The following is a 50834-nucleotide window of genomic DNA, read 5'->3' on the forward strand; positions in this document are numbered from 1 at the left end:
TTAATGGTTGATTGCTCAACCGATTTGCTTACTCACTCGTTGTTCAGTTTTCAAAGATCAATGTCTTTCGTCCGCTACCGTGTTACCGAAGCAGCGAGAAGTAATATACCACAGAACGTTTCTCAATTGCAAGCACTTTTTTCTTGTCAATTATTGTCGGCGTCTGTCGGAAAGTCATCTTACCATACCTTATTGCTTGAAAGCAAGTCCACTACAATTTCGCTTGTCATGGTTGTTTGCTTCCGAACAACGAGGACTAATGTACCATGCCTAGATATCAATTACAACCCCTTTGGAAAAGTTCCACTATTGCAATTGTTTCGAATTGTTCCTACAAAAAAAGGAATGCATTAAGCACCCTTTTCCCGCGTTTAGTATTCCATTGTAATAATCGGTGTTCCTATCGTTAAGCGCCAAAGGCCCGAAGTCGTATCTTGATGAAGTGCGATTTGGACATTCACCTTTTGATCGCCGCTTTGTATAGAAGACTCAAATTCAGATGCTACCAACGATGCACTGAAGGTCGTGCCATCTTCGTATCTTTCAACAACTGTTCCTTTATAAGCTCGAACTAACTCACCTAGGTATTCCTTGGGATCATTCGATAAGCCGAAGTCTTCATCAACAGCATTTCCTTGTATCATCACGTTCCACATACCTTGAATGCCTTGGCCGGTTAATTGCGTGGTCATTTGCTCCTGCCATTTAAGAAGTTGGGCTTGATCCGCACTCCCTGGCGCATCTAATCGTAATACAGCATAACAAGCCGTTTGTCCTACTGGACTAGCAACAGTTAATGTCGCAACTGCACTTCCAGCAACTTCGGACTTATTCGTATAAATACCGTTTTTCAAGGAAATCGGTTCATTGGCGTTAGTTGTAAACCCTAGTTTTTGGGACAAACGTTCACTTGCACCCATCACTTTGGCATCCACACCATCACATGTGCCGAAATACCCTGTATATTTGAAGGTAATATGTTCATTGGATTGCATAAAAGGGTTTGCCACACGGAGTAATAGCTGTGCATCTTGTTCAGCCCGTGCATCCACATGACGAATCCACCCGAAGAATAAGCCAAGAATAGTTAAGCCTATTAGCATTTGTGTCCAACGCTTTGACATGAAAAAAGCACCTCTTCGCTAGAATCTATCACTCTAGTAAAAGGATGCCCGTATCTAGCAAATGTTAAACCTATCCACGTGTCGATTGAAAGAATTCTATTCGCTCGCCATCTAGCCCGTTAAAGAAGAAGTACTTAGAACCGTTCGGAAGTGTTGTGATTTCCGTGTCCAACTGCTTAACCTCTAAAGCTTGAATTCTTGCGAACTCAACATCGATATCATCTACGGTAAAAGCCAAATGATGCACTTTACCTTCCTGCGGCAGGTTCGCATTATAACCTTCAATTAATTCAACTTCTGTTTCATTCGCAGCTTCAAAGCCAAGAAAACCAAGCCGAATGACACCATTCGTGTGAAGCAGCGTTCCTTTGTGCTTAAGCCCGATCACTTTTTCATAGAATGCTATTGATGCTTCTAAGTTTGCTACCATAACCCCTACATGTTCTAATTTCATAACGGTCATATGTATCTGCCTCCTTGTTCTAACCCCTTCATTTTAGCTAAAAACAATAGAAAGAGCTAGCCCGATCAAGACATAGGGATTGTCTCCATCTCCCCGTTCAAAGAGAACAGCGTTACCTCTGTATTCGTGGCATGCACTAATCCCAGATTATCGAACACTTCTCTTATCTGAGCATGATTTAAATACTTAGTAATCGTTTCAATGGCTCGAGTGGAATACTCCTGATACATGGATTCGAAAAAAATAAGAACTTCTTTATCCCCAATGATTACTTTCGTGTGCAGCATGCGCAACACCCCCGGTTCAGATAGAACAATTGTATATTTTGGAAGCTAGGAAAGTATGAAGACTTCTTTAGGTTTATGTTAGGTTTGTAGATTTCGCATAAGATGAAATGTGCGTGTATAATAAAAACGAAAACCACGGACAGGAGGGGCCAGAATGAGGTTGTTAAAGCTATTGCAAATCTATGAGGTGGACGGGATTACCCCGAAGCATCGGTCAGATCGATTCGATTTCGATGAGATTCAAGGGCAAACATTTCGTGAAGTGAACCCAACCGAGGTAGGATGTCCAATGACTTTATCAGGGGTTCAACAACATACACCATTCAAAACAACACGCGTGCAAGCGATTGATCAAGACGGACTGGATTTCCGAGTATTGACGCGCAACACGATTTATCATTTTGAAGTATATACAGAACGTAGTGTTCATTAAGACAAAAGACCTTTGACCCCTTCCACATTCGGGAGGTAGTTAAAGGTCTTTCTGGTTTATTTACTTAGCCAAACTTGCATAAGCGAGAGCAGTTGGCTCATATGCAGCGGCTTGCTAATATAGTCGGATGCACCTGCCTGCAAACAGATCTCTCTATCCTGTTTCATAGCTTTGGCTGTAAGTGCAATAATCGGAACAGCAGCATAATGATTATTTTTCCTAATGAGACGCATCGCTTCATAGCCATCCATCACCGGCATCATGATATCCATAAGAATAAGTTCAATGCTAGGATCTTTGGCCAACAACTCTAAGCATTCTTGTCCATTCTGAGCAACACTCACGATAAACCCCTCTTGCTCAAAGGCATTACAAAGTGCAAAAACATTACGCACATCATCATCAACAACCAGTACTTTTCTACCCTTAAATGGATTGTTACTGCCATCCTCGTGTGTAAGTATATTTTCACCGTATTCACGGATGAAATAGTCATTGCTCGTGCTTGCAATTGCCGCCGCCGCTTCTTTATGCCCTGTGTTAATCCCCTCTGGCAGCGAAGGTATGTATAATGTAAATGTACTTCCTTTACCTTCTACGCTCTGCATCTTGATACAACCCCCAAGAAGTCTCGCCAACTCCCGACTGATCGATAATCCCAGCCCTGTTCCTCCATATTTCCGATTCGTTGTGCCATCAGCTTGGAGGAAAGGCTCGAAGATGATTTCTTGCTTGTCGGTTGGTATACCTATACCAGTATCCCTAACGGAAACCGCCATAACTTGCATATGCACAGCAGAAGGCAGCAATTCCACAATTTGTTCCACGCTGCACATGCGAAAATCCACCTGAATTGAACCTTGATGCGTGAATTTGAATGCATTGGAAAGCAAATTTTTGAGAATTTGACTAAGCCTCTGCTCATCCGTATAGAAGATCTTCGGCACTTGCGTATCCATCTCAATTCGAAATGTCAGCTTTCGTTGTTCAGCCACCTTCTCGAAATGACCTAATAAGAGCTCGGGTAGCCAGTCTGCACGCAACTCTCCGATGTGAATATCTAATTTTCCCGCTTCCACCTTGGATAAATCCAAAATATCGTTAATGAGGAGCAATAAATCATTTCCCGAAGAATGAATAACACGGGCATACTCTTGCTGATCATGCGTTAAGGTTTGGCTATTGTTTTCCTGAAGCATCTGAGAAAGAATCAATATACTGTTAAGAGGCGTTCGGAGTTCGTGAGACATGTTCGCCAAGAACTCTGATTTATACCGCGAACTCAGCTCCAGTTGAATGGCATGCTCTTCAAAGGAGACTTTCATATGTTCGAGCTCTCTCGACCTTTCATCCGCGTAGCGATTCCTTTCCTCTAGCCGTTCATTGGTCAGATGCAATTCTTCCTGTTGAATTTGAAGTTCCTCCGTCATAGCCTGATACTCTCGAAGAAGGCGCTCGACCTCGACACGCGTTTGCACACTGTGGACGATTGTTCCTAAGACCTCTAGGATATCATCCATCAGACTCAGCTGAAGCGACGTAAATTTATCAAAAGAAGCCAACTCCATGATAGCGATAACCTCTTGATTATGGATGATCGGTACGATCATAATACTTTGTGCCGTTGCTGAGCCAAGTCCTGATTTCAAACGAATATACGTTTCAGGGACATGTGTGAGATGTACAATTCTTTTCTCAATCGCACATTGGCCAATCAACCCTTCTCCAAGGCGGAAGAATGTTTTCCCAGCTTCAGCTCCTTCCTCCATCGCCGCATAATCTGCCATCCTCATCATGCCAACCCTAGATTCGTGTACACTTCTTATGTAAAAAACCCCGAATGAAGCTCCGAACAACTCCGCTGCTTTACGAATAAAGGAGGTCCCCAACATTTCCAAATTAGAAATGCCTTGCAGCATATGCACAACTTCCGTCAGCTTTCGCTGCTGCCACTCGATTTCTTCTTGACTCTCCAGCAACATATTGGTTGCGTCAGCCAAATCCTTCACTTCATCATTCATAGTGACATGAATGCGCTTCGAACGATCTCGCTTCATAGAGCTCAGCTTCATGATGCTCTTCGTCACCTGTTTGATCGTCCCGACAATGGATCTCGAAATAAGTAGTGCTGCTAGCAACGAAAAGATGATCACCACCCCCAACATAACAAATAAGGAGTTGATCAACATTTCATTTTGTGCATCCAGGTGTGCCGCTCGCTCCTTCACAAATCCCATTTCAAGGCCGCGAAATCGATTTAATTGCGAGCGAATATCCAGAATACTTTGATGCGTAATAAAGAAGGTGAAATTAAAATAACTTTCATTCTCAAGACCATTCCTCATCGTCGGTAAGGTCCCGCCTGTTTGTATTAGCCAATTTTCGATAGATTCTTTGAGCGCGATTAAATTTTTCTCTTGGACTGGCGTATCACTCGTCAACTCTCTCAGTTGATTAAAGGAGTCTCTCCACTTGGTCTGCCCGGTCGTATAAGGCTCTAAATATTTAGCTTCCCCGGTGAGTAAATACCCTCTTTGCCCATTTTCCATATCCATGACATATTTCTCAAGAAGATTCGACTCTCTATTGACGGCAAAATCATGCTCGATTACATAATTGCGATCTCGCTGCATGGCAGCTAACTGTTGAATAACAAGCACAAAAGAAAGAGTTAAGCAGAAAATGATGAACGCATATCCAATCATAATTTTGGCACGAATACCGAATCTCATTTTCTTCACTTCACTGCCACCCTTCAAGCAAATCAATTTCCAATACCTGTATCATATACCAAACAACTCTATGCTGAAATGCAAATTTTATACTTTACTACTTTACCGAGTTAATGTATTATCTAGATAAAGTAATAATCATTATAAGGAGTGTTGCACATGAAAGGTCCAGGTGTCGAAAACATTAATCCACGAAGCATTTTATCCCGTATGCAGCCCTACACGCCAGGAAAACCCATTTGGGAGGTCCAGCAAGAATTCGGGCTCACTTCGGTCACTAAATTAGCTTCCAATGAAAATCCATTAGGCCCTTCCCCTCTTGCTCTTGAGGCTATTAGAGCTTATGTATCCGACATTCACCGTTACCCAGATGCTGAGACCGTAACCCTTAGAGAAGCCATTGCGGAGAAGCGCGGATTCTCCCCTGATCAAGTCCTTGTTACGAACGGCGGCGATGAACTAATTACACTGCTCTCCGAAACCTACTTAGAGCCAGGCGATGAAGTCATTGTGCCTTCCCCCACCTTCAGTGAGTACGAATTCGGAGCCAACTTACTTGGAGCCAGCATCATTCGCGTACCGCTTGGAGAGAACTATCGCTATGAAGTAGACGCTATTCTCGAAGCAGTCACAGAACGCACGAAGATGCTCTATATTTGTTCACCAAATAATCCCACGGGCACTTATATCACCAAAACAGACCTACACCGACTTGTAAAAAGTCTCCCGTCACACGTACTTGTGATCTTCGATGGTGCTTATAGCCATTTCGTTACAGCTGACGATTACTGCGATGGTCTTGCGTTAGTACGAGAAGGCTACCCTGTTGTCGTGCTGCAAACTTTTTCTAAAATCTACGGATTAGCAGGGATACGCGTCGGATATGGCATCGCTGATACGGGTATTCTGCAACGGATTCGTCAGGTCAAAGAACCTTTTAATGTGAACACACTCGCCCAAGTTGCTGCTGCAGCCGCACTCAAGGATGATCAACATCTTGAAGCAACGCGTACGAATAACGTTAAGGTGCGAGAAGAGCTGTACGCTGAATTACGGATACTGGCAATTCCGTTCACGCCAAGCATGAGTAATTTTGTATTGGTCGAATTAGGCGCACAAGCGAAATCGATTTATGATAATTTGATGAGTCGCGGGGTTATCGTTCGTTATGGCGGAGGTTGGAATCTTCCTAATCATGTTCGAATTTCAATTGGAACTTCCGAAGAGAATGCAGTGCTTGTTCAAGCTTTGAAAGAAATTACCGCTGTAAAAGCATAGGATAAGCTCGGATAAGCCCCCTACTTCAGAGTAAAACACCCCCATTAGGGATCGAAGCTTATTTGTTTGGGCTCTATTAATTATGGTACAATGCTATGATACAATGCTATGAATCAAGTCTCATGGGGGTACATCATGCTAAAAGAATTCAAGGAATTTGCATTCAAAGGAAACATGCTCGACCTTGCAGTCGGGGTTATTATCGGAGGAGCTTTCGGTAAAGTCATTACGTCCATTGTGAATGATTTGGTTATGCCGCTCGTTGGTTTACTGATTGGAAAAGTGAATTTCAATGATTTGTATGTTGCCTTGGACGGGAAACATTACGCAACATTTGATGAAGCTGCTAAGAGCACTGCTGTCTTTAGATACGGACAATTCCTATCCACTTTTTTAGATTTCTTAATCGTGGCATTCGTCATCTTCATGGTCGTTCGCCAAATCGGTAAATTCCGCAAGAAAGAAGCACCTAAGGAAAAAGCGGTAACCACCAAAAACTGTCCTCATTGCTTATCTGAAATTCCCGCGCAAGCTTCACGATGCAAGTTCTGTACTTCTGAGCTTTCATCTGGCGGTACGGTTAGTGGCAGTATTCAATAGATCATTGCGATAGAAAGAGCCCGTGTCGGATTACGATACGGGCTTTTGGTGTGTAAGTTGGGTTAAGGCAGGAGCTATTTTGTGCGTATTGCGGCTTAATGCAAAGGCAAAGACTATTTCGTGCGCGCAAGTTAGATCAGGACAAGAGCCATTTCGTGCGTAAGTTGGGTTAAGACAAGAGCTATTTTGTGCGTAAGTCTGCGACCTCGCCTTGTTCGAATGCATTCGCGTGCAGCAAGTGCAACAGCTGCTTCGCGGTATCTTCAGGGGAGCGCAGCTCCCCCTGCTCTTGGAGCTGGACGAACCGGCTCACCTGCGGGAAGTCCTCTTCCGAGGCAGCGCGAATCTCCCGCTGCATATCGGTGTCCACCACACCCGGTGCCACGCTGCAAATCAGCACCGGGTGTGTCTGTGTCAACTGCTCGGCGCCGACACAGCGCGTCAGCATATCCAACCCGGCTTTGGCGGTGCAGTAGGCACCCCAGCCGGGGTAGGGCTTGCGCCCCGCGCCCGAGGAGATGCCGACGACACGCTTCACGATCGGCCACGCCTGCGTGAGCCGAATGAAGCTGTTCGTCAGCACGGCGGGTGCGACGAGATTGACCTGCAGGCTGCGCTGCAGGTCGTCTGGGGTTGCTCGGCCGATCGAGACAATCGGCTCGATCATGCCCGCATTGTTGATGAGCGTGACGGAAGCCACGCCATCTGGTTGCGCGAGGATTCGCTCCATGAGCGAATCGATGCCTTCGGTTTGCGCCAAGTCGTAAGCATGGAAGGTCAGCTGACCTTCCATGCGCAGCGCCTCTTGGCGCAAGGTCTCGTTCTCGCTGCGGGAAATGCAATGAACCGCAGCGCCTTGCTCTAGCAGCTGCCGAATGATGGCAGCGCCGAGGCCTTTGGAACCGCCTGTAATGATGTAAGTATCCATATGATACACCTTTCTTTATCTAGATGAGTCCGACTAAGTTCCTGTACTTGGTTCTTTGGAAATGCAAACATCGTTTACCTTAATGCCGTTATCTCCAAGATACGTACGATTCAGCAAGGCTGATAGGAGAATGAGGAGCAATAATACCCCGTACTTTCCATTGCTATCTAGGGTGACGATAAAAGGTAAGAAAAACAGATTTAGCAATGTGATGAATATTTTTTGGTAGTCGCTATATCCAACGAGTGTAACTGTCCTAACCAGTTTCTTAGCTATATTAGCTCTGTAACTCCTATATAACATGTACAAAACATAGACAAGGACGATCACATACGAAACCATCACGATGTTCGCCTCCTAACGTTTCGAAGCACTTTGTAGATAAGCCGTTATACTATCCCTATATACTCGCCCCAGCGCTTCCGGTAGTTCGCGCACATCGAAGTATTGCAAATCTCGGGTTTCAGTCGTTTCCATCGCTAACTCACCTGTAGCTTCACGTGCCATATAGGCTGTCGTTACAGCGTAAAATTCATCTCCATTAGGAAGCGTGTAATGATATTGAGCACCAGAAAACACACCGACTAAGGTTAGTTCCACCACTGTCAAACCTGTTTCCTCCAAAAATTCGCGTCGAGCTGTATCTTCTAAAGACTCACCCAAGTCCATAAGTCCTCCTGGCAACCCCCAGGTCTCATTCGGTCTTTGTTGAAGAAGAATTTGTCCCCGTTCATTAACCAAGATCACGACTGCTCCAGGCAAAATAATAGGATGATGCCCTACGAACTGTCTAATTTGCTTATAATACTCCATGACACTTACACCTCCCGCCGTAAAGAAATGGGAATATCCCTTAATTTAACATAAAAAGTATCCCCTTTAACATAATCCGTCTTAACCGGCTTTCTTGGGGTAGCGTTCCGCTAGATAGCATTCTAATTCGCTCGTATTGTTGTTGGTACCCCTGTGTCGGTTAAAAGTGGCAGTAGTAGCTGCTAGGTTGGGTGGCTTTGGGGCATTAACTGGATTTCCTACATCTATTTCCGTGGAAAACTAGCCTCCGGGGAGATTAACTGGATTTTCTACATCTATTTTGGCCAGAAACGTCCCATTAGACGAAATCGGATTGAAATAGCAGGAGGAAATCCAGTTATTTGGTAAAATTCCGTGATTTCGCTCAAATTAGCTGGAGAAAATCCAGTTATTCAATTTGCCAGGGGGTGTGGGAGCGTTTCGAGCTCAAGCACAAACAAGAAAGAAAAATCTGTTGCGTTATCGCAACAGACTCTCTTCCACCTTCATTTAATTATACACACCTAAGCTGATAAGCTCCGCTTCCATCTCGCTTCTGAAGATCCTTTTATCGTGTTCTTCCATAAAAGCGGCCTCCACGCCGTTCATGATTAACTTCACGAGTTCTGGTGTTGTAAAAGCGAAGCGATCGGCAATCGTGCGATACTCCTTCGTAATATCGGTTCCCGACACACTAGGATTGTCTGTGTTGATCGTTACAATCAAACCTTGATCCAAGTACGCTCGGATCGGATACGCGTCCCAAGAGGCCACTGCCTTCGTTTGGATATTGGAGATCGGACACATCTCCAACGGGATGCGGCGATCTTTGATCATCTCCAGAATAGCTGCATTCTCGCCAAGCCTCACCCCATGCCCGATTCGGGTGGCACCTAGATGTGCTACAGCCTCGTAGACGTTAACCGCACCTGCCGCCTCGCCGGCATGAATGGTAACAGGAATGCCCAGCTTATGTGATCTAGCGAACACTTCCCGGAAAAACTCAGGCGGATAGTTCGCCTCATCGCCAGCCAAATCAACAGCAACAACGCCCTTCCCTACGAATTTGGCGGCCGCTTCAATAACTTCCAAATTATCTGCACAGGGGTGATTTCGCATACAAATAGCTATCACACCGAATCTCGTTCCATAATCGTGCCTCGCGCGCTTTAATCCTTGGGTGACATAGTGGAACGTCTCTTCCAAGGTTAACCCCAAGTTGCGATGCAATTGAGGCGCAAAGCGCACCTCCACATAGCGACAATTATGCTCCAAGGATTGTTCGATGACTTCATAAGCAACTCGCTCCAAGGCTGCACCTGTTTGTAGAAACTTCGTCGTAAAATCAAATTTCCCTAAATATTCTATCAGACTGCCACAATTGTCTGTCACTCGCATATGTGGAATCAGCCCATCCTTATCATAGACAGGGAGTGATATGCCTTGCTCGAGAGCGAGCTCCAAAATCGTCTCGGGCTTCACACTTCCATCCAAATGCAAATGAAGATCCACCTTCGGTAATCTCGCTAACAAATCGTTTGTTCGCATGTGAGCCATCTCCCATCTCTCCCTTGCCCCTCGTAGGCGCCAGTGCGCTAAAGAAGAATTTTTATTACTTTAATTCAATGTAATGATTATGTCAACATATATTACACTAATTCACGATATTAATATATGCGTTATATTACCTAACATTTCTTATTTTGCTTATAAAATGAGAAAAATCCACATCAGGCTACTAAGCCTACTGTGGATCTCTATGTTTGCCTTCTTACGAAGCTCTCGTTCGAACTAATAAGTACAAAAAGTATGGCGCTCCAATAACAGCGGCCACAATCCCCGTCGGAACCTCTGTTGGTTGAAACATTCCCCGAGAAATCGTATCTGCGATGATCAGCAACAGCCCTCCCGTGAGTGCCGAAGCTGGAATCAAAAATTGATGCTTTGGTCCAACTAACCTTCGTGCTAAGTGCGGCCCTATCAATCCTACGAAGCCAATCCCACCACCGACAGCGACACATGCGCCTGCCAAGGCAACAGCTGCTGCCAGCAATCCAAGTCGTTCCCGTTCCATTCTGATCCCAAGCCCAATCGACGTCATCTCTCCCAGATTCAGGACATTCAACACATTGGCTTTGTATATGACGTATGGAATAAGTATGACGATCCAAGGTAATAAAGCGACAACAAACTTCCAGTTAGTTCCCCATATACTTCCTGCTAACCAGATCTGAACGAACTGAAAATCGGTCGGATCCAAGCGAATGCTAAGTACCATCATCAAGGCAGCAATACCTGCCGAAACCGCGATACCTACAAGGAGCAAACGGGATGATGAGATTCCTTTACCTTTGACATACGAAAGCGTATAGATCAAGAAAGCAGCCAATCCGGCGCCTAGCATAGCAATCATCGGCATGAAGAATAACGGTGCCCCAACATTATTGGGATAAAAGGATACAACCAGTATGATCGCAAGTCCTGCTCCTGCATTAATACCCAGAATTCCTGGGTCAGCCAACATATTCCGCGAAATTCCTTGCAGGATCGCTCCTGAAACCGCTAAACCCGCTCCTACCAGGACCGAAATCACGATGCGAGGAAGTCGAAAATCCCATAGAATGATGCTTTGTTTCGCAGTGCCGCCTCCAAAAAATGTTCGCAGCACTTCAAGCGGGCTTAAACGGATTACGCCAGTATTCATACTTATAATAAAAACAATAATTATGAGGGCTAATAAAATTGACATCACCGCGATCGCTTTAGCCAATCTCGGCTTCTTGATGCTTCCAGGTTGCATGGATGCCACGTTCTAATCCCTCCCCTTTTTACGAGCTAGATAGAGGAAGAAGGGCACACCAATTAGGGCAATAATGGAGCCTATCGGTGTTTCAAATGGCGGATTGACCATGCGAGCTCCGATATCCGCCAGCACAACCAACAACCCGCCTAATACGGCAGAAGTCGGGATAATCCAACGATAATCAACGCCCACGAGATAACGAACAACGTGCGGAATAATAAGACCAATGAATCCAACAGCGCCTACCGTTGCCACTGCTGCACCTGCGAGGACTAGAACCAGTACAAAGGCTGCTAGCTTCACTAGCCCCGTCCGTAAACCGAGACCTGTTGCAACATCTTCTCCCATGCTTAACAGCGTAATCCAAGGCGAGATGAACATTGCACCTAATAAGGCAACGATAATCCATGGTGCCATAATATCAATTTGCATCCACTTCGTACCCGCTACTCCTCCTGCAAACCAAAAAGCGAGGTCCTGACCAATATGGTAGGAAATCGCAATCCCTTCACTGAGTGCCACAAGTAAGGCACTGACAGCAGACCCCGCCAGCACGATTCGAACAGGTGTTACGCCACCCTTGGCCAACGCACTAATGCCATAGACAAGCCCCGTTCCTACTGCAGCACCGAGGAATGAGAATAGAATGACATAATGAAATGGCAGATGCGGTAAAAAGGCAAAACACAGGGCAAGCATGAAGCCTGCACCTGCGTTGATACCGAGAATACCCGGGTCCGATAACGGATTGCGAGTAACACCTTGCATAATCGCCCCTGCCACAGCAAAAGCAGCCCCAACTAAAGCGCCAGCGATTGCTCGTGGAAGCCTTAATTGTTGGATGATCAAATGCTGAGTTGAATCACCATTAAATTGAAAGATGGCTTGCCATACCTCGCCGAAAGAGATATCCGCTGCCCCTACTGAGATAGAGGCAATCAGGCTAATAAGCAACAAAGCCAGTCCGCCAAAAATAATGGCTGATGCAGTAAATGGACGAGACTTCAAAGGAGGATGGCTTGCGGGAATTTGACTTTTTGACCCCGTCATACCCTAACCCCCAATTATTTAATAAGTTTAACGATATCGTCCATCACGCGCTCGCCAGCGATGACACCGTTGTACAACCAGCTGCTTGTTTTTTCTATTTCGAATACTTTGCCTGATTTAACTGCAGGAACGTTCTTCCATAGTGGATCTTCCAAGTTACCTGCTTGACCTTTATCGCTGTTAACCAAGAAAATATAATCTGCATCTAATTGAGCAAGTTTTTCTAGTGAAATTGGCACCCAATTGGCTTTTGCTTCCGGTAGTACAGCCAAAATATTAGGCAGTTTCAAACCAAGATCGCCGTAAGCAACCGCGCCACTGGCAACTTTACCGTTAACGACATAGAAGTTTTTATTCGTTACCCACAGAATGGCAACCTTCTTATCCCCAATAATTGGAGCAAGCTTTGCTTTGGTTTCTGTTACTTTTTGATCATATTTCTTAAGTGCTGCGTTCGCAGCATCTGTTTTATTAAGAATTTCGCCCATTTTCAAAAGCGTCTTACGGTAGTCTGCTATTACTTCGTTGCCAAGTACAAATGTCGGTACAACTTTGGAGTACTGCTCATATAGACCTTTCTCAACCGCTGACTCATTGCCAACGATCATGAAATCTGGGGTAACTTTCAAGATGGATTCCACAGGAAGAGTGGACGGAATGGTAGGAACGCCAGCTAGCTGTGTTTGCAAATAATCTTGCACGCTTGTTTCCTTAACAGACCATTGAACAATCGGTTTAATGCCTAATGTAAGAAGCGGATCTTCCAAGTAGGAGGCGATCACGGCTTTCGGGTTAGCTGGAACTTTAACTTCATGTCCCATGCTATCTTTAAGAACTTTATCAAGGGCAGGCGCAGGTGTCGCTGTCGCTGCTGCAGTAGCTGCCGGAGCAGTTGATGTCGCAGGTGTTGTTGTGCTCGCTGCTTCTTTATCGCTTCCACAAGCTGTTGCGAGTAGAGCTGCCATACACACGGAAAGAACAGTGAATGTAACTTTAGTAGTTTTAGTTGTATTGAAACGTGACAAGGTGGACCCTCCTGAGTAACTATTTATGTATGATATTGATTCTCAACTTATAATAATGAAAATGATTATCAATGTCAACAGTTTCAGCTATCTCACAGTATTTTCCTGCCCCTTGTGAATAACCTTCAGTGCCTCACGTACACTTAAGGGCGATAAGTCATGATTTGCGACAAAGGTTTGCACGGATTCCGCATCCGTCTTGGAATATTCACGCAGTGCCCATCCAATCGCTTTGCGGATGAAAAACTCCTTCGATTCAGCCATCGTTGTGATACAGTGAAACAGCAGCGGCACGTCGGTCTTCTTTTTATACTTCAACTGAAATAAAATCACTGTTCGCTGAAGCCACATATTATTAGAAGCTAACCATTTCTCAACGTAGTCTGGGATTAATGTTGGAAACCGTTGGAGATGATAGCCGATCAGGTGATCCGCCACCGTATCTACCGTGTCCCACCAGGATTGGGTTACGATGTAAGACTCCAGCTCATCAATATGCGAAGCATGTACTGTTTTTCTAATTTGCAGAAGCATCATAATAGCCGTGTAGTGAAACTCCCGCTCTGGCAATGACCACAGCTCTTGAGCAACGCGGACAGCCTCCTCCCCTTTCGGAAAGCCATGCTCCTTCGTGAATTGTTTGGTCAGCTGGGCGCGCTCCGGATTACGAATCCCGAGGAATGGAAAATGATTCTTCATATACGCTTCCATGCTTGGTGCATTTTCCGCATTTGCATGCGCTCTAAGCCATTTTTCCAAGTCATTCGTGTAGGGGGATGTCATCGTGAAAGTGCCTCCTTCTAGCTATCTCATATGCACTTATTGTAGCAATTCGCTAGCAATTCGGGTATGCTATTAGCAGAATTTTAATAGAGATGATGAATAGGATCGGTGAGAAACATGACGTATAAATTAGTTGCTGCTGACTTGGATGATACCCTATTGCGTGATGATTTGACGATTTCACAAGAGACAGTCGAAGCTATGCATCAAGCTGTTGCCAAAGGGGTAACGGTTACTATCGCCACAGGAAGAAGCTTCCCTTCTGCTGCCAAAATTGCCAATCGTATCGGACTCAACGTCCCCATCATTACGTATCAAGGGGCTTTGATCAAAAACTTGTTGGACGAGAAAGTCCTCTATGAGCGCACTGTCCCTGTAGAGAGCGCCCGCTTCCTTCTAGATTATTGTGAGAAGAACAACTATCATCTTCAGCTTTACCATGGGGATGAGCTTTATGCAGCTGAAGATAACGATAAGATCAAAAACTATGTGAGCTTGTCCAAGACCCCTTATATTATTGGCGATTTGCGTCAATGGATCCATATTCCGCAGCCGAAGCTGTTGATCGTAGATAAACCGGAGGTTTGTGATCAAATCCGTGAGGAGCTCCTCCCTCTACTGGGTGATAAACTGCATATCACGAAATCCAAACCGCATTATTTGGAGTTCATGCATAAGGAAGGTACGAAGGGTCATGCGATCACGTTCCTTGCAGAGCACATTGGATGCTCATTAGATGAAGTAATTGCACTGGGCGATGCTTGGAATGATCGGGAAATGCTGGAAGTGGCTGGCCTCGGCGTTGCCATGGAGAATGCACTGCCTGAGCTGAAGGCGTTGGCGAACTTCGTGACGAAGAGCAATAACGAGGATGGCGTGAGGCATGTGTTGGAGAAGTTTGTTTTGGTGGATTGAGAGTAGGAAAAAGAAACAGAGACCCCCAGCTGAACGCTGAGGGTCATTTTTATATGTTCGTGTGGTTGCCCTTTAAAATGATCTCATAGTTCCAACGTCATAAAAGAACTTAATGGGTCATCTGTATAATCCGCGAACGGTCCACAATAGGTAAAGCCAAACTTCTCATATAATTTCCTAGCAGGTTCGAACGCTTCCATGGAGCCTGTCTCCAAGCTAATTCGCGTATAGCCACGTTGCTTCGCTTCATTAATAATGTGATCAAGAATTTTCACCGCGACGCCCTTCCTATGATGTGCTGCGGAAGTTCGCATGGATTTTAACTCACCATGTTGACTATCCAACTCCTTGATCGCCCCGCAACCCACTAAATCTCCTTGTTCCCAACCACTCCAAAATGTGACACCAGGTTTCTTCAATCCATCCAGATTTAAGGCATGCGTACTCTCTGGCGGGGATAACGATTGCATATGTAGAAGATGCTCCATAATGAGCGCTCTTACTTCAGGACCCGATAAATCATCCACTTTAATCTCCATAATTGTTCTCCTCTGTCTCTAATTTTTAATCACTAGAATACAACATTACAATGGTTAATTACAACCACCCTTGGGATGCCGCACAACATGAAGCGTACTACTTGTGCACGGTGACAATGCACCAAGAGGTACTAGACAGTAAGGTTGCTGATATGAGAACATGAGTTATCGGCATCCGTGTAAGCGTTATCTTTTTTCGTTAAGGGCATAAAGATTTTATAAGATTAATATCCATACCCATCAGGTAGTAAAAAAGGAGCGTGTATCCTATGTTCGATGGCGCATTACTCCAGGATAAAGTCGTACTGATTACTGGCGGCGGCACAGGGCTTGGCCGCGCGATGGGTGAGAAATTCTTGTCGCTCGGCGCTAAGCTGGCTATCACTGGTCGGCGTGAAGAGGTGCTCGCGAAAGCTGCAGCTGAGATGAGCACGGCTAGCGGCGGGGATGTATTCTACCATCCCTGCGATGTCCGTGATCCGCAGCAGGTAGCTGCCATGATCACGGCCGTGGAGCAGCACTTCGGTCGCATCGACGTGCTGATCAATAATGCGGCGGGCAACTTTGCCAGCCCGACTGAGCATTTATCACCGCGAGCAGTCGATGCGGTGCTGAACATTGTGCTCCACGGGACGTTCTACACCACGTTGGAGTTGGGTAAAAGGTGGATCGAGCAAAGCGTAGGCGGTACGATGCTGAACATCGTGACCTCCTATGCCTCCACTGGATCCGCCTTTGTTGTGCCTTCCGCCGCCGCGAAGGCCGGCGTGCTTGCCCTTACCCGCTCACTCGCCGTCGAGTGGGCGCGGTACGGGATCCGGCAAGTCGCGATCGCGCCGGGGCTGTTCCCGACCGACGGCGCGTGGAGCCGACTGGCTCCCACGCCCGAGCTGTCGCAGAAGCTCTTGCACCGCGTCCCGCTGGGGCGCGTTGGGGAAAAAGATGAGCTGGCGAACCTCGCCGCTTATCTGATTTCGGACTTCGCCGGCTATATTAACGGCGAAGTGATCACGATTGACGGCGGCGAGTGGCTGCAAGGCGCCGGGCAGTTCAACGACCTGCTCGAGGTGACCCATGAGCAGTGGGTTTCCCTTGCGGAGATGACGCGCAAGGGGAAATCGTAAGATTAGTTTGCGCTCGGCTTGCCAATTAGCCAGGTTTTATCGAATTAATCTTGCTATCTACGGCAACAAACCTTGGTTAGACCGAAATAACCCAACTAAATCGACTAAAAAGTCTCCCAAGCCAGGAATATAGAGAAATAAGTGGGCAAAATCTGACTAATGGACCTTTTTATCAAGAATTCCTTTATTTAATTGGGTTTTATCGGACTAATACTGTTGCTGATGAGGATATAATGTAGCAAGTAATGATGAAGTGGCGAAATAGGATATGTAGTTGTTAGTCGTCGACTGATTCGGCGTGGATTAACAGGAAAAAATACATCTAATTCCATATATTTTATACATTTATATGAAATAAATGGAAAATATACATCTAAATTAGTGGATTAGTCGAATTTTATTGGTTATCGTTAAAATTAGATGGAGAAAATCCAGTTATCTTCCTTTTTCAGTGGAATTGGGAAGAAATAGCTGGATATTTTCCATCTATTTGGCTGATGGCGGCAGATCTATTCTACTCTTTCCACACATTCTTCATAAAAATAGACTTACAGATGTAAAACTTTCATCTGTAAGTCTATTTCTAGCTGCCGCCAGGGGTAATCCCTAACAATGACACCTTCACTGTTGGCGGTCAGCCCTCTGGTTAACCTGGCTTACCCCTTCACAGCCCCTGCCGTCATGCCCTTCATAATCTGTTCCTGGAACAGCAAGAACACGATAATCGTTGGAAGCACAGCAATCGCAAGCGCAGCCATCGTCAATTCGTAATCCGTCATGTAGCCTGTTGCAAAGGCGGATAGGCTGAGCGGTACGGTTTTGAGCGCAGGCTTACTAATGAAGACCAATGCGAAAGCGAAGTCGTTCCAGAACCGGAGAAAGCCCAGAATGGCTACGGTTGATAATGCAGGAACACTGAGCGGAAGCATCATGCGGAAGAAAATGCCCCAGTAGCCCGTGCCATCGATCAGCGCGGCCTCTTCGATTTCTTTGGGAATACTGACTAAGTACGCAGCTACGATGAAGATGGCTAATGGCAATTCAAATGCAACATAGGGCAAAATAAGTGCGCCGTACGTATTCAACAAGCCTACTTTTTTCATGATAATAAATAGAGGTACGAGTGTGCTATGAATCGGAATGAGCATGCCCAACAGGAACAAGCCAGTGAAGAATGCCTTCAATTTAAACTCAAAACGCGCGATAATAAAGGCTGCTAATGCGCCAAGAATCAGTGTTAGCACTAAGGAAGCTACCGTTACAACGGTCGAGTTCCACAAGGAGAGGCCCATTCCTGAAACTTTCCATGCGCGGACTAGGTTATCCCACTTCCAGACGGTTGGCAGCAGAAAAGGCCGGGAATAGAACTCTTCATTTGATTTAACGGCACTAATAAATAACCATATTAATGGATACAACGTGACCAATGCATACAAGGATAGAACGGTATTGATGGCGCCGCGCGTCCATACTTTACGTTGTTTAGCTCCAGCGGGAAACCCCGTCTGCATCGCTACAACCTGCTTCATAGATGTCCCTCCTACAAGAGATGAATGATGATCATGGTTAATCTGCCTAACGATAGTCTCGCTTCATAAGATATTGACTGCCCACGATCAGAAGCAAGCTAAGAATAATAATCGCTGTAGACAGCGCACTACCGAATCCGAAACGATACACATTGAAGGTACTATTGTACATATAGGAAGCTAGTAATTCCGTAGAATGCGCTGGACCGCCGCCTGTCATGACATAGATCAGATCGAAGGCTTTCAATGAGCCCGAAATACATAGGACGATTGCTACCTTCACCGTATCCCAAATCATTGGCAATGTGACGGCAAATAGTTTACGCACGGGTCCGACACCATCCAACTGGGCAGCGTCTTCAATTTCAGGTGAAATATTTTGTAAGGCAGCAATGAACATAATCATGTAGGGACCAATATAATTCCAGATGATCGGCACCATCAGCGCGAACATCGATACTTTCGGATCGGAGAGCCAAGCTTTCTTCCAACTGTCAAGACCAACGCCATCTAGCAAGAAGTTCAAAATACCGATTTGCGGGTGATAAATGTATCCCCAGATAATCCCGACGACAACAGAAGATAATACCATGGGCATAAAGACGGAAGCTCGAATGATACGTTGAAAAGGTGTGCTGCGCATCAACAGCAGCGCTAAGATCATAGCGATCGGAACCTGCCCGAAGACGGAAGCGGCAACGATAAGCATGTTATTTTTAAAAGCTTTCCAGAAGATCGGATCTGTAAATACCTCGATATAATTATCCATCCCAATAAACTTCGCTGCGCCAATGCCTTTCCAGTCAAAGAAGCCATAGTACGCCGACCAGAACAGGGGAACGATAACAAAAAACAAATAGATGACTAAGGCTGGAAGGAGCCCTATGGTGATGAATCCTCTCATTCTTGCGGACACGTTCATGATGCCCCTCCTTGTAAGCTGTTTTTGGAAAAAAGGCTCCAGCCGAGCTGAGGCTGGAGTCCTTTGGCCTTACCTTCTTATTTGCCGATAGCTTTCGCTTGGGCATCTTGCACTTTCTTCGCAATATCTTCCGGCTTACCGCCCATCAGAAGCTCTTGAAGTCCGTTGTTCACGACATCTGCACTTGAGGAGCTCAGTCTACCGTCATACACAGGCGTCATTTTCACATTGCCCATCATTTTGTAAACTTCTGCGAAAAGGGATGTTACTTTGCTTGTATCCAACGCGACCTTGTAGCTAACAAGCTGATTGCCTTCCAAGATCGCTTTCTGTGCCTCTGGACCTGATAACGCGTAGATCAATTCGTAAGCGGCAGCTTTTTGTGCGCCAGTTACTTTTTTGCTCATACCTAAACCAGTTCCAACAACACCGGAGAGTGTGTTCGGATCACCTTTCCCATTCGGTACGGATGGTAATACGGTAACGGCCATGTTCGCAAGTGCTTCTTTGGAAGCGCTCGCTGCTAGGTTCGGCAATGCCCAACCGCCATCGATCATCATCGCGGCTTTTCCTTGCGCGAACATTTGTTCCATTTGTGTGTTATCGATGCTGTTGAACCCTTCTTGGAAAGCGCCTGCTTTGCCAAGCTGTTGCAGGTACGTTAAGGATTGAACGAATTCAGGATCCGTAAACTTGGCCCCGTTTTGATCAACAGCCTTCAAGAACCACTCTGTTCCTGTTACACGGTCAGCCAAGGAGCTTAGGATACTTGATTGTGCGACCCATGCCGCTTTGTTGCCGAGCGCGATTGGCGTTACGTTATTCTTTTTGAACGTATCCACCAATTTCATCATGTCGTCCCACGTTTTCGGCGGTTGTACGTTATATTTGTTGAAGATTTCTTTGTTGTAATAAAGAATCGATGTTGGCGATAAGGCCATTGGTGCCCCATAGGTTTTGCCAGCAATTGTGAAATCATCGAAGGAACCTGGCATAAAGTTGCCCTTCCACTCCGCTTTGCTATCCAGAAGCTCGTTAATCGGTTGGATTAAGTCACCGCCGACGAACTCCTTCGTCATCACACCAGGCCACATCACGAATAGATCGGGCATTTCGTTCGCTGCTGCTACGGTTTTTAGACGCGGACGGTATCCATCGGGTGGAATCCCTTGAATATCCAACTCCACATTCGGATGGTCCTTCTTGAATTTATCCATATATTCGCGCATCGTTTTGGCACGTGTATCTTCACCTGTGTAGTTGTGCCAGATAGAAAGCTTCACTTTCTCACCAGGTTTTGCTGTCTCTGTTTTAGCTGGTGCCGTGCTGCCTTGTGCCCCATCTGTAGTTCCATTCGACCCACAACCTGCTATCAACGAAAGTGACATCGCAGCCGCCAGTGTAACGATAAATGACTTTTTCATTTGTTCGGACCTCCTAAAAGTTTCGTAGCAACTAGCTCCCCTACTTGCAAGCTCTCTTCGTTACTCCTTTAGTATAGGGGACATTGTTCTGCAGAGGTACGGGAGAGACTTCGGCGCGAAGGGGGACATTATTCAGTCTTTACCCCCTTGTCGAAATTCGGACGGCGTTCTTCCTGTGTGCTTTTTGAACTGCCCAGTAAAGTATTTGATATCCTCATAACCTACGCGCCTTGCAATATCGCTCACTTTCAATTGCGTGCTCTGCACAAGATCTGTTGCCAGCTTCATACGTTCCCGAGTCACGAATTCTAGATACGTACACCCGGTCTCCCGCTTAAACACCTCACTGAAATGATTGGGATTGATATGGACGAAACCAGCCACTTGCTGAAGCGAAATCGGCTGATGTAAATTATCTCGAATGTACGCAATGGCCTTATGGATGTACGCATATTTATTCTGATCGAGTCCCTGGTGGAAAATGCCCATAATCGCTGAGAGCACCTTGAACACCTCGTCTTCAGGACGGCCTTCGCCTTCTAGCTTAGATAGTGCACTAAGTACCGACTGATCCTGCTCGGCAGTGCTGGCTCTCTCTAACCAACGATGACCTGCTACCACGATCGATTGCAAATAACCTTGAACGGACATTGGCGTTGCCGCGGCATCCTCAAGTTGTGTACGAACCTTCAGATTCACCCAGTGTCTAAGATCCGTCGCGTTATCTTTCATAAGGATCGCTGCAAGCTCCGTTTCCTCTTTCTCGGTACAAACCGTCCGACTTCCGCTTCGATCTTGAATATCTTGCAGGGTGTACAGTCCTCTTGGGCCTAACAAACCTTGGTAGGCGAACACTTCCTTGGCGGCGCGATAGGACGCACGCAGCCCCTCATCATCGTGGGCAACAGGTCCCAGCGAAGCAAACACGGCGCATTTCAGTGTTTCAGTGACACGTTGAAGCGCTTTCTGGAGACCTGCGTCATCGGTTACCCCTGCTTCATATCGAACAACCATGACGAAATGATCCTTCTGCATCAGCGTCACACAAGGGAGAAGCTCGTACAACATATTCTCTGCGGCTCCTTGCAGCAGATTAGCGAAAGTTACCCAACCCGAACAGGATACGAGCAGCACCTGTCTGGCAATCCCCGTACCAGCTTCCACTGAGGTGTCGACGCCATTTTTACGAAACCATTGGTGCAGCTGTGTACGTGCTGCTTCATCATCGTGTAAACCACGATTCAAAGCCCTGTCCAACAATTGTGAGCGCAACGCTGCCTGCTGAAGGTTATCCTGCTTAACCGACTCCCATTTATCCATAATGTTCTGCTTCGCTTTCAGCGCTGCTTTGATAATCTCTTCCGGACGGCTTGTTTTGAGCAAATAATCAGTCACACCGCCGCGTAAAGCCTGCTGCGCATAGTTGAAATCATCGTATCCCGTGAGAATAACGATCTCCGTATCCGGCAGAATTAGCTTAATTTCACGGGCAAGTTCAATACCATCCATCCCCGACATCCGGATATCGGTCAGCACTATATGCGGCTTCTCCTGCGGAATGCGCTCTAATGCTTCTTCAGCCGATGAAGCGGCAGGCAGCAGTTCCAATCCAAGCTCTTTCCAATCAATTACGGTACACAAGCCCGTACGAATAATAACCTCATCATCCACAATAAGAATTCTCATAGGGACAACTCTCCTCTCTCATGCGGAATCAGGAATGTAATACGGGTACCTGTGCCCAGCGTACTCTCCAGAACAAGGCCCGCGCCCGCGCCATAATGCAGCAGCAACCTGCGATGCACATTGATAAGTCCATAACTGGTCACAACCTTCTTCCTCTCTTCATCCGCTTCACTTCGGATCCCTAATTTCTGATTAGCCAGAGCCAACTGCCCATGAATATCTCTGAGCTTCGCTTCATCCATCCCAATTCCCGTATCCTCCACCACGAATTTCATATCATGCTCCCGCAGCTCGCCGTGGACATAGATGTGGCCTTTGGTTTTTTTCTTCTGAATGCCGTGAATTAAACTGTTCTCAATCAAGGGCTGGAGCAACAGCTTTAACATGACACTTTGCGTCATTTCAGGATCAATAAAAAACTCAATCTCGAACTGATCCGGGAATCGAATCGCTTGAATGTACGCATAGTTCTGTGCATGGGATACCTCCTGCTGAACAACGCAGAACTCCTCCCCCTTATTTAAGCTAAAACGCAAGAAATCACTGAGCGCACCGACCATCTCGGCAATTTGTCGATCTTTATTCATCAAGGCAATCCAGTGGATAGACGACAAGGTGTTATATAAAAAGTGCGGATTAATCTGTGCTTGGAGCGCCATAATATCCGCCTCCTTCTTCATCGCTTCGTTCAGCTGAACCTGATCCTTGAGACGGCTGATGCGGTCACTAAGCTTGTTGTAGCTGTGTACGAGCAGACCGACCTCATCTGCACTCTTCACTTCAAACGTCTGAATCGTCTCGTCAGGATTCAAATCTTTGAGATATTTGGTCAATTTCATAAGCGGATTCGTGACCCATCGCAAGAAATAGATGACCAGCGCCATCGCAAGTAAGAGCGCAATGAGTATGGTGACGGCCGTTACGGTTAGGACGAAGCCATTTTGTTTTTGATAAATGTCGGTCGGAATGAATCCGACTAATTTCCAACCCACGCGTGGAAGTCCATTGTACAGAACAGTATATGGATGCATGCCTCGCAACACATTCGACACACCGCTTGTTTCTGTAAGTCCATGCAGATTGGGGAACACTTCGGACATATCCTTCATCAGCCACTTCGAATCGCCACCAGCAATAATCCGATTATCTGCGTCGACCAAGACGACAAATCCACTCGTTTCCCAGCCCGCATCCGTCAAATAATGCTCAATCTCTGATTGATCTAGGGAAAAGGATAAGGTGCCTAACGTTTTGAACAGAGAAAAATCCCGAATCGGTCTCACCAGTGAAATCACCTTACGTAAACCGTCAGAGGTTTGAATGTCATAGAGCGGCGACCACCATTTGGGAGCGGATTTATTGGTTGTTTCGTACTGTTGCAAAAGCGGCGCCAAACCTGAATTCGTAATCGTTGTTGTATATAACACGGGATTACTGTTTTTGGGGGTAATCGTAATGTTGGCAATATACTTTTTGGAATAGGATAAGTTCCATAGTGTCCCAATAAGCTGCGAGTATAGATTGATATCACTTTCTTCTTTGCCAAGGTAAGCCTGAACATCCCTCTGTCCGATTAAGAAAATCGACATGTTCTCCACGTCCTGAATAACAAAATCAAGCTTATCTGTCATCTGCCTCAGGGTATTCATCCCGGCTTCCTTCGCTTTATCCTCGGTAACCGAGGTTGCAATGCGATAGGAAACCGTTCCCATCGTAAGTAAAGGTAAGACAACTGCGAATAAAATGAGCAATGAGAGCTTGCGATTGAGTGATTTGGCAAACCACCGCTTCATGGGAAATCCTCCATTCATCTAGCGATCCTACTTCTGGCAACACTTAGCATTCCTCATACCACGATCTTTTTACCATAGTATCATGAGCGAACCTGGAAAATCATACTTTTTTTTAGTCTAACAAACTTTTTGTTTGACATTCAGAAAGTTTGTGATACCATTTTGCTCAGAATCACTTACAAGCTATGAGGGGGGATAACCGGTATGGAATCCATTCGGGATGAATTTGAATTTTTGACCGATATGGTGACTGGCCTTGCTGCTCAATTCGGTGAGAACTGTGAGGTTGTGCTGCACGATTTGACGGGATCCTATGAGAGCACCATCGTCGCCATTGCCAACGGTCATATCACGGGACGCAAAATCGGAGACCCTGGCACGAATCTTGGTCTTGAGCTGCTGCGAGGCAATCATGTAAACGGCAACAAGTTCAACTATTTGACTCAAACGAAAGAAGGCCGCATTCTGCGCTCTAGCTCGATTTATATGAAAAATAAAGCTGGCAAAATTATCGGTTCTCTCTGCATTAACACGGACATCACGGATCTCATGGTCGCTGAGAAAACACTGAAAAACCTCATTAACCCTGCTGGCGAGCAAACCGAGGTAAAGGAATCGTTCGTCACAAGTGTCAGCGATCTCCTCGATGCTCTCATTCAAGAAGCGCAGGAAATCATCGATAAACCTGTTGCCGTTATGACCAAGGAAGATAAGATGCGAATGATTCAGCTTCTCGATGCCAAAGGTGCTTTTCTGATCAAAAAAGGCGGCGAGAAAATCTGTACGTATCTCAACATATCCAAATACACCCTATACAGCCATCTGGAAGAGGGCAAAAGTAACGCGAAAGAAAGTGAGAGTGCATCCCTATGACGATCTCCCTAGAAACACCTTGCCTCCTGATTGATACAGATATCTTGAGCCGTAATATTGCAACCATGGCAGAACGTGTTCGGCAAAATGGTGTTAAACTACGTCCGCATGCGAAAACGCATAAGCTTCCTTCTGTTGCTCAACAACAAATTGACGCCGGCGCTGTTGGTATTACTGTGGCAAAGGTATCGGAAGCTGAGGTGATGGCTGCGCATGGGATTGCTAATATCTTCATCGCGTATCCGTTGGTAACCGCGAGCAAGATCGAACGTGCGATTCGCATCAGCGAGAGGATCGAGCTTATCGTTGGCGTGGACAGCTTGGCCGGCGCCAAGCTGATGGAGCAGACTGCGGCCAAGCATGGCCATACGCTGCAGGTGCGGTTAGAGATTGACACCGGGCTGCGCAGAACCGGTGTGCCGTATGAAGAGGCCGCCGCGCTGGCTGCGGAGATTGCCGGTATGCCGCATCTGCGGCTGACCGGCATCTACACGTTCCGCGGCGCGCTGCTTGCGGGCAAGCCCACGCTCGACGTGGCGGCCGCCGGCTTAGAAGAAGGCCAGCTGATGGTACAGCTGGCCGACCGCCTTAGAGCCGCTGGCATCGCTATCGCCGATGTCAGCGTGGGCTCGACGCCGACGGCTTTGTATGCCGCGGCGGTTGAAGGCGTGACGGAGGTGCGCCCCGGCACCTACGTCTATCAAGATCGGATGCAGGCGCAACTTGGCGTCTGCGAGCTCAAGGACTGCGCCGGCAGCGTGCTCGTCACCGTCGTGAGCCGGCCTTCAGTGGATCTGGCGATCGTCGACGGCGGCAGCAAGACCTTCGCAACGGATGTGCAGCCAGGCACGCATCCCTTGCAGTTGCGCGGCTTCGGCCATATTCATGGCCTCGAAGATGCACTGCTCGTGCGGATGACCGAGGAGCACGGCATGGTCGAGCTTGGGCCACTGGCGCAAGCTGCTGATTTGAAAGTCGGCGACCAGCTGCGCATCATTCCGAATCATATATGCAGTACGGTTAACCTGCACAATCATGTTGTGATGCTGCGTGGAGATACATGTGAACGCGTGCCCGTGCTTGCACGAGGCATGCTGGAATAGCTGAAGTAGCTGAAATAAATTTGGGAGGTGCCCCATCATGTTGGATCTACTACTGAAAAACGGACGCATCGTCGATGGCACTGGTAATCCTTGGTTTGCTGGCGATGTTGGCATTCAAGGCAACAAAATTGTCGCTGTCGGTCAGCTCCATGAGGATGCCTTGAAGGTCATCGATGTGAACAAGCAGGTGATCTCGCCTGGCTTCATTGATGGGCATTGCCATTCCGATTTAATGATCTTCGATTATCCACATAGTGAAATCAAAATGCGTCAAGGCGTTACCGCCGAAGTCGTCGGCAACTGCGGGCTAGCTCCCGCTCCCTTCGTCCCTACCCAAGCTGAACTTCTCCAAAGTTATGTTCAGCCAGTGTTAGGTCAAACCAAATGGCAATGGCCATGGGAAACCGTTGCCGAGTATATGGACGCCGTCGCAAATTCGCGTCCGTCTGAGCATATGGCCACCTATGTGGCACATGGGGCACTGCGTATCGCGGTGATGGGCTTCGCCAATCGTCCAGCAACTGGGTCCGAGATCGCACAGATGAAGGCAATGCTGGAAGATGGCCTGCGAGCTGGTGCAATTGGCTTCTCCATCGGGTTGCTTTATGCGCCAGGCAGCTATACGAGCAAAGAAGAAATTGCGGAGCTCTGCTCCGTTTTACCGAAATATAACGGCCTGTTCTCTACGCACATTCGCGGTGAGGGAAACAATTTGTTGCCTTCCGTCAAGGAAGTCATCTGGATTGCGGAGAAGGCCGGCGTTTCGCTGCATATCTCTCATCTCAAAGCTGCCGGCAAACGCAACTGGGGGCAAATCAATGATGCGCTGGAATTGATCGAGGATGCACGCTCTCGTGGCATGGACGTTACTTGTGATGTATATCCGTATAATGCGGGCTCTACCAGCCTAACGACGATTCTTCCTCCTTGGGTACTCGAAGGCGGAATCGACAGCGCGCTTGAGGTGCTCCGTGACCCTTCGCTTCGTGCACGTGTTCGCGAAGAATTGAGTCACGAACAGACGACATGGGACAACTTGGTGTGTTCCACAGGTTGGCAAAGTGTGTTCCTTTCCGCCATGCACACGGAACGCAATCGACATCTCGAAGGCAAACACCTTGCCGAGATCAGCGAAATACGCGGGCAGGATCCAGCGGAGTGCATGATGGATCTCCTTTTGGAAGAAGAAGGCCGTATCTCTATCGTCTACTTCCATATGTCTGACGAGGATGTGAAGCAAGTTGTTGCTTACGATAAATCGCTCATCGCGTCAGATAGTCTCACTTGTGATACCGGTAAGCCGCACCCTCGCTTATATGGGACATTCCCTCGCGTATTTGCGAAGTATGTCCGAGAGAATCGTATTTTGACCCTGGAGCAGGCGGTGCGCAAAGTGACATCGTTCCCTGTTCAGCGCTTCAAGCTGGGCAAACGGGGGCTGATTGTTCCTGGCTATATCGCTGATGTCGCGGTGTTCAATCCAGCTACCATTCAGGATCATGCAACATTCGAGAATCCGAGAGAATATCCCGATGGTATCTCGCATGTCGTCGTGAATGGCGCCCTTTCGTTGACCGGAGGTCAACACACGCAGGCGCGTGAAGGCAGTTTCATTCGCGCACAGCATTGCTGCAAGCACTAAATTTCTAAATATAACCATAACCTAACTTTGACTTGGAGGTCATTCACATGTCCGTTATTGAACAACGTTTGCAAGAGCTTGGTATCACGCTTCCCCCTTCTCCAGAGCCGCGTTTCACATATATTCCATGTAATCAAACAGGGAACTTGATCTATTTGTCCGGCCAAGATTGCCGTATCAACGGTGAGCTTATGTATGAAGGTAAACTCGGCCGTGAAGTCACGATTGAGCAAGGCCAAGAGGCAGCTCGTCAGACGATCATTAACTGCTTAGCTGTTATGAAAGGGTATCTTGGGGATTTGGACCGTGTTGTCAAAATCGTCAAAATGCTCGGCTTCGTCAACAGCGAATCCGGTTTCGGCGACCAACCTTACGTCATCAACGGTGCATCCAACTTGCTTGTTGAGATCTTTGGCGAAAACGGCAAACATGCCCGCTCCGCGATCGGTACGAGCGATCTGCCTTTCCACACGCCTGTGGAAATTGAATTGATTGTTGAGATTCGCGACTAGTCTAGGTATAGAGTCGAGCTCGCACTTGATTCCAATTAAATGGAAAATATACAGCTATTTTGGAGGAAACTCCCCGAAATTTCAGTATAGATGGAAAATAGGTAGTTAATTTATCGCTTTTTTCCTCAATTTCATAAAATCCTAGTATTTAACAGCATGAAATCCAGTTATTCGGTATTTGAAGCCCTATTTTAAAGATTTAACTACAGGAAATCCAGTTATTTCATTTCAAGCATATAAGAAAGCAAAAGGAACCTCAGACTTTACTAAGTCCAAGGTTCCTTTCCTTATAACCCCACAGCCGCGCCTCTCTCCAGCCGCAGAATCTGCTTCTCTCCCGTTTCAGCGAGCTCACGGAATTGGGTAATCGTCTCACGCATTTTGGGCAGCGCTTCTTGCTTATACGAACTGATCGCTTGCAAGGCTTCAAAGCTGTCAGCGAACGCTTTTTTGAGCGAATCTGCTGAAATGCTGGCCTCAATTGCACCTTTTTGAATTTCTACGCCTTGCTGCTTCAACATCTGCCCCGTGTGCTCAATAAACGTATTGGTCGTATTATATAGAGCATTCAGTTGCTTTAGCACCACCCGTTGGTCGGCTAGCGCACTCGCTGCCGTAACGGCGACACGCAGAGCTGCAACAGTTACTGTACTTGCACGATCCACTCCGCGGATAAGTTCCTTATTATTCCTTATAACGACTTCGAAGGTAATAAAGCCCTGCTGATTAACCGCCATCATCGCTTGCATATCGAGCGTACGCTGACGAAGTGGGAATAGCACCTCTTCCGTTATGAATTGGATCTTCTCCGGATCATCATTTCGAGCTTTGGCCAGCGCAATCTGGGCTTCAATAGACTCATCCATATAGGAAACTAGCTGGATCTCTTTACGAAGTTTTTTGGTAAGATCACGCAGCGCATGCTGTTCGAGGAGAAGTGTTGTATTGTCATCCTTGAGCCCTAACTTCCCTTTATTCAGCGTTTCGATAATCTCGGCAATGACCGTATCTGCCTTATCAAACTGATGAAAGTAGGAGCGAAGCGGATTAAAAAACTTCCCTAGAAACCCGCGTTTGACGAAGTCAATCCCGCTAGGATCGAGATCTTTCATTTGGAGTTGCAGCTCCCCGAGTCCCTTGGCCACGATTCCCCCCTCGTCCCCCGCTCTCGATAGCTGGCCTATCGTGACTTGGAGCAAAGCATTTTTCTGAGAGGACGCCCGCATCGTCTCCATACCGAAGTTTTCTACCGCAGCTAGAATATTTTTGCGTTTCTCCAGCGAGTCGAGGTCGATCTCCATGATCGTCTGCACATTCTGTTCTGCTTGTGCTTTCAGCTTTACAACTTCTTCCGGCACAGGCTTTACTTGTTCCTCAACAACGGCTTTAAGCACCTCATCACCAGCAATCTCCAACGAAAACGACATGTGATCTCCCCCTCAAAAGGTAAATTCATCCTACATCTGGACGTTAAGTAGATTACTTATTTTATAAACAACATCATCTGTGTCTGCATTAATGCTCGCTGCCTCGTTAATACTCGAAATACTCTGTAGTGCCGCAATATCGGCATTATAACCAATCGTATAGATGGGAATCTGCAATGTCTCGATCAGTCCCCGAATGTCCTTCAAGGAATGTCCTGCATTGGTTTCTCCATCGCTCAGTACGAAGATAATCGGTTTCACATTCGGATCTGTTGTCATATAGTCTTGCAGCATTTTCATAGCAACCGCAATGGCATCGAACGTCGCTGTGCCTCCACCTGCCTGGAGCGTACCCACAGTGCCCACAAAGAGCGATTGCTGATTCGTATCGTACTTGGCAATAGGGAGATTGATCGTCACTCCGTTCGAATAGGAAACAAGACCAATTCTGTTCTCCTTGCCGAGATATTTCTGACCTTTGAGCAGGGATTCTTTCAATCGACTAAGCGGTTTCCCATCCATGCTGCCTGATACATCCGTCACGAAAACAGCGGCAAGTGGCTTGCTTCCATTCTTCTTTTCTTTCCAAACCTTCTGAGCCGAAGAAAGTGTATTGCCATCTATCGCAGGGAGCTCACTTTTGTAGTTTTCAAGCCCATTAAACCCTTTATCCTTGGCTGCTTGTTGATACTTCGCCTGTGAAACAAATTCAGCCCATCGCTTAATCACATCCAGTTTCACGATGGGCATATCACCTAGAGCATAGAGTGGGCTATCATGTCTATATCCAAAAGGTGTAAATACATAGTCATTCGTAAGCTCCGCCGCATTTTGGAATGTCTGGTATTCTAACACGAAGCCATCCAGCATCCCGGACTTCGCAGCGTCTCGCATTTGTATGGTTGTCGATGCGATAAAAGGCACATTGGTTTGGAATTTCTCAAATTCTTGAAAGGCCTTCTCACTAATTGGGTTTTTATTGTCCCATGTGCTTAAAGCTGTTACGAGAAAATTAAGACCGGTTGAACTCGCAAAAGGGTCCGTATAGCCCATAGCAAATTCATTGTTTGAAATAGCTTGCGTGACAGTATTGACATTAATGGAGCCGTATTTGGCTACGAGGGCATCATATTTCTTCTTCGCTATCACAATGCCAGGAACATTTCCTACCAGACTTTTGGTGACTAGTTGTATTTTCGGACCGCCGGATTTGATCATCTCCCCCCATAACTCATTCGAAGGTGTAAAAGCATCCGGCACATATTTCCCTGACTTGATATAATCGGTCGCTGTCCCCGAAGCAATATTACGAATTTTCACAGAGGCCGTCTTCCCGTTAACCATAATCTGCGCTTTATTAAATTCATTCGCTACATCCGTAAGCCAACCATCCACCCCACTGCCAGACTTCTCTGTCGAGGAGAAAATTTCCACGAAATAATCCGTTGTATTATTCACTGTAATTGGGAATTTCGAAATATCCGGCAGCGATGAAGCGACATCGACTGGATTAATATCAATCTGTCCTTTGACGGGTGTTCCGTTCACCACGGAGATCTTGTCATACATCTTGTTCAATTGCTTAGCGGCACTCTCCACTGTCACTTGATTTTGGGATTTGCCCAAATTAGCTGTAAAAGAAACGCCAGCATACACACCGATAAACACAATAATGACGATAAGCAGCGATATGAAGAAGAACTTCATTTTATTCATGTTAAGAGCACCACCTCTACGTTTTGTAGAATTGTGTTTGCTTGATCAGAGCATCAATCTCTTGCATGCCAGGCATTTGCCCAATATCACCCATCGCCATGCTATCCAGTTGAGAAATTTCTAGCAGCAGCCTATCCAATTTGAGCAAAATTTCTTCATTAATATGTAGAGAAGACTTAACAAACGATATATGGGCCTTATACACAGTTCTTTTTTCTTGCAAAAGCTCGGGAGATAATTGGCTCGTTGACTGCTTAGATATACTTTGAAATTCTTCTTCATCGAACACATGGAGACGGTTTATCATACTCCGTATATTGTGAAAAAATAACTTCTCAACCTCTCCCGTCGTAGAAGCAAATTTCTGAAAGCTAAGTCCGCTCGGTTCAAACCTCTGGATCAGAACACTTCGTATCGTCTCTTGTTTCTTGCGCATTCGCTCCAATTGGTGCAAGCCAAGCGCAATTTCCTGTGCGAGGGATTTGATTCCTTTGAATTGTTTCAGAGCCCCCTCTAAATCTTCAGGGCTCTTCATCTGTTTGACAGGGAGTCGGAGATTTGGCTTCATGACTACGCTATAAATGCCGAATAGCAATACTAGGGTGCTTCCGAGTAGTATGGATACGGTGAATGCCGTTTGCAACGCACTGTGTCCGATTCCTATCCCTAGAAATCCCGGTGAAAGCATGACAATATCAAACAAGGCGACCCCGCTCGTTAGCACAATTAATTTCATTATTTTACGTGCAGCTTTCATCAAGGGGACTCTCTCCTCTCTTCGCAATTTCAACTCCCAAATTCAACAGGAACAGGTGATCTTTGTTCGTTTACGTTACCGAGCTAAGAATGCTGATATTGCATTATATGCAGGACATATAGGACATATCTGCTTTCTGTTGTTCAAAATGGAATGAAAGATGTACTTGATTCTCGCTAAATAACAAAGAGCTGTCCCCCGAAGTAGATACGACTACTTGGAGACAGCTCATATGGGATTATGTAACTATTCTTATTTTTGCTAATATTAATTTTTGCCCACGGAATTGAATGCTGACAGTTACAAAAAGAAGACCCATTTCTATTTGATACTTCATCTAGGCCCTCGTATTCCAACGTATCTTTCACGGGCTACTAGAGTCGATCGAGACGTATGGAAAAAGCAGTACTCACGTTGAGGATCTTGCTTGTGCAATTCACTATATCGATGCATTGCTGCCATTGAGTCATTAAACTTGTCAATTACCACAACACGCTATATTCAACAAATGAAATGTTCCCTTCTGCACCCAATATATGTGGTCGGATACTGGCTGAGGCATCACTAAATAACTTCTGCGAACAATATCCGTAAACTTCGATTGCTTCGCTAGCCTAGTGGCAACCCCCTCGGAAGCGATTGCTTCTGTTGAACGCATGACGAGTGTCTGCTTACGATTCGTGAAAGCAATGAGGAAACTCTCCGGCATGTGAGCCTGTATCCAATCTGGATTCAGAAATTGACACTCGAAAGGAAAAGGATTATCTGTAAACACATCAACCGTACAAGTTTTCCTAGCTGGACTTAACAGCTCTAAGCTTGGATTCATCCAACCCTCTGCCCTTAAATTCCGGTATCCGATTCGCTTTACCTTCTCCTCCGTTAGCTTTGGATTTGCTTCTATTAAACTCCTAGTCACAATTTTGTTATGCTCCGTCTTGATCTCAAGAAAAAGAACACACATACCTGGTATAATCTCATCTGCGACCATATGTAGTCCTTTACCCGCTTCTTCTACGAACCGTGCGTCCCTTAATATTGGATAAATATACGAAGAATCCAGTCTCATGGCTTCATCTTCGTTTCGACAATACGCCGTAGCACCTATAATCCCGTTCAAATAAGTAATTGCTGCATTCATGTCTCCTGTATTGTGATAGGTTTGGAATACACCGTGAAGACTGACAACTAACTCCTCCTCTTCTTCCTTCATAATACTTAACAAAAGTGGATTATTTGTTGGGTCCTTCTGCTGGATTAGCGTACCTACACTCTCTTCTAAATGCCTCATCATCATACATGCGAATTCTTCTGGTGTTTCATACAGTAATGCTTGTCTCATCTTTCTACTTCCTCCTTATTTCGGCAAATACATGCAAAAACCCCTGACCAGCAGCGTATCAACTACGCTTGCCTGTCAGGGGTGTGCTTCACCGCCATTTGATTACCATGATTATACTATACATGCAAAAATATGGATAGTTCTTTTTCGCACTTGAAACTATCAGCTGGGCATGTGCTATTGATCGCTAGCGAAAGCTATAGATAACGTTATGCTATCATCCTATTCGTTGAAATAATTTAAAATACACTCCTATAAGGTTATAGCATAACGTTATTGTCCTTCTACAAGCTCATATTTCAATTAAAATCACAAATAGCGATATGTCATCATTCTATTTTCTTTAAAATCACACTAGTAACCCGAATAAGGTTATGGCATACCTCTATCACACCCGAAACCGCCCAATCAACCCCTGCAGCTCCGCAGCCATGGAGCTGAGCACCGTCGCGGAGGAGACGATCTCCTCCATGCTCGCGTACTGCCCCTCGATGTTGGCGGATACGTGCTTCGCGCCTGCAGCCGTCTGCCCCGCCACCTCGTCGATGGCGCGAATCACGCGAACGGCGACGTGCGTCTTCTCGGAGATCGCCTCCGAGCTCCCCGCCACTTCCTCGATCTGCCGGGCGACCTCGTCCATCGCCGAACGAATGCGTCGGAACGTCGCTCCCGCTTCGCCGACGACCTCAAGCCCCATCTCCACCTCGCGGCTGCCCGCCGCGGTGGAGCGCATAACGTCCCTCGTCTCCTCCTGGATACTCGTGACGAGCGAAGCCACTTCCTCCGCCGCTGCGCCGGTCTGCATGGACAGCTTGCGGACTTCTTCCGCAACCACGGCAAACCCCTTGCCCGCGGCTCCTGCACGTGCCGCCTCAATCGAAGCATTGAGCGCCAGCATATTCGTCTGCCGCGCAATACCAGCGATCATCGCATTCGCGCCGACGATTTTCTCGGAACGACCGCTAAGTCGTTCGACGGAGACCGCCAATTCATTCATCTTCCGATGGATAGCCATCATTTGCCCCATCGCAGTCTCTATCGCGGCCGTGCCTTCCCCCGCCTCCTGCTGCGCAAACACAGACTGTTTATTCGCTGTCTGCGTGACACTAGCAATCTGCGTAACTGCCGCTGACATTTCCTCCATGATGGCCACGCCTTCATGCACACTTCCTACTTGTGCAGCCGTGCCTTGCGAAATGATTTGAATCGTTCCCGTGATCCGCTCGGAAAGCTCACTAACCTGATTGGAATTCGCACTAAGCTCTTCCGAAGCCGCAGCAACTTGCTCGCTGCTACTGCCCACTTGGCGAATTAACCCCTGCAGATTACCCTTCATCTGATTGAAGGCTATCGCCAAATCCTGCAGCTCGTCGCGGCTATTCACCGCAATATCGCCAACGGATAAATCGCAATTCGCGATTCGCTCTGATGCTCTCACCATGGAACGTACTGGCGCCACAATAGAACGCGAAACCAGAAGCCCTACCAGCAATGCGAAGACTAACGCTGCCCCACTCACCCAAATCAACGTTGTTATCGTCGCCGAGACGGTCTCATGATTTTGCAAAGCAGCCTCAGCTTGAATGCCTGCCTCGAGTTCTTCTATTTTAGCCGCCGCTTGCGTCAATGTTTCCGTTGTGGGAATTGCCCACTGCATGGCTTCCGCCTTAGCCAACGACGTATCCCCTTTTTCGCCGTAAGCAACTACCTTCTGAACCAGTCTAGCGAACGTTTGATTCGCCTCTAGCATAGATCTAACAGCGTATTGCTCCTCCTCATTCCCGTCCGTATCTTGCATTTTTGTAATGATCGAAGAAAGCTTCCCATTCATATCTGTTAAAAGCTTTTCCCTATCCTTCGTTGGATCCAGCACATAACCAAACATCAAACTCGTTTGCATCTGTGTTTTCTCTTTGATTTCTGCAACCTGCTGAAGCAATCTCACATTCGTATCGAACAGCTCTGTGTAGGAATTGTCGACTTTTTTTATATACATGTAAGACAACCCGCTCGTGATCCCTACTAGCAAAGAAACGAGAACAAACGCCCCCACCAGCTTCGCTTGCAGAGACATAAATAAGAGCCGTTTCTTTTTCTTGTCAGTTGTAATGTCTGGTTCTCTCTCAGGTGTGCTGCCTGCTTTATTGTCATTCATATGCATTGTTCTACTCCCCCTGCCAAATTCGCAAACGCTTTCATCCTTCTCCACTATAAAAGGCTGCCGATCATGTCGACAGCCTCTTAAGCTTACTTCGAATTCATATATTTCCGCATATCAAATGCTACCGCAGCAACGATGATCACACCTTTGATAATCAACTGCCAGTAGGGGCTAATTCCGATGAACGTCAAACCGTAGTTGATAACGCTGAAAATCAATACCCCTGCAAGAACGCCTGGTACCGTACCGATACCACCTGAAGTGGATACACCGCCGACAACGCAAGCCGCGATCGCATCAAGCTCGTACATGTTACCGTAGTTGTTCGTTGCGCCACCTGTTCTCGCTGCTTCCAATACCCCAGCAAGTCCATAAAGTGCACCAGCAATACCATAGATGTAGATCAAGTAACGGTTTACGTTAATCCCTGAAACGACAGCAGCATGAATGTTACCGCCAATAGCGTACATGTATTTGCCAAGCTTTGTTTTATTAAATACAATCCATACAATGACCGATACTACTAGTGCAAAAATAACAATGTAGGGTATCGAGTACGTCGCACTTGAACCAATGGAACCTGTTCCTAAGCTACTGAAATCAGGACGAAGACCACCGATCGGTTGTGATTGATTCGGCTTCATATCGAAGTACAATGAGTTCGCACCGTACACGGCTACCATCGTACCCAATGTTGCAATGAATGGCGGAACGCGGAGCTTAGCAACGACAATCCCGTTAATCAGTCCAATCGCAAGACCCGCGATAATCGCAATGAGAATTGGAATAGCTAAATTCAGATGCGGCAGGTCTGGGAAAAATCTTCTGCCATAATCCTGTGTTTGCAGCATAGATGCAGAGATAACGGCTGATAGACCAACAATTCGCCCTGCAGATAAATCTGTTCCGCCTGTGATTAGAATGAATGCTGCACCCAATGCGATAATGACACGTGTGGAAGACTGCAATAAGATATCACGTAGGATGCTTACGGATAGAAAGCGTGGATCATAAATCGCGATCCCAATGACTAGAACAACTAGTACGATGTAGATGGCGTATTTGGTAATGAACCCGCTAAAGTCTCTAGATTTCAATGTTTCTGTTTTGGTAGTCATGGTTCTAGGCCCCCTCCATTATGCCATATGCTGTGCAGCAAGGCGCATAATCTCTTCTTCTGTTGCTTTTTTTCCTTCTACAATGCCCGTAAGACGTCCCTCGCACATAACCATAATTCGGTCTGACATCCCTAGAAGCTCGGGCATTTCAGAAGAGATCATGATAATACTTTTCCCCTGCTTCGCAAGGTCAGCAATGATGGAGTAAATCTCAAATTTCGCTCCTACGTCAATTCCCCGAGTCGGTTCATCGAGAAGAAGAACATCAGGTTCAGTTAACAGCCATCTGGCTAGCAGAACCTTTTGTTGATTACCACCAGACAAGTTCTTAATCAGCGCATGCATATTTGGCGTCTTCACGCGTAGCATCTCGATACTTTGCTTAACTTCTTCCTTACGTTTGGCTTCCTGAATGAAGCCTAATGGATTCATGTACCGTCCCAAATTGGCAATGACCGTGTTCTCCAGGACCGATAACACAGGGAAAATACCTGTTACGCGGCGCTCTTCTGTCAGCAAGGCAATCTTCTGCTTGATCGCATCCATCGGCGATTTCAGCCTGACAGGTTTTCCGTGAATGGAGATGCTTCCTGAAGCAATACCTCTCATCCCGAACAAGGATTCAATCAACTCCGTCCGCTGTGCCCCAACAAGGCCGCCAACACCGAGAATCTCACCCTTTTTCAGCTCAAAAGACACATTCTTGAATGATTTAGGAACGACCGAAGTCAGGTCCTCTACCTTCATCAATACACCATTTGGCACATTACTGCGCTCAGGGAAACGCTCTTTCAGATCACGTCCAACCATCTTCGAGATGATCATATCTGTCGTAAGCTCGGAAGATGCCCATGTCCCAATTTTGGTACCATCGCGCATAATCGTAACTTCGTCCGAAATTTCCAGAATCTCTTCCATTTTATGTGAAATATAGATGATCGAAACACCGCGGCTCTTCAGATCGCGAATGATGCGAAACAACTGCTCAACTTCGTTACCCGTCAGCGAGGAAGTCGGCTCATCCATAACAATGACTTTCGAATTGAAAGAAACAGCCTTGGCAATTTCAATGGATTGCACTTTGGATACCGATAAGGTACCGACCAGTGTATCCGGCTTAATGTCCATTTGGAGTTGTTTGAACAAACTCTCTGTATCTGTACGCATTTTTTTGTGATCCACTAATTTCAAAGGTCCGATCCCTTTTAGCGGAAATCTGCCTAACCAGATGTTCTCCATCACATTGCGATGTGGAACGGGGTGAAGCTCTTGATGAATCATGGAAATGCCGTTCGCTAGTGCATCTTTGGAGTTCGTAATCGAAGCTAATTCACCATTCAGCTTAATTTCTCCACCATCAGGCTTGTAAATACCGAATAAGCATTTCATGAGCGTCGATTTACCCGCTCCGTTCTCTCCCATCAGCGCATGTACGCTTCCTGGGCGAACTTTGAGGGTGACATTATCCAGCGCTTTGACGCCGGGGAACTCTTTGGAGATTTGATTCATTTCCAATAAATAGTCATGTACAGTCATGGTAACTCCCCCTACAGCTCACGATAATCCCCACAAAGTGAAGCCTTTATTCGAAGCTTATGTCTCTTTATCTTCACGGGTTTCCAAAAAGGAAGGCAAAAGCGCGATTGTTGCTTGGATATCGCCTCTCTTGCCCATACTCACAATTACTTCGCTTCGTTCATGTTAGCTTTTGTGATTTTTTTGTAGGAAATCCACACGTATTTACCGTCAGTGATATCATAACCAGTCGTTTCTTTGCTTGGTACCAAACCATTCGCAAGAGCTGTTGCTACGCTAGTTGTTGCCGCACCTTGGTTTTTCGCATCGTTTAGAACAGTTCCTAGAAGCGTTCCATCGCTAAGTGCTTGTAGAGCTGGAGCTGTTGCATCTACACCAACGACTGGAAGGAATTTGTTGTCTTTGAAATAGCCTTTTGCTTTCAAAGCTTCGATTGCACCAAGCGCCATATCATCGTTGTTCGCAAGAACAGCTTCGATTTTGCTTTCGCTGGAAGCTAGGAATGCTGCCATTTTCTCTTGACCTTTAACGCGATCCCACATAGCTGTATCTTCTGCAACTTTTTCTACACCCATACCGGAATCCGTGATGGCTTGGATGGAGAACTTCGTACGAAGCTCAGCATCTTGGTGTCCTGGCTCGCCTTTAAGCATGACGTATTGGATTTTACCGTCTTTGTTTTTGTCAGCTTCTGGGTGAGCTTTGAAGTAGTCTACCAATAGTTGGCCTTCCATGGTTCCTGATTGCTCAGCTTTTGCGCCTACGTAGTAAACTTTATCCCATTTCTTCATGTCCGTATCAAGCGGCTCGCGGTTCAAGAAGACAACTGGAATGTTTGCTGTTTTTGCTTTATCGATGATAACGCCAGCTGCTGTACGGTCAACGGCGTTGATCGCAAGTGCATTTACTTTCTTCGTGATGAAAAGGTCAACTTTATCGTTTTGTGTTGGTTGGGAGTTTTGGCTGTCTACGATATCAACAGTCGCTTTATCTTTCGCTGCATCCGAAATTGCTGCACGAACGCCGGACATGAACGTATCGTCAAATTTATAGATCGCAACACCGATTGTTGGTTTTTTGCCTGCTGCTGGAGCTGTAGTTGCCGCTGCAGTTGCTGCTGCACCTGTGGAAGCTGCTGGAGCTGTGCTTGCTGCTGGTGTTTCTGTTTTATTTCCACAACCTGCAACGGTTGCAACCAAAGCGCCTGCTACGGCAAGTGTAAGTAATTTTTTCAAGATAAGACCCTCCCTAAAAGGTGTATTGTTTGTTTACATTCCTTACTATAATGGTTCAAAGGTCATAAACAAATGCAATATCCTCATGTCTTCTATCGAAATTCTCATCACTTTGGATTACTTAATGAATGGGAATAGCAATTTTTGATTGTCTGACCAGAACATATTATTCAAATCAATCGCCTTAATCCCCGTCTCCACGCGCTTTGGCACCGTTTTCCCCTTCACGGCATCAACCGCATTTTTCACGCCCAAATAACCGATACTGAACGGATTTTGAATAATCGTTGCTTGAATAACGCCCTCTTGGAGCAGTTCTAGCTCCTCAGAAGTGCTGTCAAACGTAATGATTTTCACCTTTTCATTCAAATTCCTACTCTGTACCGCACTAGCAACGCCGATCGAGGAGATTTCATTCAGCGCCACAATCCCATCCAGCTCGGGATGTTTGTCAATCACATCATGTGTGAGTTTGGCGGAAAGCTCTCGATCCGTTAAGCTATATACCGTATCAATTACCTGAACATCGGGGAACTTTGATATTTCGTCCAAAAGCCCTTTTTCCCGCAACTCCGTATTTCGCTCCCCTTTCCGGAAGCTCATAATGGCAATTTGCCCACTCGTTCCGATCAGCTTAATCAGTTGTCGCCCTGCTAATTGGCCCGCCTCATAATTATTCGCCCCAATAAAACTGCGCACATTCTTCGTCTCTACCTCAGAATCGACCGTAATGACTGGAATATGCGCTTCCCCCGCTTCATCCACGATAGGCGAAAGCTCCTTATAGTCATTAGCGGCTAACACAATCGCGTCTGGCGAGCTGGCAATCGACTGCTCCAACAAGGCAATCTGCCCCTTCACATCGGCCTCATCACCCGGTGCTCGGAAGTCGAGCGTCACATCAAACTCCTTGGCCGCGACCTCAGCCCCCAACTTGACTGTTTTCCAATAGTCGCCTTCTTGACTGCGGAGAACGACCTCTAGGTGTTTCTTTTGCTCAGTTGGCAGGGTTTCCACGCTTTCCGTGCAAGAGGAAAGCGAGATAAGCGCGACGAGAAGTGCGATCATTAGTGGCTTCCATCTCATTCTTCACTCCCCCCTTCGCCATCTAGAATGGCTGGAATCGTAATTCGGACGGTCGTTCCTTCCTCCAACTCACTACTCACATGGACTCCATAGTCCATGCCAAAATAAAGCTGAATCCGCTCATGCACATTTCGCAACCCGACACCTGAGCCTTTGTCACTTTTCACCTGACCGGTCATAATACTCTTCAGCGTCTCCTCTGACATCCCGACCCCATTATCTCGAATCTCGAAGAGAATCTTCTCTTTATCCATCGAGACAATGAGCTCTATTAACCCTTCGTCCACCATATACTCGATACCGTGATAGAGCGCATTTTCCACAAAAGGCTGCAGAATCAGCTTGAGCGTTTTGTAAGGAAGCACCTCTTCCGAGACATGGATTTCATACTCAAACTTGTCCTTATATCGCATCTTCTGGATGATCAAATAGTTACGAATATGTTCGATTTCTTCCCCGATCGTAATAATATTCTTGCCTTTGCTGAGCGATATCCGGAAAAACTTTGACAGCGATGTGATCGTCTTTACAACTTCTTCTGTCCTCCCATTGCCAACCATTCGTACAACTGAATTGAGTGTATTGTATAAAAAATGCGGATTAATCTGCGATTGGAGAACCTCCAGCTCGTTCTTCCGCTTAATTTCCTGCTCCTCGATACTCTGATCCATGAGCTCACGAACCCTGGACACCATCAGATTAAAGCGCCGCGATAGCTGCTCAACCTCATCGGCTCCACGCACATGAATATACGTATCGAAATGCCCTTTCTCCACCATTTCCATCGACTTCTTCAGACGTTTAATCGGCTGGGAAATACGCGCAGACATGAACGAGGAAATTAACAAAATGAAGAACAAGACGATCACTAACAACCAGATCATAAACTTCGAAATTTCCTTACGCGTCGTCACAATTTCATCGAGATACGATACTCCGATGATTTTCCAGCCGATGTTATTAACCGTCCGCACGACATTTAACCGCGATTCCCCTTCGCTCTCATCCATATATCGACCATATGAAAATTTAAGTGCTTGCTCTACATTCTCATACTTCAGACCAATATAAATCAGCTGTTGCTGCGGATGATACACAATGCTGCCTGCAGAATCATCAATGATATACACATAGCCCTTATTACCGAGCGAAACCGTGCGAAACACATCGTCCAATGTCTTGAAATTGATGTCCACCAAAATAACCGCATTCACCAGGTTCCCATTCTGCTCAATCGTGACCCCTTTACTCATGGAAACCACCCACTTATAGGGATCTTTGAATAGGTTCTGGATATGCGGTAAGGAAAACGTGAGATGATTCGGGTTATCGAGGGCAGACCGAAACCACGGCTGCTCGAGCAGCCGTGTATTTTTGCGCATCTCTGTCGTTGGCACACCCGTGACCAACCCGCCATCCGCGGTAAATAGGTGAATAGACACAATGTCCTCACGCGTACTTGCGATTGTATCTAGCTGTTCGAGCAGCTTGTCCGACGGGATGCCGCGGCTTTTAGCAATTTTGGCATCAACGACTTCGAATGTATCCGACATCCCCTTAATGTACTGCTCCAGATTGAATTGCACTTGCTCAATGACCTGGGCCGTACTCAGAAAGGCGCTCTCTTCGGCTGTTTTGGCAAATTTGTTATAGAGCACCAAAGAGACCACGAGCATCACGGTTACAGTAATAAAAATGAATGACATTGTTATGGTGAATTGAATACTTTTTACCCGCATCGTATCGAGCATAACGTTATATAAAGCTTTCAGCAGCGTACTGACTCTGCGTTTCAAGCAACTCTACCCCCTTTCTAGTCCCTACAGTCCCTTGACGCTGTTATTGCGATACTCCTTCGGGGAAACGCCAACATTTTTGCGAAAGGAGAAGGAGAAATAATTCGCATCCGCATAGCCCACCTTCTCGGCGATTTCCAATGCTTTCATGTCCGTAGAGCGCAAAAGCTCTTTCGCTGCTTCCATCCGAATGTGGTTTAAATAGTTCACGAAGGTCATTTTGGTTTCTTTTTTGAAAATGGAACTGAAATAACCCGCGCTAATATGCAGATGTCCGCATACTTTATTAATCGTAATATCGCCTTCGTGATAGTGGCTTTTCGTATAGTCTTTCGCCATCTCAACCAGATTCTTATACGTATACTGACGGTCAGTTGCAATATGACTCATCATATTCGCGCAGAGCTCAGCCAACCAATGCTTCGCTTCCTCCAAGGAAGTGAATTTATTAATCTCCGTAAAAGGGATGAAACTCTCGCCAAATACCTCGTCAACATTCAGGTTTGAGTCCTTGGCTGCTTTGAGAATACAAGTAAGAATTTCAAGCAAATAGATCTGATAATCCTTCACCGACACACCGGCCTCGATGCCTTGAAACAGCTCATCAATCGTCTCCCGGATCTCTTGCGATGTGCCTACCTTAATACAGCGAGTCAAGGCATGTTCCTTCACATCATCAAATCGAACCTTATCCACGCTGCGCTTCTCCACATCATCAATGTAAATCATGCGATTACTGCCTAGAATCAGTCTATAGTCGAGAGAAAGCACAGCATCTTCATATGAATAGCTGATTTTCGTGACGTCCTTCATCACACTGCCGATCCCAACTGTAAGGGTGAATTTCAAATATTTTTCCACACTCTGCCGAATTTCTTCCAGCACTCTCATTGTCTCCTGCAGCGCCGCTTCCTTGTCCCTATTCTCGCTCGCCGCTAACACAACCACCTGATCTTCATGCATGAAAACGAGCCCGAGGCCCCGCTTATTGGCGATCTCTTCCGTAATATTTAAGAGGGCGAAATATTTGAGCGCCTGATCCTCCGAATACTTCAACGAGATCGACTTCGACAGTTCCTCCCGGTTCTCCACATCATCTTCCGAAATAAACACACCATCGATGCTCAAAACGGCCACCACATAGCTATTCCCGCTGAGCTCAATGCCATAGTTGGCTGCCTTCTCAAACACCTCGTCTCGAGGAAGCTTCCGATTCATTAATGTCGCTAAGAAATTCTCCTTCAGTACCGGCATACTCTTGCGGTAATGCTCCTTAAGCAACTGCACATCCTTCCGATGCGCAACCTCTTCTTGCACCTGAGCCTTCACCTTCAGCAAAGCATTCACCAGCTCTTGTGCGGAAAAAGGTTTCAGCACATATTCATCAATATGCAGCTTAATCGCCCGTTGGGCGTACTCAAATTCATCATGTCCTGTCAGGATGATGAGCTTAATCGTGGGAAAGCGCTCTCTAATTGCTTCAGCAAGCTGCAAGCCATTCATAAAAGGCATCTGAATATCCGTCACAACCACATCCGGCTGCAGACGCTCAACCATTTCCAGCGCTTCTTTCCCGTTCTCCGCCTTGTCGACAACTTCAAAGCCAATGGCTTCCCAATTTATTTCACGGACGACACCTTCGCGTACATCCTCTTCGTCATCCACTAACAGCAGCTTGTACATGCCTGACCTCCCAGGACTCCCCATATTAGAAGCATCCACTTAACGTTACTAATGATCACCATCATTGTACTCACTGGCTATCCAATATACAAATAGAATAAATCTCCCCAACTAACCTCCTCCCGCAAAAAGTAGACATGTAGATCGGTGGAATGGGACTATTTACAACCGCAAATGTATTGTTGGTAAATATCACCTGTTGGATGGTAAAATTAGATAGCGTATATGTAAATACTGACACTTCAGTTACTCGTGCGAATCAACACAGCATTCCTTCACATCATTTATTATTCAGGAGGTTAACAACTTGAACATTGCACCCCTTTCACGCATCGCATCTCGCATTCAAGAAAACGTTGGTCACGTTATAATAGGCAAAAACGATACCATCGAGCTCCTCGTCATCGCGCTCATCGCATCCGGTCACGTGCTGCTCGAAGATGTGCCCGGCACTGGTAAAACCCAGCTGGCCAAAGCATTAGCCCGCTCCCTCGATGGCTCCATGAAGCGCATCCAGTTCACGCCTGACTTGCTGCCGTCCGATGTAAGCGGCATCAATTTCTTCAACCAGAAGCTGGGCGAGTTCGAGTTCCGCCCAGGGCCGCTCTTCGCGCACATCGTGCTCGCCGATGAAATTAACCGCGCGACGCCGCGCACACAATCCAGCTTGCTGGAGAGCATGGAGGAGCGCCAAGTCAGCATCGACGGGGAAACGCGCAAGCTTGAAGCACCTTTCCTCGTCATTGCCACACAGAACCCTGTCGAGAATCAGGGGACCTTTCCTTTGCCGGAAGCGCAGCTGGACCGCTTCTTGATGAAGCTGTCCCTCGGCTACCCGACGGCAGCCGAGCAGGTCTCGATCTTGCAGCGCTACCAGCAGCAAGATCCGCTGGATGCGCTGCTGCCGGTTGTGAGCCGCACGGAGCTGCTCGAAGCGCAGCTGCTGTTCCCGCAGGTGCGCGTCAGCGACGAGCTGCTGCACTACATCGTGCAGCTCGCGGAAGCGACGCGCACGCATGCGGATGCCGCGCTCGGCGTCAGCCCGCGCGGCGTGCGCGCCTTGATGAAGGCGGCGCAGGTGTATGCGGCGCTGCGCGGCCGCGATTACGTGCTGCCGGACGACGTCAAGGCGCTGGCTGCGCCCGTCTGGGCGCATCGCATTCTGCTGCGCACGCGCTCGCGCCAGCAGGATCAGCAAGTGCTTGCGCTGCTGAAGAGCGTCCTTGCCGCTACCCCCGTTCCTACGGAAGTGAAGATGGGGTAGCGGACGGATGAGCATAAGCTGGATAGTCATTATCGCTGCCGCTCTCTTCTTTCTCCAGTTTCAGTTTTTCGCCCGCTGGGGGTTTCGTGGACTTCGCATAGAACGAACCTTTGATACCACACATTGCCATGTCGGCGATGATATTCTCATGATCGAAACCATCGTGAATCGTAAGCTTGCGCCGATTCCCTGGTTGCGCTTGGAGTCAACCATTCACGCCGGACTCCATTTCACGCAAATGAATAATCTGGAAGTCAGCAGCGGCTCCCTTTTTCAAAACCATCGCAGTCTATTCAGCCTCATGCCCTATACCCGCATCGTGCGGCGCCATGGTGTACATGCAGCGAAACGCGGTTGGTACAAGCTCGAAACCATCGCTGCAACGATGGGGGATTTCGTTGGTTTACAAGCAGCCTCTACTACGCACCGCATACATGTGGAGCTTCTAGTTTACCCGCGTCTGGTGAATCGCGATGACATTCCGCTCCTCTCCAGCCGGTGGCAAGGCGATGTAACAGTTCAGCGCTGGATTATGCCTGATCCATTTCTCGTTTCCGGTGCAAGGGAATATCGCTATGGTGACACGATGAACAGCATTCATTGGAAAGCAACGGCACGCAGCCAGCGGCTTCAGGTGTACAACCGTGAATTCACGGCAGATCCCCGATTGCTTATTGTCGTTAACAGTCAAGTCACCGAAACGATGTGGGACGCGGTAACCGACCCTGAACTTGTCGAGAAAGCCCTCTCCTACGCGGCAACATTAGCTGAACATGCGGTTAGCCGAGGCGTTCCTGTCGGTTTTGGCTATAACGGTTGGCTGCTGAATGAACCGGGTGTTCCCGTGTACTGTGCTCCTGAAGGCGGCTGGGGACAGCTCACACATCTTTTTGAAACGATGGCAAAGCTCGCGATCTCTTGTGCCCGTTCCTGTGAGGATTTCCTCGATTATGGCATCGAGGTGGAAGGTGAGGCGTTGGATATCATCCTGCTAACGGCTTTCGTTTCTGAAGGAATGGCGCGCAGCATCGAACGACTTGAAGCAGCTGGACATTCGGTCTTCCTTGTTCCCTTACAACATAAATTGCTGGACCTCAGTGAGAAGGAGGCGGCTCCATCTGATGCTCAAGCCCCTGCTTAATCAAACGAATTCCCCGTCTTCTCGTCTATCCTACATGCTGCGAGGAAGCGGCATTGCACTTTTATTTGGTATCATCGAGCTGGTTATCTTTGCTCCACTAGTTACGTTATCTCAAGTTTATGTCCTCGATAGCATGCTCGCGCTAACTTGTATGCAATTGTTACTCTGCTTCCTGATTGGTGCTTATGTGGGACAATTCAAGTGGCTCTCTCGCACAGGCTACGAAGTCCTTGTCTGCTTAGCCACAGGGTACGGATTATCTTATGTTGTTCAGATGGAACCCTTGCACGTTGCATTAAGTGCGGCTATTAGCGCACTACTCGTCTATCGGGGGATTCGGTATACCAAAGACGGCTGGTTCTCCCTTTATCCAGCTGGGGTATTCGTGATCTCTGGCGTGATGTACTTCATTGGTGTTCCCATTATGACCCGCGTAGCGATTATGCTCCCTTACAAAATAGCCCTAAACGGGCTTGGATTCGCTACACTCATTCTCTTCTTCTTTATCACGAATCGTACACAGCTTCTTGTCGCTACTTTAGCCGGGAATGATCGCGCTGCAGCTTCGTCGTTATCTCAAACCGTGAAACGTTCCAGTCGTATCTGGCTAATCAGCTTTATTGCGGTTATCGCTGCCGTCGCTTACTTTCAGCAAGTTAAGCAAGCGCTCTTGCAGCTTATGCGAGCTATTCTAGTCTGGCTGCTGGGACTTATATCATCGGAAGAACCACCTGCTGTACCTGAACCCAGCCCTTCTGCACCGCCTCCCATGGAACTTCCGCCAGCCGCACCGCACGAACCTGGTTGGTTTGGAATTCTCATGCAATATCTTGTGCAAATTGTTGGCTATGTGTTGATCATTGCTCTCATCCTAGGCTGCCTCTATCTCATACTGATGAAGCTTGTACCCATCCTTCTCTCGTTCATCCGACGCTTTTGGAAGCAATCGCTGCAACGCGAATATGGTGAGTCAACTGACGGGTATACCGATGAGAAAGAAGCCCTTCTCAATTGGCGAGAACTTCCTAACTTATGGTGGCGCAAAGCAAGCTCTAAGCTATGGTCAACATCCAATCGCGAGCCATCTTGGTCACAACTAGCGAACAATCAGGAGCGTATCCGCTATCTATACCGTGTGTTAATTGGGCAGGCGAGTAAGGGCGGCTACACATTCAAACGCGCATTAACACCCAACGAAACAGGTTGGGAGCTCACGCATCAAACACAGCTTGCAGAAGCTTCCGTTCATGCGCTTACTACGGCTTATAATCGGGTGCGATACGGACGAGAGACGATTTCAGATGAGGAACTTGCTCAGGTACTTCAAACCATTGATCCAAGCATTCGGAATGGGTTGAAATGAGATAAGCCTAACCTAAATGACAACTCTTTATTTCCAAATGGTACAAAGAACAAGCTTCCTCCTAGGCTTGCTTACTCTCGTTTTGAAAATAACCGTCACATATTTTCAGAAATTGGCATATACATAATTGTTTGAATACATTCGATTGAGGTGGTTTTGAGATGTTAGCATTAAAAACCGGATCAGAAAAAGAAGAAGTGCTTCACACGCTTAATGAAATGGGCTTGGATCAAATCGCGAGATGGATCCTCGTATTACCTGAAGACAGGTGGGAAAGCATGTTTCTCTCGACATGGCCAACACTTGCCAAAAAATGCGGCTTTCACAGATAGCTGCTTTTACATACAGAGAAGTGGATCAAGGCAAGATTTAACTTATAAAACGCTCTACACCATCTCGGTGCAGAGCGTTATTTTTTCACTTATTGGAAGAGCACTTTTAGTTTTGGTGTATTCCTTGTGAACATCGCCTTTTTAGCGTGCACTTTCACCATTATTTAAAGGATTGTTCCTATAGGAAAGAGAATCTAATAGAGAACGATCTCATGATCAACTCGAAGGAGGATCACCCGTTTGAAGTCCGTCACTGTCAAAGATTTAGTTGAACGCTTTTCGCTCGAGATTCTCGCTGGTCATTCGGAGCTCCACCGTCCTATTACCAAAACGAAGGCACACCGCCCCGGTCTGGAATTCGTCGGCTATTTCGAATATTTCCCACAAGCGCATGTGCAGCTATTAGGTCGCAAAGAAATTACCTACCTGCATAAGCTCAGCGAAAATGAAAGAAATTTGCACATCGGTAATATTGTCAAATATCACCCGCCTTGTTTCGTCGTAACGAGAAACCAAGAGGGCTTGAAATACTTAAAGAAATACTGTGAAGAGGAGCGAATCCCTCTCCTTCGCACGAGCGCTCCTACAAGCAAATTCCAAGACTTAGTTGATTTGTTTTTAAGCAAATCGCTTGCTCAAGAGATCGCCGTCCACGGGGTCTGCGTCAACGTTTCGGGAATCGGCATCCTGCTGCGCGGGAAGTCCGGGGTTGGCAAGAGCGAAACCGCACACACGCTGATCCGCAGAGGCCATCGCCTAGTCGCCGATGATATCGTGGTGCTCAAGAAGATTAGCCCCGAAACGCTGCTCGGCACGCACAACGGCAAAACGAAGGAATTCCTCGCGCTGCGCAGCGTTGGACTCATCAATGTTTCACGGCTGTATGGCCGCAAAGCATTTCAAGATGAAACACGCATCGTGCTCGATATCGAGCTAACGAAGTGGCAAGAACATGCGCTGAACAATGACTTAGAGTTAGCGCCTAAATTCACCGATTATATGGATATTTCTATTCCCCATATTGAGATCCAATTACAGCCCGGACGTGATGTCGCTGGTCTGATCGAAGCTGCCGCCAATAGCTGGTATCTGCGTCAACAAGGCTACAGCGCAGCCGAAGAATTCATGCAGCGCCTGCAATCCGACACAGACTAGACTAGACTACTGCGCTTCCCTATATGGCTTTTACCACATACCGTCCCAAAACCTCCCTTCGGCTCGAAAGCTGTTAGTGGAGGTGTTTTTATGTTCTCAAAAATGAAAATAACAATTATGGCTTTTGGACTAGCTATCCTGATGTTCTGTGGTTGGACTACGTATGCGGCAACTTCATCCAATGTGGCAACTTCTACATCCATCCAAGGTAAGCTAGCAGCCCTGACGGCAGATACGATTACTTTACATACAGATACGGGTGATCGAACCGTCACTTTGGCTTCTTCCGTCTGGGTGTACCTGAATGATGAGAAGGCTCAACTGAGTGAGTTAAAGACGGGGAGCGAAATTGAAGTCATCCTGAATAACAAGAAACAGGCTGCTTATGTAAAAGGCTCTACAGAGAGCGCAATCGCTTCTGGAACTGAACAGTCTGTATCTCCCGTTCCGACGGAATCACCTGTACCGGATCAAGTGTCTGTCCCTGCTACAGAAGCTCCAAGTCCATCTGCAAGTCCAACCTCTTCACCTACGGTGGTGGATAAGCAGCCAAAAGCTTCCCCAACTGGTCAACGTTCTGACCTCGAGGATGTCGATTTAAGTGTAGATGGGCAGCATTTCAACTTTCATTTAAAGCAATCCAAAGGAGCACAAGGTTCACAATATGACCTGAGTATCCAGTCTCCACATGCCGGCAGAATTCATCTCACAGGCGCGCAGGCTCAAGCTTGGGTATCCAAACTGCTTGGTTCCATTGATCTCACTGCCGCCGATGCTCGGCAAGTACTAAGCGAACGACTCGCCAAACAATACAACCTCGAAGCCGGCAAAATGAATGTTCATTTAAACCTGCATGCCGATGACAAAGATAACAAAGATGACAGCAAAGAAAAGGACAAGAAGGATCACAAGCAACCACAAAAAGACAAAAACAATGATAAGAAACCCGGCAACAACAATAAACATGACGAATAGAAAAAACCAGTTAACTTCCGATTTTCGGATGTTAGCTGGTTTTTTTGCAGGTGCATCCCAACGCTGAATTGCTAAGTTAAGCTCAGCGAATTGCGGCCCTGGCGCATTTGTATTAACTGGAAAATATACAGTTATTTACGAGAATCTTCCTCGAAATTTCGAATTAACTGTAAAATATGCAGGTAAAACTGCCTCTAGTGCCCAAATTGGCCTAATTGGTTAAAATTAACTGTAGTTTCTCCAGCTATTCAACGTTTGATCGAAGAATCCGCAAATTTGTAGAGTGAAAGGCTGGGTTTACCAGCCTCTCCTCATCAAACCGTGCGTGAGGTTTTCCCTCACACGGCTTTCCGACGTTCTTCACCTTGGATATTACGGTAATTTCCA

Annotated in this window: 44 protein-coding genes; 15 read left to right on the plus strand and 29 right to left on the minus strand. The window is 46.8% G+C overall.

Features of this window, described 5'->3' with window-relative positions; all coding sequences use genetic code 11:
• Positions 1 to 371: 371 nt before the first annotated feature.
• The 3 genes from AC58PV_RS33950 to AC58PV_RS33960 all read right to left on the minus strand — a co-directional run bounded on the left by AC58PV_RS33950 (position 372) and on the right by AC58PV_RS33960 (position 1874).
• The gene (locus tag AC58PV_RS33950; RefSeq protein ID WP_497437419.1) at positions 372 to 1124 is read right to left on the minus strand and encodes a YwmB family TATA-box binding protein; all 753 of its coding nucleotides are present in this window, start codon (positions 1122 to 1124) and stop codon (positions 372 to 374) included.
• 70 nt (positions 1125 to 1194) lie between these two features.
• Positions 1195 to 1587 carry a VOC family protein gene (locus AC58PV_RS33955; RefSeq protein ID WP_497437420.1) on the minus strand — a complete coding sequence of 131 codons (393 nt, stop codon included), beginning with the start codon at positions 1585 to 1587 and terminating at the stop codon, positions 1195 to 1197.
• A gap of 65 nt (positions 1588 to 1652) precedes the next feature.
• Positions 1653 to 1874 carry a hypothetical protein gene (locus AC58PV_RS33960; RefSeq protein ID WP_497437422.1) on the minus strand — a complete coding sequence of 74 codons (222 nt, stop codon included), beginning with the start codon at positions 1872 to 1874 and terminating at the stop codon, positions 1653 to 1655.
• A 154-nt stretch (positions 1875 to 2028) separates the two neighbouring features.
• On the opposite strand from AC58PV_RS33960, the gene AC58PV_RS33965 reads away from it, so the two are divergent.
• Positions 2029 to 2307: a hypothetical protein gene (locus AC58PV_RS33965; RefSeq protein ID WP_497437423.1), complete on the plus strand. Its 279-nt coding sequence runs from the start codon at positions 2029 to 2031 to the stop codon at positions 2305 to 2307.
• A 56-nt stretch (positions 2308 to 2363) separates the two neighbouring features.
• Here the strand turns inward: AC58PV_RS33965 and AC58PV_RS33970 are convergent, their stop codons facing one another.
• Positions 2364 to 5039 carry a response regulator gene (locus tag AC58PV_RS33970; protein ID WP_497437466.1) on the minus strand — a complete coding sequence of 892 codons (2676 nt, stop codon included), beginning with the start codon at positions 5037 to 5039 and terminating at the stop codon, positions 2364 to 2366.
• A 159-nt stretch (positions 5040 to 5198) separates the two neighbouring features.
• Between AC58PV_RS33970 and hisC the strand changes: the two genes are divergently transcribed.
• Together hisC and mscL are read left to right on the plus strand one after the other, a co-directional pair.
• The gene (gene hisC, locus AC58PV_RS33975; RefSeq protein ID WP_497437424.1) at positions 5199 to 6317 is read left to right on the plus strand and encodes a histidinol-phosphate transaminase; all 1119 of its coding nucleotides are present in this window, start codon (positions 5199 to 5201) and stop codon (positions 6315 to 6317) included.
• Positions 6318 to 6452: 135 nt separating this feature from the next.
• Positions 6453 to 6917, plus strand: a complete 465-nt coding sequence (mscL, locus tag AC58PV_RS33980; RefSeq protein ID WP_497437426.1) for a large conductance mechanosensitive channel protein MscL — start codon at positions 6453 to 6455, stop codon at positions 6915 to 6917.
• Between the two features lie 181 nt (positions 6918 to 7098).
• On the opposite strand, the gene AC58PV_RS33985 is transcribed toward mscL, so the two are convergent.
• The 8 genes from AC58PV_RS33985 to AC58PV_RS34020 form a co-directional block, all read right to left on the minus strand.
• Positions 7099 to 7845, minus strand: a complete 747-nt coding sequence (locus AC58PV_RS33985; RefSeq protein WP_497437427.1) for a (S)-benzoin forming benzil reductase — start codon at positions 7843 to 7845, stop codon at positions 7099 to 7101.
• Positions 7846 to 7878: 33 nt separating this feature from the next.
• Positions 7879 to 8190, minus strand: a complete 312-nt coding sequence (locus tag AC58PV_RS33990; protein WP_497437429.1) for a hypothetical protein — start codon at positions 8188 to 8190, stop codon at positions 7879 to 7881.
• Between the two features lie 12 nt (positions 8191 to 8202).
• Positions 8203 to 8658: an NUDIX hydrolase gene (locus tag AC58PV_RS33995; protein ID WP_497437430.1), complete on the minus strand. Its 456-nt coding sequence runs from the start codon at positions 8656 to 8658 to the stop codon at positions 8203 to 8205.
• Between the two features lie 489 nt (positions 8659 to 9147).
• A complete protein-coding gene (gene add / locus AC58PV_RS34000; protein ID WP_497437431.1) occupies positions 9148 to 10185 on the minus strand; it encodes an adenosine deaminase in 1038 nt (345 codons plus the stop codon).
• A gap of 223 nt (positions 10186 to 10408) precedes the next feature.
• Complete coding sequence (locus AC58PV_RS34005) at positions 10409 to 11437, minus strand: FecCD family ABC transporter permease (RefSeq protein ID WP_497437467.1); 1029 nt, start codon at positions 11435 to 11437, stop codon at positions 10409 to 10411.
• A gap of 12 nt (positions 11438 to 11449) precedes the next feature.
• Positions 11450 to 12490 carry a FecCD family ABC transporter permease gene (locus AC58PV_RS34010; protein ID WP_497437432.1) on the minus strand — a complete coding sequence of 347 codons (1041 nt, stop codon included), beginning with the start codon at positions 12488 to 12490 and terminating at the stop codon, positions 11450 to 11452.
• Positions 12491 to 12504: 14 nt separating this feature from the next.
• Entirely contained in the window at positions 12505 to 13515 is a 1011-nt protein-coding gene (locus tag AC58PV_RS34015; RefSeq protein ID WP_497437434.1) for an ABC transporter substrate-binding protein, read from the minus strand.
• 87 nt (positions 13516 to 13602) lie between these two features.
• The gene (locus AC58PV_RS34020) at positions 13603 to 14298 is read right to left on the minus strand and encodes a DNA alkylation repair protein (RefSeq protein WP_497437435.1); all 696 of its coding nucleotides are present in this window, start codon (positions 14296 to 14298) and stop codon (positions 13603 to 13605) included.
• 117 nt (positions 14299 to 14415) lie between these two features.
• Here AC58PV_RS34020 and AC58PV_RS34025 point away from each other — a divergent pair, with 117 nt between their 5' ends.
• Positions 14416 to 15213, plus strand: coding sequence for a Cof-type HAD-IIB family hydrolase (locus AC58PV_RS34025; protein ID WP_497437436.1), 798 nt, complete (start codon positions 14416 to 14418; stop codon positions 15211 to 15213).
• 83 nt (positions 15214 to 15296) lie between these two features.
• Here AC58PV_RS34025 and AC58PV_RS34030 read toward each other — a convergent pair whose 3' ends face one another.
• Positions 15297 to 15752 carry a GNAT family N-acetyltransferase gene (locus AC58PV_RS34030; protein ID WP_497437438.1) on the minus strand — a complete coding sequence of 152 codons (456 nt, stop codon included), beginning with the start codon at positions 15750 to 15752 and terminating at the stop codon, positions 15297 to 15299.
• Positions 15753 to 16021: 269 nt separating this feature from the next.
• Between AC58PV_RS34030 and AC58PV_RS34035 the strand changes: the two genes are divergently transcribed.
• Positions 16022 to 16876, plus strand: a complete 855-nt coding sequence (locus AC58PV_RS34035) for an SDR family oxidoreductase (protein ID WP_497437440.1) — start codon at positions 16022 to 16024, stop codon at positions 16874 to 16876.
• A gap of 656 nt (positions 16877 to 17532) precedes the next feature.
• Here AC58PV_RS34035 and AC58PV_RS34040 read toward each other — a convergent pair.
• From AC58PV_RS34040 to AC58PV_RS34060, 5 genes are all read right to left on the minus strand, one after another.
• Positions 17533 to 18387, minus strand: a complete 855-nt coding sequence (locus AC58PV_RS34040; RefSeq protein WP_497437468.1) for a carbohydrate ABC transporter permease — start codon at positions 18385 to 18387, stop codon at positions 17533 to 17535.
• Between the two features lie 64 nt (positions 18388 to 18451).
• On the minus strand, positions 18452 to 19327 hold the full coding sequence (locus tag AC58PV_RS34045) for a carbohydrate ABC transporter permease (protein ID WP_497437441.1): 876 nt from the start codon (positions 19325 to 19327) through the stop codon (positions 18452 to 18454).
• 77 nt (positions 19328 to 19404) lie between these two features.
• The gene (locus tag AC58PV_RS34050; protein ID WP_497437442.1) at positions 19405 to 20751 is read right to left on the minus strand and encodes an extracellular solute-binding protein; all 1347 of its coding nucleotides are present in this window, start codon (positions 20749 to 20751) and stop codon (positions 19405 to 19407) included.
• A gap of 132 nt (positions 20752 to 20883) precedes the next feature.
• Positions 20884 to 22437, minus strand: a complete 1554-nt coding sequence (locus AC58PV_RS34055; RefSeq protein WP_497437443.1) for a response regulator transcription factor — start codon at positions 22435 to 22437, stop codon at positions 20884 to 20886.
• Positions 22434 to 24230, minus strand: a complete 1797-nt coding sequence (locus AC58PV_RS34060; protein WP_497437445.1) for a cache domain-containing sensor histidine kinase — start codon at positions 24228 to 24230, stop codon at positions 22434 to 22436. Before AC58PV_RS34060 ends, AC58PV_RS34055 begins: the two co-directional genes overlap by 4 nt.
• Positions 24231 to 24434: 204 nt before the next feature.
• Between AC58PV_RS34060 and AC58PV_RS34065 the strand changes: the two genes are divergently transcribed.
• From AC58PV_RS34065 to AC58PV_RS34080, 4 genes are read left to right on the plus strand one after another with little or no spacing between them, the layout of a single operon-like run.
• Entirely contained in the window at positions 24435 to 25103 is a 669-nt protein-coding gene (locus AC58PV_RS34065) for a helix-turn-helix transcriptional regulator (RefSeq protein ID WP_497437446.1), read from the plus strand.
• Positions 25100 to 26206 (plus strand): alanine racemase, encoded by a 1107-nt coding sequence (locus AC58PV_RS34070; protein WP_497437447.1) that lies wholly within the window; start codon positions 25100 to 25102, stop codon positions 26204 to 26206. Before AC58PV_RS34065 ends, AC58PV_RS34070 begins: the two co-directional genes overlap by 4 nt.
• A 37-nt stretch (positions 26207 to 26243) precedes the next feature.
• Entirely contained in the window at positions 26244 to 27848 is a 1605-nt protein-coding gene (locus AC58PV_RS34075; protein WP_497437448.1) for an N-acyl-D-amino-acid deacylase family protein, read from the plus strand.
• A gap of 47 nt (positions 27849 to 27895) precedes the next feature.
• The gene (locus AC58PV_RS34080; protein WP_028557558.1) at positions 27896 to 28360 is read left to right on the plus strand and encodes a RidA family protein; all 465 of its coding nucleotides are present in this window, start codon (positions 27896 to 27898) and stop codon (positions 28358 to 28360) included.
• A gap of 287 nt (positions 28361 to 28647) precedes the next feature.
• Here AC58PV_RS34080 and AC58PV_RS34085 read toward each other — a convergent pair whose 3' ends face one another.
• From AC58PV_RS34085 to AC58PV_RS34135, 11 genes are all read right to left on the minus strand, one after another.
• Positions 28648 to 29787 carry a toxic anion resistance protein gene (locus AC58PV_RS34085; protein WP_497437450.1) on the minus strand — a complete coding sequence of 380 codons (1140 nt, stop codon included), beginning with the start codon at positions 29785 to 29787 and terminating at the stop codon, positions 28648 to 28650.
• A gap of 30 nt (positions 29788 to 29817) precedes the next feature.
• Positions 29818 to 31503, minus strand: coding sequence for a vWA domain-containing protein (locus AC58PV_RS34090; protein WP_497437451.1), 1686 nt, complete (start codon positions 31501 to 31503; stop codon positions 29818 to 29820).
• A gap of 16 nt (positions 31504 to 31519) precedes the next feature.
• Positions 31520 to 32260, minus strand: coding sequence for a hypothetical protein (locus AC58PV_RS34095; RefSeq protein ID WP_497437470.1), 741 nt, complete (start codon positions 32258 to 32260; stop codon positions 31520 to 31522).
• A 478-nt stretch (positions 32261 to 32738) separates the two neighbouring features.
• Complete coding sequence (locus AC58PV_RS34100; RefSeq protein ID WP_497437452.1) at positions 32739 to 33602, minus strand: hypothetical protein; 864 nt, start codon at positions 33600 to 33602, stop codon at positions 32739 to 32741.
• Positions 33603 to 33990: 388 nt separating this feature from the next.
• Positions 33991 to 35763, minus strand: a complete 1773-nt coding sequence (locus AC58PV_RS34105) for a methyl-accepting chemotaxis protein (RefSeq protein WP_497437454.1) — start codon at positions 35761 to 35763, stop codon at positions 33991 to 33993.
• A gap of 86 nt (positions 35764 to 35849) precedes the next feature.
• The gene (mglC, locus tag AC58PV_RS34110) at positions 35850 to 36881 is read right to left on the minus strand and encodes a galactose/methyl galactoside ABC transporter permease MglC (protein ID WP_497437455.1); all 1032 of its coding nucleotides are present in this window, start codon (positions 36879 to 36881) and stop codon (positions 35850 to 35852) included.
• An 18-nt stretch (positions 36882 to 36899) separates the two neighbouring features.
• Positions 36900 to 38417 carry a sugar ABC transporter ATP-binding protein gene (locus AC58PV_RS34115; RefSeq protein ID WP_068661727.1) on the minus strand — a complete coding sequence of 506 codons (1518 nt, stop codon included), beginning with the start codon at positions 38415 to 38417 and terminating at the stop codon, positions 36900 to 36902.
• Between the two features lie 146 nt (positions 38418 to 38563).
• Complete coding sequence (locus tag AC58PV_RS34120; RefSeq protein WP_068661728.1) at positions 38564 to 39655, minus strand: galactose ABC transporter substrate-binding protein; 1092 nt, start codon at positions 39653 to 39655, stop codon at positions 38564 to 38566.
• A gap of 114 nt (positions 39656 to 39769) precedes the next feature.
• Positions 39770 to 40738, minus strand: a complete 969-nt coding sequence (locus AC58PV_RS34125; protein WP_497437456.1) for a substrate-binding domain-containing protein — start codon at positions 40736 to 40738, stop codon at positions 39770 to 39772.
• Positions 40735 to 42489, minus strand: a complete 1755-nt coding sequence (locus AC58PV_RS34130) for a sensor histidine kinase family protein (protein WP_497437471.1) — start codon at positions 42487 to 42489, stop codon at positions 40735 to 40737. The genes AC58PV_RS34125 and AC58PV_RS34130 overlap by 4 nt, the downstream gene beginning before the upstream one ends.
• 69 nt (positions 42490 to 42558) lie before the next feature.
• A complete protein-coding gene (locus AC58PV_RS34135; protein WP_497437458.1) occupies positions 42559 to 44217 on the minus strand; it encodes a response regulator in 1659 nt (552 codons plus the stop codon).
• 307 nt (positions 44218 to 44524) lie between these two features.
• Here AC58PV_RS34135 and AC58PV_RS34140 point away from each other — a divergent pair, with 307 nt between their 5' ends.
• The 6 genes from AC58PV_RS34140 to AC58PV_RS34165 all read left to right on the plus strand — a co-directional run bounded on the left by AC58PV_RS34140 (position 44525) and on the right by AC58PV_RS34165 (position 50447).
• Positions 44525 to 45481 carry an AAA family ATPase gene (locus AC58PV_RS34140; protein WP_497437459.1) on the plus strand — a complete coding sequence of 319 codons (957 nt, stop codon included), beginning with the start codon at positions 44525 to 44527 and terminating at the stop codon, positions 45479 to 45481.
• Positions 45482 to 45488: 7 nt separating this feature from the next.
• A complete protein-coding gene (locus AC58PV_RS34145; protein ID WP_497437460.1) occupies positions 45489 to 46622 on the plus strand; it encodes a DUF58 domain-containing protein in 1134 nt (377 codons plus the stop codon).
• Positions 46603 to 47985 carry a DUF4129 domain-containing protein gene (locus AC58PV_RS34150; protein ID WP_497437462.1) on the plus strand — a complete coding sequence of 461 codons (1383 nt, stop codon included), beginning with the start codon at positions 46603 to 46605 and terminating at the stop codon, positions 47983 to 47985. Before AC58PV_RS34145 ends, AC58PV_RS34150 begins: the two co-directional genes overlap by 20 nt.
• A 161-nt stretch (positions 47986 to 48146) precedes the next feature.
• A complete protein-coding gene (locus tag AC58PV_RS34155; protein WP_157264501.1) occupies positions 48147 to 48317 on the plus strand; it encodes a hypothetical protein in 171 nt (56 codons plus the stop codon).
• Between the two features lie 240 nt (positions 48318 to 48557).
• Positions 48558 to 49472, plus strand: coding sequence for an HPr(Ser) kinase/phosphatase (gene hprK, locus AC58PV_RS34160; RefSeq protein ID WP_497437463.1), 915 nt, complete (start codon positions 48558 to 48560; stop codon positions 49470 to 49472).
• 90 nt (positions 49473 to 49562) lie between these two features.
• Positions 49563 to 50447, plus strand: coding sequence for a hypothetical protein (locus tag AC58PV_RS34165; protein ID WP_497437465.1), 885 nt, complete (start codon positions 49563 to 49565; stop codon positions 50445 to 50447).
• Positions 50448 to 50834 lie beyond the last annotated feature (387 nt).

The sequence above is a fragment of the Paenibacillus sp. J22FR83 genome, assembly GCF_059691955.1.

Excerpts from the sequence above, each read along its gene's own strand:
- AC58PV_RS34075 (WP_497437448.1), top strand. The coding sequence starts at position 26,244 with ATGTTGGATCTACTACTGAAAAACGGACGCATCGTCGATGGCACTGGT.
- AC58PV_RS34040 (WP_497437468.1), bottom strand. The coding sequence starts at position 18,387 with ATGCAGACGGGGTTTCCCGCTGGAGCTAAACAACGTAAAGTATGGACG.
- AC58PV_RS34130 (WP_497437471.1), bottom strand. The coding sequence starts at position 42,489 with ATGCTCGATACGATGCGGGTAAAAAGTATTCAATTCACCATAACAATG.
- AC58PV_RS34165 (WP_497437465.1), top strand. The coding sequence starts at position 49,563 with ATGTTCTCAAAAATGAAAATAACAATTATGGCTTTTGGACTAGCTATC.
- AC58PV_RS34045 (WP_497437441.1), bottom strand. The coding sequence starts at position 19,327 with ATGAACGTGTCCGCAAGAATGAGAGGATTCATCACCATAGGGCTCCTT.
- AC58PV_RS33995 (WP_497437430.1), bottom strand. The coding sequence starts at position 8,658 with ATGGAGTATTATAAGCAAATTAGACAGTTCGTAGGGCATCATCCTATT.
- AC58PV_RS34020 (WP_497437435.1), bottom strand. The coding sequence starts at position 14,298 with ATGACATCCCCCTACACGAATGACTTGGAAAAATGGCTTAGAGCGCAT.
- AC58PV_RS33950 (WP_497437419.1), bottom strand. The coding sequence starts at position 1,124 with ATGTCAAAGCGTTGGACACAAATGCTAATAGGCTTAACTATTCTTGGC.
- mglC (WP_497437455.1), bottom strand. The coding sequence starts at position 36,881 with ATGACTACCAAAACAGAAACATTGAAATCTAGAGACTTTAGCGGGTTC.
- AC58PV_RS34060 (WP_497437445.1), bottom strand. The coding sequence starts at position 24,230 with ATGAAGCGGTGGTTTGCCAAATCACTCAATCGCAAGCTCTCATTGCTC.
- AC58PV_RS33985 (WP_497437427.1), bottom strand. The coding sequence starts at position 7,845 with ATGGATACTTACATCATTACAGGCGGTTCCAAAGGCCTCGGCGCTGCC.
- AC58PV_RS33965 (WP_497437423.1), top strand. The coding sequence starts at position 2,029 with ATGAGGTTGTTAAAGCTATTGCAAATCTATGAGGTGGACGGGATTACC.
- AC58PV_RS34095 (WP_497437470.1), bottom strand. The coding sequence starts at position 32,260 with ATGAAAGCTGCACGTAAAATAATGAAATTAATTGTGCTAACGAGCGGG.
- AC58PV_RS34070 (WP_497437447.1), top strand. The coding sequence starts at position 25,100 with ATGACGATCTCCCTAGAAACACCTTGCCTCCTGATTGATACAGATATC.
- AC58PV_RS33970 (WP_497437466.1), bottom strand. The coding sequence starts at position 5,039 with ATGAGATTCGGTATTCGTGCCAAAATTATGATTGGATATGCGTTCATC.
- AC58PV_RS34010 (WP_497437432.1), bottom strand. The coding sequence starts at position 12,490 with ATGACGGGGTCAAAAAGTCAAATTCCCGCAAGCCATCCTCCTTTGAAG.
- AC58PV_RS34145 (WP_497437460.1), top strand. The coding sequence starts at position 45,489 with ATGAGCATAAGCTGGATAGTCATTATCGCTGCCGCTCTCTTCTTTCTC.
- AC58PV_RS34155 (WP_157264501.1), top strand. The coding sequence starts at position 48,147 with ATGTTAGCATTAAAAACCGGATCAGAAAAAGAAGAAGTGCTTCACACG.
- AC58PV_RS34080 (WP_028557558.1), top strand. The coding sequence starts at position 27,896 with ATGTCCGTTATTGAACAACGTTTGCAAGAGCTTGGTATCACGCTTCCC.
- AC58PV_RS34100 (WP_497437452.1), bottom strand. The coding sequence starts at position 33,602 with ATGAGACAAGCATTACTGTATGAAACACCAGAAGAATTCGCATGTATG.
- AC58PV_RS34085 (WP_497437450.1), bottom strand. The coding sequence starts at position 29,787 with ATGTCGTTTTCGTTGGAGATTGCTGGTGATGAGGTGCTTAAAGCCGTT.
- AC58PV_RS33955 (WP_497437420.1), bottom strand. The coding sequence starts at position 1,587 with ATGACCGTTATGAAATTAGAACATGTAGGGGTTATGGTAGCAAACTTA.
- hisC (WP_497437424.1), top strand. The coding sequence starts at position 5,199 with ATGAAAGGTCCAGGTGTCGAAAACATTAATCCACGAAGCATTTTATCC.
- AC58PV_RS34150 (WP_497437462.1), top strand. The coding sequence starts at position 46,603 with ATGCTCAAGCCCCTGCTTAATCAAACGAATTCCCCGTCTTCTCGTCTA.
- AC58PV_RS34135 (WP_497437458.1), bottom strand. The coding sequence starts at position 44,217 with ATGTACAAGCTGCTGTTAGTGGATGACGAAGAGGATGTACGCGAAGGT.
- AC58PV_RS33960 (WP_497437422.1), bottom strand. The coding sequence starts at position 1,874 with ATGCTGCACACGAAAGTAATCATTGGGGATAAAGAAGTTCTTATTTTT.
- AC58PV_RS34065 (WP_497437446.1), top strand. The coding sequence starts at position 24,435 with ATGGAATCCATTCGGGATGAATTTGAATTTTTGACCGATATGGTGACT.
- AC58PV_RS34115 (WP_068661727.1), bottom strand. The coding sequence starts at position 38,417 with ATGACTGTACATGACTATTTATTGGAAATGAATCAAATCTCCAAAGAG.
- AC58PV_RS34050 (WP_497437442.1), bottom strand. The coding sequence starts at position 20,751 with ATGAAAAAGTCATTTATCGTTACACTGGCGGCTGCGATGTCACTTTCG.
- AC58PV_RS34055 (WP_497437443.1), bottom strand. The coding sequence starts at position 22,437 with ATGAGAATTCTTATTGTGGATGATGAGGTTATTATTCGTACGGGCTTG.
- AC58PV_RS34025 (WP_497437436.1), top strand. The coding sequence starts at position 14,416 with ATGACGTATAAATTAGTTGCTGCTGACTTGGATGATACCCTATTGCGT.
- AC58PV_RS34030 (WP_497437438.1), bottom strand. The coding sequence starts at position 15,752 with ATGGAGATTAAAGTGGATGATTTATCGGGTCCTGAAGTAAGAGCGCTC.
- mscL (WP_497437426.1), top strand. The coding sequence starts at position 6,453 with ATGCTAAAAGAATTCAAGGAATTTGCATTCAAAGGAAACATGCTCGAC.
- AC58PV_RS34035 (WP_497437440.1), top strand. The coding sequence starts at position 16,022 with ATGTTCGATGGCGCATTACTCCAGGATAAAGTCGTACTGATTACTGGC.
- AC58PV_RS34090 (WP_497437451.1), bottom strand. The coding sequence starts at position 31,503 with ATGAATAAAATGAAGTTCTTCTTCATATCGCTGCTTATCGTCATTATT.
- add (WP_497437431.1), bottom strand. The coding sequence starts at position 10,185 with ATGCGAACAAACGATTTGTTAGCGAGATTACCGAAGGTGGATCTTCAT.
- AC58PV_RS34005 (WP_497437467.1), bottom strand. The coding sequence starts at position 11,437 with ATGCAACCTGGAAGCATCAAGAAGCCGAGATTGGCTAAAGCGATCGCG.
- AC58PV_RS34105 (WP_497437454.1), bottom strand. The coding sequence starts at position 35,763 with ATGCATATGAATGACAATAAAGCAGGCAGCACACCTGAGAGAGAACCA.
- AC58PV_RS34125 (WP_497437456.1), bottom strand. The coding sequence starts at position 40,738 with ATGAGATGGAAGCCACTAATGATCGCACTTCTCGTCGCGCTTATCTCG.